We start from the raw sequence: 55,967 nt of genomic DNA, 5'->3' as shown, positions 1-55,967 counted from the left end.
CCGGACCCGCCCACGACTCGTGCGCAGCCTCGCCGAACGGATCGCCACCGTCGGCCGGCTGCCGCTGCTCGGCGAGGTGACCGCGCACGCCGCTGCGCCCGGCGGTGGGCCGAGGGGCAACAGCGCCCAACGCGTACGGACGCTGCACGACGCCTTTGTCGTACCGGCCCCGCTGGCCGACGCGCTCGCCGGGCTGGCCGGTCCGGTCCTGCTGGTGGACGACGTGGTCGACTCGGGCTGGACCATGACCATGGTGTCCCGCCTGCTGCGGCATGCCGGTGCGCCGGCCGTGCTCCCGCTGGCGCTCGCGGTCGCCGGTTGAGTCGACGGTCGCCGTCGAGGTGACCGTCACCTGTGGAGGGTCAGGGTCAGCCGGGGCGACCGAAGCCGTGGATCGGCTGGAACTCGACCCGGTCGAGCTGGACCGGCTTGCCCGCCCTCGGTGCGTGGATGATGTATCCGTCGCCGACGTAGATCCCGACGTGGTGGATGTCGGCGTAGTAGAAGACCAGGTCACCGGGTTGCCGTTCGGCGCGGCTGATCCGTTTCACCGCCCGCCACTGTCGGGCGGCGTTGTGTGGCAGCTTCACCCCGGCCGTACGCCAGGCGGCGGAGGTCAGCCCGGAGCAGTCGTACCCGTCCGGGCCCTCGCCACCCCACTGGTAGCGCTTGCCCAGTTGCGCGTACGCGAACCGGACCGCCGTCGCGGCGGCGCCGTCGCCCAGGTCGGGCGGGCGGGGTGCGGTACGCGGCGCCGTGGGCTCCCGTTCGCCGGCAGCGTCGCGCAGCCGGCCCAGTTGGCGGATTTCCTGCTCGATGTGCTGCTTGCGGGCGGTGAGTTGGCGCTCCTGTGCGCGCTGCTGCGTGTCCAGGGTCCGTGCCGCGCTCCGGGCGGCGGTGAGCTGGTCGTGGGCGTCGGCCAGCCGTGCGATGACCCGGCGCTGGTCCCGGCTGAGTCGGTTCAGCATCAGCAGGGAGTTGAGCAGGTCGTCGGTGGTCGCGGTGAGCAGCGCGGAGACGGCGGCGAGTGGTTGCCCGCCGTGGCCCCGGTACGCCTGGGCGGCGAGCTGGGCCGCCTCTGCCCGGTGGACGGCGAGCGCCTCGGTCAACGTGACCAGTTCGCGGTCCAGTGCGGTCGCTCGGGTCTGGGTCTCGCCCAGTTGCTCGTGCAGGTCGTTGTACTGCTCGATGACGATTTCGAGCTGCTCGGCAGCGGCGGCGAGCTGCTGCTCGGCGGTTTTGCCGGGTGGCTCGGCACCGGCGGGTTCGGGCGCCGAGGCGAGCGCCAGCATGACGGACACCCCGGCAGCGAACGCCGCGGTGCGGCGCGGTACGACGGTTGTCGGCACGACCTGTCCAACGATCGACCATCGACGTTGGCGACGGCATCGACCGAGATGGGCATGGATACGACCGGGGGGTATCCTGCTCGTCATGACCCACCAGTCGCCGGCCGACCCTTCTCCCGGCACCGTCTCCGGCGACGGTGCCGATGCTGCCGGCTCCGGCGCGCACTCCGGTGATGCCGCTCCACATGGTCCATATTGGTACGCATCGGACAAGCAGGCGCTTCTCGGTCGGCTTCGCCGGATCGAGGGTCAGGTACGCGGTCTGCACCGGATGGTGGAGGAGGACACGTACTGCATCGACGTCCTCACCCAGATCTCGGCCGCTACCAAGGCACTCCAGGCGGTCGCCGTCGGCCTGCTCGAAGGGCACATCGCGCACTGTGTGATGGACGCCGCCCGGGACGGCGGCGACCCGGCCGCGAAGGTGAAAGAGGCGTCCGACGCCATCGCCCGACTCGTACGCTCATAGGAGACCAGCAGATGCCCGTGACGTCGCCGCCGGAGGAGACCGGGTCGTCCGAGCTGTCCGGGGAGACGACTGAGTCGTCCGCGAGACTGGCGGAGGCGGACGCGCCACCCGTACCGGCGCCCGGCGGGGGCAGGATGGCCCTCATCGTCGGAGGACTGATCCTCGCCCTGATCGGTGGCTTCGGACTCGGCCGGCTGAACACCGACAGCGGCGGCTCGGCCAGCGCGCCCGGCGTCAGCAGCGACCACACCCACGCGCCCGGCACCGCGCCGCACGAGCACGGCCCCGGCGCGACCACGACCGGCACCACACCGGTCGGCACCGAACTGGGCGGACTCTCGCTCAGCGCCGCCGGGTTCACCCTGGTGCCGGCGACCAGCTCGTTCCGGGCCGGCCAGAGTCAGCCGTTCCAGTTCCAGGTGCTCGGCGCCGACCGGAAACCGGTCACCAACTTCACGGTCGTCCACGACAAGCCGCTGCACATGATCGTGGCCCGCCGCGACCTCTCCGGTTACCAGCACCTGCACCCGACCATGGCCCCGGACGGGACCTGGAGCGTGCCGCTGACCCTGGCCACCCCCGGAATCTGGCGGGCGTACGCCGACTTCACCGCGGCGGACGCCACCGGGAAACAGACCGCGGTGACGCTCGGCGTCGACCTGGTGGTCAACGGCGACTACGCGCCCCGTGCGCTGCCACCGGCGGCCCGGGAGGCGACGGTCGGCGAGTTCACCGTCACGTACGAGGGCACGCCGCAGGTGGGCGCCTCCGCCCCGCTGATGTTCCGAGTCTTCGCCAACGGCAGCCCGGTCACCGACCTCGAACGTTACCTGGGCGCGTACGGGCACCTGGTCGCACTGCGCGGCGGCGACCTGGGGTACGTCCACGTGCACCCGGAGGAGCAACTCGTCGGCGGCGCGGTCAAGTTCTGGCTCGCCGTACCGAGCCCCGGCAGCTACCGGCTCTTCTTCGACTTCCAACTCGCCGGGGTGATCCGGACCGCCGAGTTCACCCTGACCGTGTCCTGACCGGCGCGCGAGACCGACGTCAGCCGGCCCTGCGCACCGGGCGCTGGGCCAGGTAACGCAGCAGGTCGCAGATGAGCTGCTTCTCGTCCGCCGGCACCGTCGGGTCGGCGAGCCGGGTCAGGATCACCCGCAGGTCGGCGTCGACCTGGTCGTCGGCCCGCTTCCGGGTGCCGCCGGAGGGGGGCCGACCGGGGCGCCTCGCCGGCACCGGCTCACCGTCCGGGAGGCCGAGCGCCCGGAAGGCCGCCGTCACCGGTACGTCCAGCGCGGCGCAGAAGCCCCGTACCTTCGCCAGCTCCGGATAGTCGTGCCAGTCCCCGGCCAGCCAACGGAAGACCGTCGACCTGCCGACGCCGGTATGGGCGGCCAGGTCGGTGACGCTCCAACCCCGTTCGTCCTTGGCGTCGTCGATGGCTCGACGTACGAAGCGGGCGAATGCCGCCTGGGGTGAGTCCGATGCGGCACCCATTGTCAGTGGACAGCCCTCTCCTGCTGGAGCACCACCTTTGCCCCCTGAGCGTAGTGGCAAAAGACTGCTCCGCCACCCAGGCGGTATCGACTAGTCTCGTGGCCGGGACCGGATGGCAGATCCCGCCGGTCGGACCGCCGCCGATCCTGCCGGTCCTGCCGTTTCCGCTGGTTGCCACCCTCTCCGCCGGGATTCCGGAACGGGCGGGAGGTTGGTTCGGTCGGCGGCGCGATCACGGATCCCCGCCTGCGATCTCCCGATGGGCGGGGGGCAACGGGAGATCGCCCCGACCTGGTGGTCACCACTGCCGGTGATCAGTCGAATCCACTATGCTCGACCCTCGCGTGGTCGGCCGGTCGCACCCGACCCGGTCGCACCCCGACCCGCTTGGTCAGGGCCAACCGGGCGACGTCCATCGTCCGTGGCGCTTCCGTACCGAGGCGAGTGAAGAGGATCAACGTGGCTACTCCGGCCCCACCGCTTCCGCACCGACCCGGGGCGATCAGCCTGTTCTTCGTGGTCAAGGCCATCGTCTTCGCGGCCGGTTTCTGGGCCTGGCTGCTGGTCCTCGTCTTCACCAGGCCCGAGGTGAGCGGTCCGCACATCCTTGCCGCCACCGGGACGACCATCACCACCCTGGTCGCGGTGCTGCTCGGCGTCCGGATGGCCCTGCAACGCAGTGCGGCCGACCGGCACGCCGAACTCAAACGGCTGCTCGTCGACATCTCCTGGAACGCGTTTGCCGCCGTAGGCAACGCGGAGCCCGAGAGCAACGGCAACGTCGTACCGTTCCCCAGCACCGCTTTCGACGCCGCGTCCCTGTCCGGGCGTACGCCGGGCGAGAGTAACGGCGACCGTCGCCACTGACCGCGTCGCCGGGAGCCGTCAGACCGGCGAAACCGACCGATGTGGTTCGTCCAGCAGGGTGCGCAGATGCGGGGTGACCTGCCACTGTTCCACCAGGCCCTGGTATTCGGCCCGCTGCTGGGCGGTCGGCTCGGTGCCGGTGCGACGAGCCCGCAGCAACAGGTTGCGCGGGGTGTGCTGGCTGTCGACGAACTCGACCACCTCGACCCGGTAACCCCGCAGCCGCAGCAGCCCCGCCCGGAGCGCGTCGGTGAGTACGTCGGCGAACCGCTCCCGCAGGATGCCCTCACGGGTCAGCAGGTCGTACGGCTCTGGTGCCGGCTGGCTGCGCAACTGCCGGGCCAGGTCGTGATGGCAGCACGGCGCGGCGAGCACCCAGCGGGCGTTCCAACGCACCGCCCGGGCCAGCGCCTCGTCGGTCGCCGTGTCGCAGGCGTGCAGCGCCAGCACCAGATCCGGTGCCGGTTCGACGACCGTGTCCAGGATGGTGCCGGCGACGAACCGTACCCGGTCTGCGCAGCCCAGTTCCTCGGCCAGTTCGGTGTTCCGCCGCCGCTGGTCCTCCCGTACGTCGACGCCGACCAGCTCGACGTCCACACCCCGTCCGGTGAGGTACCGGTAGGCGGCGAAGGTCAGGTACGCGTTGCCGCAGCCGAGGTCCACCACCCGCAACGGTCCGGTCAGCTCGGCCGGCAGGGTGGCGGCCAGCGCCCGCAGGAACGCGTCCACCTGGCGTCGCTTCGCCGCGCTGCCACCGACCGAGGCGAAGAGTGGGTCACCGGGGTCGAGTAGGTAGTCCTTGGCCCGGTCGTGTCCCGGTGCCGGGGCCGGGGCACGGTCGGCGGCGGCCCGGTGCACCTGGGCGTCGCCCTTCTTGGTCACCCGTACCTGCACCGTGGTGGTCGCCGTCTCGACGTGCCAGTTGCCGAACGGCTCGGCCAGCAGGGCGTCCACCGCCGCGTCCGACTCGGGGCCGGGAGCGACGTTGCGGGTGTACGGGCGGGAGCCGTCGAACGTCGCGATCTGCAACCGGGCGCCGGCCTTCAACGTCACCGGTCGCAGCTCTGCGCGTACGAGGGTCGGCGCCGCTCCCCGGCGACGGCCGGCCGCCACCGCCCGGGTCAGCCCCGGGGCGAGCAGGAGCGCACGCACCTCGGCGAGGGCGAGTTCGAGTTGTTCCGGCACGGCTACCTGGCCTCTTCCAACAGGGTCACCCGGTCGCGGCGGGCGGCGCGTATCTGATCCCGGCCCCCGGTGGTCCACCCGGCAGGAGCCGGGACGGAGTGTCGGGAGCCGGGTCGGTGGAGCGTCGGTGCCGGGTCAGGCGGTGGCGCTGTCCGCGCCGGTCGGGCCGGTGTCGGTCGTACCGGCGTCGGAGCCCGCGCCGCGGGTACCACGCCCACCACGGCGGCGCCGCCGGGTACGGGTCCGGCCGGTGCCCTCGGTGCTGTCGCCGCCGGCCTCGGCCGCCGGGGCAGTGCCCTCGGTGGTGGTCACCGAGACCGTGGCGGCGGTGGCGTCACCGGCGACGACCTCACCGGCGCGACGCCGACGCCGCTGCCGGGTACTGGTCCGGACGACCTCGTCGGTCGTCTCCACCACCGCGTCGTTGTCGGCGGCGGCCGGTCGGCTCCCGCCGTCGCGTCGTCCACGGCTACGACCGCCCCGGGCACCGCTGTCGCGGCTGTCGCGGCTCTCGGGGCGCCGGGTGCTCCGGGACCGGCCGCCGAGATCTTCCTCGACCTCGGCGGAGAGGCCCGCGCGGGTCCGTTCGGCGCTCGGCAACGTGCCCGAGATGTCCGTCGGGATGTCCAGGTCGGTGTAGAGGTGCGCGGAGGTGTGGTACGTCTCCGGCGGCTCCGGCATTTCCAGCCCGAGGGTCTTGTCGATGATCCGCCACCGGGGCATGTCGTCCCAGTCGACGAAGGTGACCGCGACGCCGGTGGCGCCGGCGCGGCCGGTACGACCGATCCGGTGCGTGTACGTGTCCTGATCTTCCGGGCAGTCGTAGTTGATCACGTGGGTCACGCCGGTCACGTCGAGCCCGCGCGCCGCCACGTCGGTGGCGACCAGGATGTCGATCTTTCCGGTACGGAACGCGCGGAGCGCCCGTTCCCGGGCACCCTGCCCGAGGTCGCCGTGTACGGCGGCCACGGCGAACCCGCGGAAGTCGAGATCCTCGGCGACCCGGTCGGCGGCCCGCTTGGTCCGGGTGAAGATCATCGTCAGGCCACGCCCGTCGGCCTGGAGAATCCGGGCGACGATCTCGACCTTGTTCATCGAGTGCGTGCGGTAGACCAACTGCCGGGTCAGCGGCGACGGTCCGGTCTCGGCGGTGTGGCCGGCGTGGATCGTCACCGGTTGGCGCAGGAAGCGCCGGGCCAGCGTGACGATCGGATCGGGCATGGTGGCCGAGAAGAGCATCGTCTGCCGCTTCTCCGGCAGCATCGCCAGGATCTTCTCGACGTCGTCGAGGAAGCCCAGGTCGAGCATCCGGTCGGCCTCGTCGAGGACCAGTGCGCGTACGCCGTCCAGGCGCAGGTGCTTCTGCTTCGCCAGATCCATCAGCCGGCCGGGCGTACCGACCAGGATCTCCACGCCCTTGCGCAGCGCGTCCACCTGCGGCTCGTACGCGACGCCACCGTAGATCGGTAGCACCCGTACGCCACGCGTCTTGCCGGCGGCGGCGATGTCCTTCGCCACCTGTAGACCCAGTTCCCGGGTCGGTACGACAACCAGTGCCTGCGGGATTCCGTCACTGCCCTCGCCCGGCGCGGTGACCCGCTCCAACAGCGGTACGCCGAATCCGAGGGTCTTGCCGGTGCCGGTCGGCGCCTGTCCGATCAGGTCGGTGCCGCGCAGCGCGATCGGCAGTGCGTACTCCTGGATCGCGAAGGCGCGGACGATACCGACAGCGGCAAGCGCCTCCACGGTCTCCTGACGTGCGCCCAGGTCCGCGAAGGTCGGGGCCTCGGGGCGCACCGGTGCGTCGGCGGCCAATGCTTGGCCAGCCATTTCTTCTTCGATTTGATCGCTCATGTGGTTGTGGGGGTGCCCTCTCGTGGTGCGCCCCGTTGGTCCCTAGGGCGCTGTTTCGGTTTGGCGCGGGCCACACGGTTCTCGGCAGAGTGCCGGGCAGAACCGGGCCGCACGCGCGCCGTAGGAAGGAATTCGAGGCTCTCGAGACCTACGGCAACTGCTCCATGTTACCTGAGCCGGGCAAATGTCGCCCCTACTCCGTCTGAACCGGGGTTGACCGGGGTGAAGGGATGTGGTGTCGATCACCCGTTCGTTGACGGTCCGTAGCTCCCGTCGTCACCGGGTACCGGTTGGAGCGGTAACCTGCGATCGTGTCTGGCTCGTCGGAAACCGTGCCGCCCGTCCCCGTCGTGCCCGTCTCCTGTCCGGTGTCCGGTTCTGTCACCGGCCTGACCGTCGCGCCGGTGGCGGACCTGCTCGGACTGGTGGCGTACGGCGAACTGGCCGCCTTCGACCGGATGGCCGCCGACGCCCGGCTCGCCCCGGACCTGCGCCGTCGCGCGATGTTGAGCGAGATGGCGGCACTGGAGATGGCAAGCTACCGCCGGATCGCCGACCGCCTCACCGAACTCGGCGTGGCACCCGGCGACGCCATGGCCGCGTACGCCGCCGCACTACAGGGGTACCACGACTCGACCGAACCCAGGGACTGGCTGGAAGCGGTGACCAAGGCGTACGTCGGGGACGCCATCGCCGACGACTTCCTCCGCGAGATCGCGGCGGCGCTGCGCGAACCGGACCGGCGACTGGTGCTGGAGGTGCTGCACGACTCGCGGTACGACGAGTTCGCCGGCGCCGAGATTCGGGCCGCGATAGCCGCCGACCCGAAGGTCGCCAACCGGCTCTCCATGTGGGCCCGGCGGCTGGTGGGTGAGGGTCTGTCACAGGCCGGGCGGCTCGCCGGCGAGCGGGTCGGACTGACCGCGCTGATCACCGCGCGAACCGGCGATGACGTGGGCGTATCCGGGCTCCTGCGGCGGCTGACCGCCGCGCACACCGCGCGGATGGCGGCGGTCGGACTGAACAACTGAACGTTGGCCGTGCCGGATCCGCCGGTGACCGGCGGAAGGCCGGCCACCGGACTACATCAGCTCAGCGGGCGACGAAACCGACGGCCCGGGGGGACGCCTCGGCGATCTCCACGTAGGCGACCTTGGTCACCGGAACGATGATCCGGCGGCCCTTCTCGTCGGTCAGGGACAGGGTGCCGTCGTTGGCGATGGCGTCGGTCACGATCTGCTCGATCTCGGCCGGCGTCTGCGCGCTCTCCAGCACCAACTCGCGCGGCGCGTACTGCACGCCGATCTTGACCTCCACGGGACCTCCTCATCCGGGGCGAAACTTCGCCGTTGCGAAGGCTATCCGATGAGCGGAGGTATCTGTCAGGCCGACTCGCCTAGCGGTGGGGCCGACTCCCCCTGAAGAGGGAAGCTGGCGATGCCGCGCCAGGTGAGGGCGGCGAGCAGCGCCTCCGCCTCGGACTTCGGCACCTGACGGCCGGCGGCCAACCAGAACTGCGCCGCCGTCTCCGCCGCGCCAACCAGACCCGAGGCGAGCAGTTCGGCCCGCGCCCGGTGGACACCGGTGGTGGAGATGATCGTGTCGGTGATCGCCGCGATACAACCCTGCTCGACCCGTTCGACCCGCTCCCGGACCGCCGGCTCGTTACGCAGGTCCGACTCGAAGACCAGCCGGAACGCCTCACTCTTGTGGTCGACGAAGTCGAAGTACGCCCGTACGGCCGCGCTGACCCGCTCCTTGTTGTCGGTGGTGGACGCCATCGCGTCCCGGACGCTGGCGACGATCGCGTCGGCGTGCGTGTCCAGGAGGGCCAGATAGAGCTCCAGCTTGCCCGGGAAGTGCTGATAGAGCACCGGCTTGGAGACACCGGCCCGCTCGGCGATGTCGTCCATCGCCGCCGAGTGGTAACCCTGCGCGACGAACACCTCCTGGGCGGCGGCCAGCAGTTGCTTGCGCCGGGCCGAGCGGGGCAGACGGGTAGGTCGGCCTGCTGTCTGCGCACCGTTCTCCGCAGCAGCGGTCATGGGTACCTCCGGGTCTCGCGTCGCACAACCATAGATCTCAATCAGAACGGATCGACGTGTCACGTCGTACCGCTGAATTAGCCCACCGCTGTAACTTATCGCCACTGTCGCCACACGGTAGCCTCAGCGTGGGCGACCAAGGAGCGCACGGTGGACGAAACAGGGCAACCCGGGGCCGCCGCACCCGGCGAGAACGGCAACGGGGCAGGTCCGCACGGTGACCTGGCCCGGCCGGCCAATGGTTGGGCGGCGGCCGATTCCGGCTGGCCCCACGCGGCCAAGCCGGTCGATGGCGGCTCTGAGTCACGGCCGCAGTGGCGCCAGCCGCCGGCCCCGCCGTCGTGGGCAGGTGACCCCGAGGGGCGGTACGTCGACCCGCCGGCCGGCGGCGGTGGACCCCGCGAGTCGGGGCAGCCGACCAACGGCGCCTCGTACGGCGAGCGGCACTACCCGGACCCGTCGGCGCCGCCGTACCGGGCGCCGGCCAGTGCGCCGCCCTACCCGTACCAGGACGAGCCCGACGACTTCGGAGCGGAGCGGATCGCCGTACCGGCGCCGCGTCCCCCGTCCGCGCCCGAGCAACTCGACGCCGACCGCTCGGCCGGCGCCTCCGACCGCTCGGCCCAGGGACCGGAACGGCCCCTCGGCCGTTCCGAGCGACCGGCGGCGCCCGCCACGGCGGAATCTGCGGAAGCCGCCGAAGCGGCTCGGTACGCCTTCGGCGACGCCCCCACCAGCGGTGCCGGGCCGACCTCGGCCGGCCAGGCGACCGGTCCGGAGTCGAGCGCCGACGCGGCGGGCGACACCGAGCGGGAGTCGAGGTGGCGGGAGGCGAACGCGCCAGCCTCCGCGCCGCCCGCCGGACAGCAGAGCGCCGCCGGTGGCGTACCGAACCCGGCGGAACCTGTCCGCAATCTGCGTGCCGTACCGAACTACGACCTGGTGCCACCGAAGCGGAGCATCCGCGCTCCCAGCGAGCCGAACGAGTCGGACCGGAAATCCTCGGCCGACCGCGATCACTTCGGGGGAGAGCGGGCGGAGCACGGCGACCGGGCGAACCGGTCCGCCCACGACGCCCCGCCCGCGCGTCCGGCCTGGGCCCGGTCGAGTTCCGGCGCGGAAAGTGTCTGGACCCGGGCCAATGGTCCGGCCGACGCCGGCGGACCCGAGTGGTCCTCCCGGTCGGGGGTCGGACCCGAGGCCGGTGCCTCCACCCGGTCGTCCTGGGGCCGGGCCGACAGCGCGCCGACCGGTGGCGAACCGGCCCGTCCGGCCTGGGCCCGGTCCGACAGCGGTACGGAGGGCGCCGAGCAGGCCCGTCCGGCCTGGGCCCGCTCTGGCAACGGCCTGCAGTCCGCCGCCGCGTCCTGGGTGCGCAATGACGCCGACGCCGAGGTGAACGCCGGCAACAGCGGCCCCGGCGCCCCGAACTGGTCCCGTTCCGATGCGGAACCACCGGCCGTCGCCGACAGCCGGTCCGAGTGGCCCCGCGCGGCGAACGAACCCGAGCCCGGGGCCGAGCAGACGCGGCCCGGGTGGGCGGCGAACTGGGCACCGCCGTGGGCGTCCGCGTCCCCGGAGCCCGAGGCCCGCAGGGCCCGCCGGGACGACCCCGCCGACTGGCCGGCAGAGCCGGGCCCGGGGTCCGGCTACGAATCGAACCCGGGTTACGGCCCGGCTCCAGGCTACGAATCGAACCCCGGTTACGGACCGAACCCCGGTTACGGCCCGGCCCCGGGCTACGAACCGAACCCCGGTTACGGCCCGAACCCGGGCTACGAACCGAACCCGGGTTACGGCCCGGGGTCAGGGACGGAGCCCCAGCCGGACTATGGCCCGCCGAGCGGCGCCGGCACCCACCCGGGCTACGGCCCGGGCAGTGGGACCGAGCCGACCGGCTACCCCGTCCCCGGCGAGCCCGGGGAGCCCGTCCCGGTCAGCGGAGCGCCGGGCCACGCGGACGGCCCCGAACGGCCATGGGCGTCGCCGTACCCGAGGCACCCCGTGGCATCGGCCCCGGGACCGGTCGACCCCGGTACGCCGATCCGCCCCGTCGACCCGGGGCCGGAGGCGCTGCCGCAGCGGGTTCCGGCCGAGCCGGACGTCCCCACCATGCTGGAACCGGTTGCCGGTGAGCCGTCGGCCGAGACACCGGAACTCGCCCGGATCGCGACCCACCTGCGCCGGGACGACGCACCGAGCCAACTCCGGGACCGTCCCGAGGGCTTCGACGTCAAGGCCATCCTTGCCGCTGTCCGGGGTGTGCCCGGCGTACGCGACGCGTCGCTGCGTACGACCCCGGCCGGTGCGCACAGCCTCCGGTTGGATCTGGCCGACGGGGCCGACCCGGCCGAGGTGAGTCGTCAGGTGGCGCGGCTGCTCCAGGACCGGATGGGCCTGGCCGCGGCGCCGAAGCTCCCCGGAACCCCGGTTCCCGGGGAGATGCTGCCCGGCACCCCGGTTCCTGGTGGCGTGCCCGGTGACCCAGTCTCCGGCGTGCCGGTGTCGGGGATGCCGGTCTCCGGGGTGCCGGTGTCCGGACCGTCCGGCTCGGGTCAGGCCGAGGGCCGTCGAGCGGCCGACGAGGCGCCGGACGAGACGGCCCGCCGACGTCGCCCCGTCCACCAGGGCCGGGCCGTTGTCGACGACCGGAGTGCCGGCCCCGGTGCCGGCGGCAATGTCGCTGTCGCCAACAGCTCCGGGATGGCGACCGGAAGCCCGGTCACGGCCGGTGCCTCGTACTCCGGCGGTCAACCGACGACGACCGAGACGGCACCGTCCCGGCCGCTCAATCCGGGCGGCCCGCCCGGCCCCCGGGTGATCCTGGACCACGTCCAGGTCAGCACCTTCGGCCTGGAGGCGACGGTCGAGGTACGGCTTGCCGCCGGTACCCAACGGGCCAACGGGCTCTCCACCGGACCGGCCGTCGACGGGTACGTGCTGCGGCTCTGCGCGGTCGCCGCCGCGGTCGCGATCGACGAACTGTTGGACTCGTCGGCCCGGGTGACCGAGATGGGCCGGTGTTTCGTCGAACACGCGGCGGTGGTCCCGTTCGGTAGCTGCGAGGTGGCGACCGTGGTGGTGCTGCTGGTCTGCGACGGCTGGGTGGAGCAGCTCGCCGGCTCGGCCCTGGTCGCCGGTGACCCGCGCCAGGCGGTTGTCCGGGCCACCCTGGCGGCGGTCAACCGACGGCTTGAGGCGCTGCTTGTCTGATCGATGGAAAGTCGCCGGGTAGTCGGGATGAGCGTCACACTTGGACTATGAAGCGCGCGTCGCTCGGGGCGGATGAACTGTTCCGCCAGGGCGGTTGCCCACCGCCCTGGCCGGGTCGGCCGGTGCTGCTCGACGGCCTGGTGACCTACATCCGGGAGACCCCCGCCACCGGGGCGGACGCCGAACCCGCGCTGTACGTGCACGGGCTCGGCGGCTCGGGGCAGAACTGGACCGACCTGGCCGGTCTGCTCGCCGACCGGCTTCATGGTGAGGCGATCGACCTGCCCGGGTTCGGCTTCAGCGAACCGGGTCGCAGCTACACCGTGCCCGCCTTCGCCGATCGGGTGATCCGTTACCTGGAGTACGCCGACCGGGGGCCGGTGCACCTGTTCGGCAACTCGCTCGGCGGCGCGGTCTCGGTCCGGGTGGCCGGACTCCGACCCGATCTGGTGCGTACCCTCACCCTGATCTCACCGGCGATGCCCTTCCTCGATCCGCGCCGGTCGCTGCAGGGCCGGATGCTGCCGCTGTTGGCGGTCCCGTTGGCGGAGCGGCTCGCGTACCGCCGGTTGACCCAGATCGAGCCGGAGGAGATGGCGTTGCAGGTCCTGTCGGCCTGTGTCGCGGACATGTCCCGGATCAACGACCAGCGGCGGCGGGAGGCGGTCGAGGAGATCCGGGTCCGTTACACCGCCGACCATTACGCCGCCGCCTACCTGCGTACGCTGCGCGGCCTGGTGAGCAGTTTCGTGCGGGCGTACCTGCCCGGGGCCGGGTCACTCTGGCGGATCGCCCGGCTGGTCACCGCACCGACGTTGGTGGTCGGCGGTAGGCACGACCGGCTGGTCGACATCCGGGTGGCGCCCCAGGTGGCACGGGTGATTCCGGACAGTCGGCTGCTCATGCTCGACGGGGTCGGCCATGTGGCGCAGTTGGAGGTTCCGCGCATGGTCGCCCGAGCCGTGTCGGCGTTGCTGGATGAGACGTCCGTGTTGCCGGACGAGAGGTCGGCGTTGCTGGATGGGACAGGGAGGCTGCGCCACCGACCGTGACATGGCACGCTGTCGGTGATGTCCACTTCCCGTTCCCGGCCCAGAGCAGGTGCCACCAGGGCGAACGACTCGGATCGTTACCGGGGTGCCCGGCGCCGCCGACCTCCACGCGGGCGGCTCGCGGTCGTCAGCGCGTTGCTGGTGGCCGCCACCGGGGTGCTGATCGGGCTGGTCGCGCCGCCGCTGGTCGATCGGTTGACCTCAGCGGAGATTCCGGTGACGGCGGCCGGGACCCGATCGCCGTCACCGAGTCTGGCACCGCTGCCGACAGGGCCAACGGTGCAGCCAGGCGCGGCGAAGCCGACGCAGCCGCCGGTGTTGCGTGAGTCGGTCCAGGTGCCCGCATCCGGTCGGAACACGTTCGCGTACGCCACCGGCGCTGGCAAGGTGATCGGTCACGCGGGCACGTTGCAGCGGTACCGGGTCGCCACCGAGCATGGCTCGGAGCAGGACGTCCAGGCGTTCGCGAAGGCGGTGGAGGAGACCCTCAGCGATCCGAGGAGTTGGACCGGCAGTGGCCGGTTGCGGTTGCAACGGGTTCCGGACGGCGCCAACCACGACTTCACGGTCTACCTCGCGACGGCCGCGACGGCGGCCCGGATGTGCGCCGCCGGTGGCACCGACATTCGCATCGATGGTGAGCCGTACACATCCTGCCGGACCCCGGGAAAGGTGATCATCAACCTGAACCGGTGGATGTTCTCCGTCGACCACATCGTGAAGTTGAAGGTGCCGTTGGCCGACTATCGGCTCTACGTGATCAACCACGAGACGGGCCACCAGTTGGGACACGGGCACGAGCAGTGTCCGGGCAAGGGTCGGCCGGCTCCGGTGATGCAGCAGCAGACGCTCTTCCTGGACGGGTGCACGGTCAACCCGTGGCCGTACCTGGAGGGGGAGCGGTACGAGGGCCCGCCGGTCTGACCTTCCGACGGTGACGGCTTCGGTTGACGGTGACGAACCCGACAGTCGGTGCCGGGGAGTCGCGACTATTCCCGACCCGATCACTGGGACAGGTGTTCCTGCTCATGGTCAATCACCGGGTTGGCGAGCGACAATGGCGCGGCAGACCACTATCGATTCCGGGGAGTTCACCGTGTCGTTGCCCCCGCTCGTCGAGCCCGCCGCCGAGCTGACCGTTGACGAGATTCGTCGCTATTCCCGCCATTTGATCATCCCTGACGTGGGGGTCGAGGGGCAGAAGCGACTCAAGAACGCCCGGGTGCTCTGTGTGGGCGCTGGTGGCCTGGGGTCGCCGGCCCTGATGTACCTGGCCGCGGCCGGCGTCGGCACGCTCGGCATCGTCGACTTCGACACCGTCGACGAGTCCAACCTGCAGCGCCAGATCATCCACGGCCAGTCGGACATCGGCCGCCCGAAGGCGGAGTCCGCGGCGGCGAGCGTGCGTGAGATCAACCCGCTGGTCAAGGTGGAGATCCACAACACCGCGCTGGACCGGGACAACGTACGGGAGCTCTTCAGCCAGTACGACCTGATCCTGGACGGCACCGACAACTTCGCCACCCGGTACATGGTCAACGACGCGGCGGTCCTGCTCGGCAAGCCGTACGTCTGGGGTTCGATCTATCGGTTCGACGGCCAGGCGTCGGTCTTCTGGGCCGAGCACGGCCCCTGCTACCGCTGCCTCTACCCCGAGCCGCCGCCGCCCGGCATGGTCCCCTCGTGCGCCGAGGGTGGTGTGCTCGGCGTGCTCTGCGCCTCGATCGGTTCGATCCAGGTGACCGAGGCGATCAAGCTGCTCACCGGGATCGGCGAGCCGCTGGTCGGACGCCTGACCGTGTACGACGCCCTGGAGATGGAGTACCGCAAGATCAAGGTCCGGAGGGACCCGTCCTGTGTGCTCTGCGGGGAGAACCCGACCGTGACCGACCTGCTGGAGGACTACGAGGACTTCTGCGGCGCCGTCTCGGCCGAGGCCGAGGACGCGGTGGTCGGTTCCACCATCACCGCCAGCGAGCTGAAGGAGTGGCAGGAGACGGGGAAGGATCACTTCCTGGTCGACGTCCGGGAGCCGGCCGAGTACGAGATCGTCCGTATTCCCGGGTCGACGCTGATCCCGAAGGGCGACATCCTCTCCGGTGAGGCGCTGTCGAAGCTGCCGCAGGACCGGCAGATCGTGCTGCACTGCAAGTCGGGGGTGCGGTCGGCCGAGGCCCTCGCCGCGCTGAAGGCGGCCGGGTTCCGGGACGCCGTACACGTCCAGGGCGGGGTGCTCGCCTGGATCAAGCAGGTCGACCCGGCACTGCCCGCGTACTGATCGTCGCGTCACACCCGCCGCCACTGGTGGTGAGTGGCCACGCACCTAACGTCAGGTGAAGGCTCCTTCTGTCCCCGATATCCGGGGCGGAAGGAGCCTTTCCTGTCGCGGTGCCCGATTCGTATCGATCATCGGCGATGGATGCTGCTGCCGACCGGCTAGTTGACCTCGGCTGACTTACCGAGGCAGGGGGGTTTGCCCGCCGGTAGCCTTCTGTCCCGTGGTGGACATGAACGGTTCTCCCCTCACGGACACGGACGGATCCGCTCCGCTGATGGGCCTCGACGGCTCCCCGATGGCGGAGACCGACCGCACCCCTACCGTCGACATGGATGGCGCGATCGGTTTTGTCGTCGCACACGGCGACGCGGTCGACCGCGCCCGCCTCTCCTGGTTGCGTACCGGTGCGGCACCCCCGGAGGAGATCCTCACCGACGCCGAGATGGGCGGTGCCCCGGACGGTGGTTGGCCGGCGGTCTGGGGGACCGGGGTCGCCTCCATCGACGCGACCTGCTTCCGGTTGGCCGAACTCGACGACCTCGGTGCCCTCGACCGGCCAGCCGCCCGCCGCGCCCTGGACTGGCTCGCCGCCGGGCAGCGACCGGACGGCACCTGGGAGGAGGACGAGGCACTGGCCCGGGAGGCACCGAACTGGGCCAGGCCCGGTGACCCCGAGGCGGAACTCTTCCTCACCGCCAGCGCCGGATTCTGGCTCACCGTGGCCGAGTTGGACGCCCGCGCCGCCACCCGGCTCGACCAGCCCGACCAGCAAGCCGCCCGCCCGTACGCCACCCACGTACGAGCCGCCGCGCAGGCGATCGCCGCCCGGCTCCGCCCCGACGGCACCTGGCCCTCGTTCCTCGCCGCCGGCTGGATGTCCGCCGCCGTCCTCTACCACCAGGAGATGTTCTACGAGTCGGCGCGAATCCACGGCGTGCTCGGCGACCGGCTGGCCGAGATGTCCCCTGCGGACGTGGCCTGGATGGCCTCGGCGCTGGTCCGGGCCGGGGTCAACCCGGACGACTGGCTGCTGCTCGCCGCCCGTCGTCGGCTCGCCGAAACCCAGCGCAGCGACGGTGGCTGGCCCAGCGAGGACGGCGACACCTTCGACGTACACACCGCGCTGCTGGTGATCCGCGCCTGCCGGTGAACCAGCCGGCCCGGCTGGCGTGGCCAGGGCCGGCCCGGCTCGGTCAGCCGCGCAGGTGGCCGTCGCCGGTGACCACGTACTTGGTCGAGGTCAACTCCGGCAGACCCATCGGGCCCCGGGCGTGCAGCTTCTGGGTGGAGATGCCGATCTCCGCCCCGAAACCGAACTCGCCACCGTCGGTGAACCGGGTCGACGCGTTGACCATCACCGCCGCCGAGTCGACCCGGGCGACGAACTCCCGTGCCGCACTCGCCGAGTCGGTCACGATCGCCTCGGTGTGCTGGGTGCCGTACCGCTGAATGTGCGCGACCGCGACGTCGAGCGAGTCGACGACGGCGGCGGAGATCTCCGCCGCCAGATACTCCGTGCCGTAGTCCTCCTCGGTCGCCGGGACGACGGCGGCCGAGTACGCGCGGACCCGGTCGTCGCCGTGCACGGTGACCCCGGCGGCGGCGAAGGCGGCGAGCATGGGCGGCAGGAACACGTCCGCGACCGCCGCGTGGACCAGCAGCGACTCGGCCGTGTTGCAGGTCGAAAGGCGTTGGGTCTTGGAGTTGAGCACGATGTCGATCGCCTTCGTCACGTCCGCCGAGGCGTCGACGTAGACATGGCAGTTTCCGACCCCGGTCTCGATCACCGGCACGGTCGACTCCTCGACCACGGTCCGGATCAGCGACGCGCCACCGCGCGGGATCAGCACGTCGACCAGTCCCCGAGCCCGCATCAGCTCCTTCACCGAGTCCCGCGAGGAAGCGTCGAGCAACTGGATCGCGTCGGCCGGTAGGCCGACTCCGGCGACCGCGTCACGCAGCACCCCGACCAGCGCCGCGTTCGAGTGGGCCGCCGAGGAAGAGCCCCGCAGCAGCGCCGCGTTGCCGGACTTGAGACAGATGCCGGCGGCGTCGACGGTCACGTTGGGCCGGGCCTCGTAGATGATGCCGACCACCCCGAACGGCACCCGGATCTGGCGCAGCTCCAGACCGTTCGGCAGGGTCGAGCCCCGGACCACCTCGCCGACCGGGTCGGCCAACGCGGCCATCTGGCGCAGCGCCTCGGCGATCCCGCCGACCCGCTCGGCGGTGAGCGCCAGGCGGTCCAGGATCGCCGGAGAGAGGCCGGCCGCGCGGCCCGCCGCCAGGTCCGCCTCGTTCGCGCTGAGGATCTCCGGCGTACGGGCGACCAGCGCGTCGGCCATCGCGTGCAGCCCCGCGTCCTTGACCGTACGGGTGGCGGTGGCGAGCGCGCCGGCCGCCGTACGGGCCCGGCGCGCCTGCTCGGTGACGCTCATCTCCAACTCCTCACAGGTGTTAAGGAAGGGCCCCTTCCTATCGTTTTTGGTAGAGGAAGGGGCCCTTCCTAACAGCAGAACTCACAGCAGGACGAGATCGTCGCGGTGCACGACCTCACGTTCGTACGCGGGACCCAGGGCGGCGGCGAGGTCGACGGTCGAACGCCCGAGCAGACCGGGCAGCTCCACCGCGTCGTAGTTGACCAGCCCACGGGCGACCGGGGTGCCCATGGTGTCGACCAGGTCGACCGGGTCACCGGCGGTGAAGGTGCCGTCCACGGCGGTGATCCCCGCCGGCAGCAGCGACTTGCGTCGCCCCACCACCGCCTGGACCGCGCCCGGGTCCAGGTGCAGCCGCCCGCGCGGCGAGGTGGCGTGGGCCAGCCAGAACAGCCGGGCGGTAGGGCGGTGTACCGCCCGGTGGAACAGGGTGCCGACCGGTTCGCCGGCGAGCGCCTGCGCGGCCAGCGGAGCGGCGGTGAGCACCACCGGGATGCCGAAACCGGTGGCGATCCGGGCCGCCTCGACCTTGGTGACCATGCCGCCGGTGCCGACACCGGAACGACCGGCCCGGCCGATCGCCACCTCGGTCAGCTCGTCGGTGCTGTGCACCTCCTCGATCCGGCGGCTCTCCGGTCGGGCCGGGTCGCCGGTGTAGAGGGCGTCGACATCCGAGAGGAGCACCAGCAGGTCGGCCTGGACCAGGGCGGCGACGAGGGCAGCGAGCCGGTCGTTGTCGCCGAACCGGATCTCGTCGGTGGCGACCGTGTCGTTCTCGTTCACGATCGGTACGGCGTGCAGGTCGAGCAGCTTGCGCAGGGTCCGGTACGCGTTGCGGTAGTGCACCCGGCGGGTCACGTCGTCGACGGTGAGCAGTACCTGCCCGACGGTGCGCCGGTGCCGGGCGAAGCTGGCGGCGTACTGGCCGATCAGCAGACCCTGTCCGACGCTCGCGGCGGCCTGCTGGGTGGCCAGGTCACGCGGTCGGCGCGGCAGTCCCAGCGGGGCGAGGCCGGCGGCGATCGCACCGGAGGAGACCAGCACGATCTCCCGGCCGTCGTTCGCCAGGGCGGCGAGTACGTCGGTGAGGGCGTCGACCCGGTCGGTGTCGAGGCCGCCGCTGGCGGTGGTCAGCGACGACGAGCCGACCTTGACCACGATCCGCCGTGCTGATGTGACTGCTTCACGCACCCGCCCATTCTGCGCGGCGACCGTCGGCGGATGGCGTTCGGCTCCCATATGCTGGCGGTTTGTGACGCCCGAAGAGTACGTCGAAGAGGTGCTCGCCCTGGTCGAGCGGATTCCGCCGGGACGGGCGATGTCGTACGGAGCGATCGCGGACGCGTTGGCCGAGCGCTCCGGGCGCAACTCGGCCCGCCAGGTCGGCTCGATCATGAAGCGGCACGGTGGCGGGGTGCCCTGGTACCGGGTGGTCAACTCGGCCGGGCGGTTGCCGCCGGGGCACGAGACCCGGGCACGGGCCCGGTTGGTGGCCGAGGGCACGCCGATGCGGGGCGAGCGGGTGGACCTGCGGACCGCCGCCTGGTCGCCGCCGGACTGACCGGGAGCGTCGTCGCCGGACTGACCGGAAACGTTGACCGGAGGCGTCGTCGCCGGACTGACCGGAGGCTCAGCCGACGGGCGTCCCGCGTCGGATCTTCGGGGGGTACGGCGACCCGTGTCCCGCCGCTAGCATTCGCCCCCATGACTGCGCCGTACCCGCAGAGCCAGGCCGCCGGCCACACCCTGCCCCGACGGGTCCGGGCCGGTTACTCGCTCGGTTCGCTCGCCACCGGGGCGTTCGGCACCGTACCCGGACTGGTGCTGCTGCCGTACCTGACCGACACGTTGGGTATCGCGGCCGGCGTCGCGGCGCTGCTGGTGCTGCTGCCGAAGGCGTGGGACGTGCTGGTGAACCCGGTGGTCGGCCGCATTTCCGACCGGACCCGCTCCCGGTGGGGGCCGCGTCGCCCGTACCTGTTGCTCGGCGGGGTGGCGTTGGCGGTGCTCTTCGCGGCGATGTTCGCGGGCCCGGTCGGCACCGGTACGGACGCCGGCTGGTACGTCGCGTTCGCCTTCCTTGCCACCGCCACGGCGTTTGCCTTCTTCCAGGTGCCGTACGTGGCGATGCCCGCCGAGCTGACCACCGACTACCAGGAGCGCACGCGTCTGATGACCTGGCGGATCGCGGTGCTGGCGGTCGCCATCCTGGTCTCCGGGGCGGTGGCGCCGATCGTGGTGGCGGCGGGCGGTTCAGGGCTGTCGGGTCACCGCTGGATGGGGTTGTTCGTCGGGGCGTTGATCCTCGCGGGTGCGGTCGGTGCCTTTGTCGGCACCCGTGCCGTCCCGGTGGGTGCGGTCGGGGAGAGCGAGCCGACGCTGCGCGCCCAACTCGCGGTGGTGGCCGGAAACCAGCCCTTCCGGTTGCTGCTGGCCTGTTTCGTGGTCCAGTCGGCCGGGATCGCCACGGTGCTCGCCGGGGTCAACTACTTCGTCGTGCAGGTTCTGGACGACGCGGAGAGCGGCACCACGTGGGCGTTCGCGGCGTTTGTCGGCCCGGCGTTGCTGGTGATGCCGGTCTGGTCCCGGGTCGGTGCCCGGGTGGGCAAACTGCGGGCCTTTGTCTGGGCGTCGCTGATCTTCGCGGCGGGAGCGTTCGCGCTGGTCGCCTCGCCGCTGCTGCCGTACGTACTGCCCTACCTGTTGATTGTCGTCATCGGCTGTGGGTACGCCGGCCTGCAGGTGTTCGCGCTGGCCATGTTGCCGGACTGCATCGCGTACGACACCGCGCGTACCGGGCGCCGGCAGGCGGGGGTGTTCACTGGAGTGTGGACGGCGGGGGAGACCTTCGGGTTGGCTTTCGGACCGGGGATCTACGGGCTGGTGTTGCAGCTTTTCGGTTACGTCTCGTCGGATACCGGGCTGGCGGCGGGGCAGTCGGCGAACGCCCGCCTGGGCGTGCTGCTCGGCTTCACCGTGCTGCCGGCCGTGCTGGTCGGTCTGCCGCTGTTGTTCCTGCGCCGCTACCACCTCACCCCCGCCGACCTCACTCCCGCCGGCCTCGCTCCCGCCCGCCCCTGAAAGTTAGGAAGGGCCCCTTCCTATACAGAAATCGATAACAAGGGGCCCTTCCTTCCACTGTTACGGTGACCGGCATGGTGGAGGGGTTGCCGGCGAGTGGGGTACCTGCGGCGCAGGTGCTGGCGGAGGTAAGGCGACTGCGGGCCGCTGATCGGCCGACGCACGGCGGGCAGTTGTTCGCGTACGTCTACGACCCGGCCGTGCCCGGCCTGGACGAGTTGGCCCACTCGGCGTACGCGTTGTCGGCCCAGGTGAACGGGCTCGACCCGACCGCCTTCCCGTCCCTGCTGGCGATGGAGAACGCGCTCGTCGGCGCGGCCGCGTCGGTGCTCGGCGGTGGTCCGGGCAGCAGCGCGCCGGAGGTGGTCGGGAGCGTCACCGGTGGTGGCACCGAGTCGCTGATGCTGGCGGTGAAGACGGCCCGGGACGCGTGTGCCGACGTCGAGGCGCCGAGGCTGGTCGTGCCGGCGACAGCGCACGCGGCGTTCGCGAAGGCGGCGCATTACCTCGGTGTGGTGCTCGACCTGGTGCCGGTGTCGCCGGAGACGTTGCGTCCGGATCCGGCCGACATCGCCGCCGCGATCGGCCCGTCGACGGTGCTGGTGGCGTGTTCCGCGCCGTCGTACGCGCACGGGGTGGTCGATCCGGTGGCCGCGATCGCGGAGGTTGCCGCGGCGGCCGGGGTGCGCTGCCACGTGGACGCCTGTTTCGGTGGTTGGACGCTGCCGTACCTGCGCCGGCTCGGGGTCGCGGTGCCGCCGTTCGACTTCTCGGTTCCGGGGGTCACCTCGATTTCGGTGGATCTGCACAAGTACGCCTACACGCCGAAGGGTGTCTCGGTCCTGCTGCATCGTGACGCCGGGTTGCGGCGGGAGCAGTATTTCGCCTCTGCCGAGTGGCCGGGCTACACGATGGTCAATCCGGTGATCTCCTCGACCCGTTCGGGTGGGCCGATCGCCGCGGCCTTCGCCACCCTGCGGCACATTGGGGACACGGGTTATCTGGAGTTGGCCCGGACCACGTTGGCGGCGGTCCGGGGGCTGGCCGAGGAGGTGGCCGGCATCGACGGGTTGCGCCTGCTGGCCGAGCCCGAGGCGACCGTGGTCTGTTTCCGCAGTGCGGATCCGGCGCTCGACCTGTTCGTCCTGGTCGACGAACTCACCGTCCGTGGTTGGCACACCCAACCCCAGATGGCGTACGGGAACCTTCCGTCGAGTGTGCACCTGACGGTGACGGCGGCGGTCGCGCCACGGGTGGCGGATTTCGGGGCGGATCTGCGTGCGGCGGTGGCCGCGGCGCGGGCGGCGGGCCCGGTCCGGTTGCCGGCGGAGTTGCTGGCGCTGGCGGGTGCGTTGACGCCGGAGCAGTTGACCCCGGAGTTGGTCGCCGGGATGGCCGCCGGGTTGGGGGTCGGCGGCGCCGCTGGTGCCGGGGGTGACCCGGTGGCGGCGGAGGACGGCAGCGGGTCCTCGGCACCGTTGCCGGAACGGACCGCGATGATCAACACCCTGCTCGACGCCGCCCCGGTACGGCTGCGTGAGCGGTTGCTGGTCGAGTTCCTGAGTCTGCTGCAACGCCCGAGCTACTGAGTCTCCGCCACTTTCCAACTACTGAGCGTGTACTCAGGCTGGCGTCGTCGGGAAGCCTTGTCCTGACTGAGGTTCGTGGCCGTGACCGTCGGTCGTCGGTCGCGCCCGCCCCTCGCAGACTCCTACGGTCGTGCCTGCGTTAGCGTCAACGACCGTCGCGGAACGATCAATCTGGCACATGGTCGTTCTCCGGCGCCCCCGTCCCGGATCCGAGAGGCGCATGTGAACATCCTGGAAGCGGTGCTGCTGGGCGCGGTGGAGGGGCTCACCGAGTTCCTGCCGGTATCCAGCACCGGTCACCTCACCATCCTGGAGAAGTTGCTCGGCTACTCCATCGACGACCCCGACATCACCGCGTTCACCGCGATCATCCAGGTCGGCGCGGTCTTCGCGACGCTGCTCTACCTGCGTAAGGACCTGTTCCGGATCATCGCGGCCTGGTTGCGGGGCGTGTTCACTCCGGCCGCCCGGGTGGACCCGGATTACCGGTTCGGGTGGGCGGTGATCCTCGGCTCGATTCCGATCGGTGTGATCGGGTTGCTCTTCAAGGACCAGATCGAGACCACGCTGCGCAGCCTCTGGTTCGTCGGCTGTGCGTTGATCTTCTGGTCGGGCGTGATGTGGTTCGCCGACCGGGCGGCCACCCAGGTTCGCCACGAGAAGGACGTGACCTGGAAGGACACCCTGATCATCGGCACTGTTCAGTCCCTGGCGCTGATTCCCGGCATCTCCCGGTCGGGCGCGACCATGTCCGCCGGGCTGCTGCGTGACCTGGACCGGGTGACGGTGACCCGACTGTCGTTCTTCCTCTCCATCCCGGCGCTGATGGCGGCGGGCGCGCTCCAGGTCGTCGACGAGTACGACAACATCAGCACCGGCGTCGGCTGGCCGGCGACCATCACCGCGACCCTGGTCAGTGGCATCGTCGGCTACCTGGCGGTGGCCTGGCTGTTGAAGTTCATCGCCCGGCACACGTACACGATGTTCATCGTCTACCGGCTCATCCTCGGTACGGTCGTGCTGGTCCTGGTCGGCACCGGGACCATCTCCGCGACCTAGTCGCCGATCGGTGCCACGCGGCCCGGTGTCCGCCCCTGTTTCGGGGAGGATGCCGGGCCGCTGCCGTGCGTAGGGATATAAATACATCGACAAACTTATTTCCAGGTCTTTACTGTTAACAGTGTTTAACATAAATTGTTAAGGGCGCCCTGCAGTGTCGAGTGAGGAGTCCTCCGATGCGAAGATCCGCCCTACTCTCCCTGATGTCGGCCGCCGCCGTCATCGCATCCACCCTGGTCGTCGCCACCCCGGCGCAGGCGCACGGCTACATCTCCTCCCCGCCGAGCCGGCAGGCCAACTGCTACACCGGGCGGGTTGCCAACTGTGGACAGATCCAGTGGGAGCCGCAGAGCGTCGAGGGTCCGAAGGGGCTGCGCAACTGCCACGCCAACATCGCCCACTTCGCCGTACTGAGCGACGAGAGCCGTAACTGGCCGGCCACCTCGGTCGGCAGCTCGCTCACGTTCAACTGGGTGCTCACCGCCCGGCACGCAACCAGCACCTGGGAGTACTACATCGGCAACCAGCGGGTCGCGCTCTTCAACGACAACGGCCGCCAGCCCGGAGCCACCGTCTCCCACCAGGTCAACCTCGGCGGTTTCTCGGGTCGGCAGAAGCTCCTCGCCATCTGGAACATCGCCGACACCGCGAACGCCTTCTACTCCTGCGTCGATCTCCAGATCGGTGGCGGTGGCGGCAACCCGCCGCCCAGCCCCACCCCGACGCCGACCCGTACCCCCACTCCGCCGCCGCCGAACCCGACCACCCCGCCGCCGGCTGGGGGCACCTGGGCCGCCGGCACCACGTACGCGGTCGGCAGCACCGTCACCTACGGCGGTGCCAGCTACCGCTGCCGCCAGGCGCACACGGCCATCGCCGGCTGGGAGCCGCCGAACGTACCGGCCCTCTGGCTGCGGCTCTGACACCGACGCCCAACCGGCGGGCCCGTACCGGTCCACACCCGGTACGGGCCCGTACGGTCCTGACGGCTCGTCGTACCACTGCCCGTTGCTCTGATCGGAGGAGACGGGACATGGCCCGTTACCGACGTACCCTGCTCGCCCCGCTCGTCCTGCTACTGATGGCCGGCTGCGCCGGCGGGCCCGCCGCGACCGGCGCCACACCGGCCGTACCCGGGCCGGACACCTCCGGATCGGCGGCCCCCGCCTCGGTCCCGGCGAGCGTCGCGGCACCGGGGTCGTTCAATCCGGCGGACGTGATGTTCCTGCAGATGATGGTCACCCACCACGGACAGGGCCTGGAACTGGTGCGGTTGGCGCAGAGCCGGGCCCAGCGGACGGAGGTACGCATCCTGGCCGCGGCGATCGACGTCACCCAGACCGAGGAGCAGGAAACGATGCGCGGCTGGCTGCGGAGTTGGGGCGAGCCGACCGAGGCGGACCCGAACGCGCACGCCCACGCCGACCACGGCGGACTGCCGGCGACCGGACCGGAGCAGATCGCGGCACTGGGCCGGGCCAGCGGTGCCGATTTCGAGTCGGCCTTCCTCAACCTGCTCATCGCACACCAGCACAACGCGGTCGAGATGGCCCGCAACGAGACCACGTTCGGGCAGAACCCCGAGGCCAGGGCGTTGGCCGGCCGGATCGACCAGTCCCGTACCGCCCAGATCAACCAGATGCTCGCCATGCTCGGCTGAGCTTGCCCACGACGCGAGAACGGTGGTGCCCGGCGGAATCGTTCCCGCCGGGCACCACCGTCTTCCGGCTACCGAATCAGTAGGCCGCCACGGCGGTGACCGCGAAGGTCGCCGTGTTGTTCGCCGGGTTCCGGTCCGGCACCTCGTTGTTGCCGTACGACAGACGCAGGTTCGCCGTCCCGTCGCCCAGTGGCCCGGCGGCGATCTCAGCCGGGGCGGTCAGCAGCACGTCGAAGCTCCGACGCTCACCGGGCATGAACTCGCCGCCCGGGACGGTGCACCAGGAGAACGGGCAGGAGCCCTCGTCGGTGCCGAGCACCCGGACGCCCTCCGGCACGATCAGCTCCACCTGCGGGGTGCTGTGCGGGGTGTCGCTGAGGTATCCGACGGTCACCGGCAGACGGCCGGCGTAGCTGCCGTCGGGCTGCTGGACCAGGGTGGCGGCGTCGAGCTTGACCCAGCCGTCGGCGACGGTGTCCTGGACGTACGGCCGGGGGTTGCGTAGCGACCCGGAGGTGGGGCGGAACAGGGCCGAGACGGCGGCACCACCGCGCAACGTCGTCCCGTCGACCGAGACGTCGACCCGTCCACCGGTCGCCACCATCGCATACGGCCGGGCAGGGGTCAGCACCTCGAAGGCGGCCTCGACGGTACGCCGCTCGCCCGGCATGAACGCCGTGCCGAGGGTGCAGCTGATCGTCCGTCGCGGGACGTCGGCGGAGGGGAAGCAGGCGCTGCCGGGCAGCATCCCGGTGAACGCCCCACCGACCGGCTCGGTGAGGGTGACGACGGGGTAGGCGTCGGCCTGGCCACGGTTGACGATCGTGATCGGCAGCGTGCCGTGGTAGCCGCGGTCGGTCGGCACCAGCACCAGCCGGCCGACCGAGACGGACGAGCCGTGCTGCGCCGGGGCGGCGGTAGCCGTGGCTGGCGCCCAGGCCCCCAGGACGGCGGCGGTACCGAGCATTCCGGCGATTACCCGGCGACGCGTCGAGACGGACATTGTTCCTCCAGTTGGGTCCCCGTGTGCCGCGGCGCTGTCTGCCTCGGCATCGAGCAAGACACGCCTCGTCGGTAAATGTGGTTGCGGACGATCTTTGTCGCGCAGCCGACAGTTGTCACGATGGTCCGGAAATGCCACTGGCCCGTACCCGGAAATCCCCGGGTACGGGCCAGACAGGTGCGGTTCTGGCGGCGGAACTATCGGCTGGATGCTCAGCCGAACTGAAATTGCGCCCTGTTGTTACGGTCGTTCGAGTCCGGAACGACGAACTCCTCGTTCTCCACCATCTGCCGGTTCGACAGGTCCGCCGTCGCGGTGCCGCTGTCCGGCTGGGCGGCGCTGTTGCCCAACCCGAGGACGAGCGTCCGCTCCTCACCGGGGCGCAGCGGGGCCAGGTCACAGAAGAGCGTGTTCGCCGGTACGGAGGCCGTGTTGCTCACCTTCGTGCAGGCTGACCAGCCGTTTCCCTCGTGTCGCAGGACACCGGTGTCGAAGGTCAGCGTGAGCCGTGCGGTCTTGCTGGCGGTGCTGCCGGCATTGCGGATCTTCACCGTCACGGAACCGTGCCGCATCCCCCACACCGGATCCTCAGGGTTCTCGGTAAAGGTGACCCGACTGGCGCTGACCACCCGCAGATCGGTGAAGAGCGGGTTCGGGCCGAACGATTCGGGTCCCGACGTCTGGGTGAATTCCGAACCATTCCAGCGGTAGCCGCGCCACTGCTTCTGTGACCACTCCTTCGGCACGGCGCAACAGTCCGGAATATCACCGACCTGGGCGCGCAGCGTGCCTGAACCATCGAATTGGATGCCCATGATCTGGTCGATTCCCGCACCGGTGTTGACGACCTGGCCAAGGGTGACGACATTGCCGGCGTCGTCCCGGTCGAATGCCACCACCTGCCGGGTCGACGACCGGTCCTCGATCGGGCAGGTCAACAGCGCGACCGTCTCGTCGGCGCCGTCGTCGTCCACGTCGCCGTGAACGAGCGTGACCAGTGACGGGTGCTTCATCTTCGGGTCGTCGTCCAGTCGGACGTTCTTCGTGACGCACCACTGCGCAGCGGTCGAACGCCACGCCGGCAGTGTCACCCGGGCGTTGAGCAGGTCCGCCTTGCTGATCTTCCCGTCCGGCGCCGCCGGAGTGCCGCTCGGCGACGGGGTCGGCGACGGGGTCGGGCTGGTCGACGGGGTGGGGTCGATCGTCGGCGTGCCGGTCACCGCCGGCCCCGGAGTGGGCGGCGAGGGACGGTTCAGCGCCGCGTAACCGGCCACCGGGCCGACGACGAGGACCAGGGCGAGCGCCACACCGGTGGTGGTCGCCACCCGCTTGCGGTGCCGGACCGTGCTCCGTACGGCATCCGGTCCGGGTGGGACGACCTGATCAATCAGGCCGGTCCGGAACGCGGTGAACTCGGCGTCCAGACCGGAGTCGTCGTAGGCGAACTCGTTCTGGTCAGCCATGACTCTGCTCCTTACGGTCGGTCAGCTCGGCGGCGAGGGCGGCGCGGGCGCGGTGCAGCCACGACTTGACGGTGCCTTCCGCGACTCCCTCCTGCCGGGCGATCTCGGCGATGGACATGTCGCCGAGGTGGTGCAGCACCACCGCCCGCCGATGCTTCGGCGGCAGTTGGGCGAGGGCGGCGGTGAGGGCGACCCGATCCGGATTCGGCCCGGGAACGACCTCCTCCCGCTGTCGGCGCAGGTAGTTCTGGGCCGTACGCAGCCGCCGCCAGCGGCTGGTGGCCAGGTTCCAGGCGACCCGGCGTACCCAGGCCACCGGGTCGTCGTAGCGGACCACCTTGTCCCAGCGGGCGAAGGCGCGGCAGAACGCCTCCTGCACCAGCTCCTGGGCCTGCCCCAGATCCCCCGTGTACGCGCAGAGGTGCACGGTCAGGGACCTGAAGTGGGCGTGGTAGAACGCATCGAAGTTGATGAGCTCGGCCCGCCCCGGGCTCGCTGCACCAGCGGGAACGACCGGTGGTGAAGCGTGGATGCCCGGCTCTGTCGTCACCGTCACTCTTTCCTCCCCGTCCGGGCCTGCGCCCGAGGACGCCGGTAACACGTGCTGCCCCCGGGGTCGGTTGCGCGCGATCGTGACGAGGATGCTGTGGTTCACTGTCGGGTGGCGGACCAAGAGGGGGAAAGAGCATGCAACTACCGGGGGTGCTCGGCGAGCCGATCCGGTTCGTGCTCAACTGGGGCCGGCGTTACTCGCTCTGGGTCTTCAACTTCGGGCTCGCCTGCTGCGCCATCGAGTTCATCGCCACCAGCATGGGGCGGCACGACTTCATCCGGTTGGGCGTGATCCCGTTCGCCCACGGTCCGCGCCAGGCGGACCTGATGGTGGTCTCCGGGACGGTGACCGACAAGATGGCGCCCGCGATCAAGCGCCTCTACGACCAGATGCCCGAGCCGAAGTACGTCATCTCCTTCGGTTCCTGCTCCAACTGCGGTGGCCCGTACTGGGACTCCTACTCGGTGACCAAGGGAGTCGACCAGCTCATCCCGGTCGACGTCTACGTACCCGGTTGCCCGCCACGGCCGGAGGCGCTGCTGCACGGCATCCTCCGCCTGCAGGAGAAGATCGCCGCGGAGCAGTCCGGGGTCGGCGGGGTGGCCCGCCCCGACCCGCTGGCCGCGCCGGTGGACGCCGGCACCGGGCGCAGCGTCGCCTCGCTCACCGCGCCCCCGGTACGCCCACCCGCCAACTGACCCCCACCGCCCAGCGTGACCCCCACCCGCCCAGCGTGAGCTCTCACCGCTGAAGGCGTTTGGAAGGGCCCCTTCCTCTACGAAAAGCGATAACAAGGGGCCCTTCCTTACCCGTTGGGGTGGGGGGTTGGGTGGGGCGGGCTAGCCTGCCGACATGAGCACTGATCAACGGGCGGACCAGCTGGTCGACATCCTGATCGCCGAGTTCGGCGAGTCGATGGCACTGGACCCGGCCGCGTTCCGCCGCAAGTTTCGCAAGATGGCCGCCTCGCCTTTCGCCTTCTACCGGGGCAGCGCCTCAGTTTTCTACGCCGACCTGACCGGAGACTTCGCCGACGACCGGTTCCTGAACCCGCGTACCAGCCGGGTCTGGATCCACGGGGACCTGCACGCGGAGAACTTCGGCACCTACATGAACGGTTCCGGCCAGCTTGTCTTCAACGTCAACGACTTCGACGAGGCGTACGTCGGGCCGTTCTCCTGGGATCTGAAACGGTTCGTGGCGAGCGTGGCCCTGATCGGGTACGCCAAGGCGCTCTCCGACGACGCGATCACCGACCTGGTGACCCGGTTCGCCGGGACGTACCTGACCGAACTGAGGGCGATCGCGGCCGGCGGCGAGGAGGCGATCGGCTCGATCACGCTCGACAACGCCGACGGGGTACTGCGTACGGTGCTCCAGCGGGCGCGGTTGGCCACCCGGGTCGACCTGCTCTCCGCCCAGACCACGATCGACAGCTACGAGCGCCGGTTCGCGGTCGGCGACGGCGTGTTCGAGATCGACGAGGCGGCCCGGGCCGAGGTGGTCACGGCGTACGAGCGCTACCTCGGCACCCTGCCGGCTGTCGGCGGGCTGCGCCCGGTCGCGGCGCAGATCAAGGACGTCGTGCTGCGCAAGGGTGTGGGCATCGGTTCGGCCGGCCTGCCGTCGTACAACCTGCTGCTGGAGGGACACACCCAGGCGCTGGAGAACGACGTGGTGATCTACATGAAGCAGGCGCAGGTGCCGGCGGTGGCGCGGTACATCGACGACGAGGGTGTCCGGGGCTATTTCCAGCACCAGGGGCACCGGACCGCCGAGTCGCAGCGCGCGTTGCAGGCGCACGCCGACCCGTGGCTGGGCTTCACCGAGCTGAGCGGGGTCGGCCAGTTGGTCGCCGAGGTCTCCCCGTACGCGGCCGACCTGGACTGGTCCGACGTGAACGAGCCGGCGGAGCTCGCCGGCGTGATCGGCGACCTGGGCCGGGCGGTGGCCCGGATGCACTCGGTGGCCGACGACGAGTCCAGCCACGACCTGGTCGACTTCTCCACCGAGGAGGAGATCGTCGCGGTGGTGGAGAAGGACGAGAGCGGGTTCGTGGCGCACCTGGTGGAGTTCGCGCACGCCTACGGGTTGCGGGCCCGCCGGGACCACCAGATCTTCGTCGACCTGTTCCGTAACGGGCGCCTGCCGGGGCTCTGACCCCCCGGACGCCGGGGCGCCGCCACGGCCGGGCCGACAGCGTCGGTCAGGCGGCTTGGGCCAGGCGGCGTCGGTCAGGCGAAGTCGAGCACCGTCTTGATGTCGTCGGGCGCGGGGGTGTACGCCTCGGTGTACGCCTCCACCGGCACCCGGCGGCTGATCAGCGAGGTCAGCCACTCCCGGTCGGCCCGAGCCAGCGCCGAGGCGGCGATGTCCCAGTGCCGTCGGTTGGCGTTGACCGAGCCGAAGACCACGTTGTTCTCCAGCACCAGGTCCCGGTTGAGCGCCCCCGCGTCGAAGTCGATCAGACGGCCGCCGGTGGAGACGCCGGTGAGGCAGACGATCCCGTTCGGGGCGGCCTGGCACATCACGTCCAGTACGAGGGACGGGGCTCCTGTGCATTCGAGCACCACGTCGGGGGCGAAACCGAGCGCGGCTATCCCGGTGCTGTGGTACTGCGCGCCGAGGGCCCGGACCAGATCCGGCTTCGGGCCGGTGGTGGCCAGGTCCAGCACGTGCACGGTCAGCCCTCGCTGGCACGCCAGCAGGGCGGCCAGCAACCCGATCGGCCCGGCACCGGTGACCAGGACGGTCTCGGGCAGCCAGACCGACCGGCTGCCGATCCGTTCGATGTGTTCCCACGCCTTCGCCACCACGCTCGTCGGTTCGAGCAGGGTGCCGACGTCGGCCAGGGCCGGTTCCAGCCGTACGGCGAACTCGGGGTCCACCCGCCACCGTTGCCGGGCGAACCCGGCCAGCCCCTTGATGCCGTGCTCGGTGTACTGCCCGTTCCGGCACATGTCCCACTCGCCGACCGCGCAGTTGGGGCAGGGCATCGGATCGGGGTGTCGGACCACCCCGGCGACCAGGTCGCCGGGACGCAGCGAGCCGGTGGGGTCCTCCAGCACGCGGCCGAGCGACTCGTGACCGAGGACGAGTTCGGAGGCGCCGGCCGGTGCCTCGCCGTAGTGCCCGTCGATGATCTCCCGGTCGGTTCCGCAGATGCCCACTGAGATCGCCTCTACCAGCACCGCGCCCTCGTCGATCGGCGGTTCGGGATAGTCGTCGGCGAGGCGCAGCGAGTTCGGGACTCCGGGAGTGATGGTCACGGCGCGCACGTTGCCCATTCTCCCGTGCACGCCACGGTTTCCGCAGCGAAAGACGGGCGGAGCCGGCCGGGCGCCCACCCGACCGGAGGTGGGACGGGTGGTCACTTGGCTCGTGGGCTGAGGTGAACGGCGGCCCGGGGTCATAGGATCGCGGGCATGACCCCGGAGGAGATCGGTACGCGGCTGGGCTCGCTGCTCGGCGGGGCGCCGGCCACCGTCGGGCTGTCCGGTGGGCAGGCGTACGCGCGTGCCACCGTCGACGTACCGCCGGAAAGCTGGCGGGACGCGCTCCGGACCGCCCGCGACGACGCCGACCTGGCCTGCGACTTCTTCGACTGGCTCTCCGCCGTGGACGAGCTTGCCGACGGGTTCGACGTGGTCGCCCACCTCTGGTCCACGCGGCACCGGCACGGGGTGCTGCTGCGGACCCGGGTGCCCCTGTCAGCGCCGGAGGTGCCGTCCGTGGTGGACCTTTTTCCCGGCGCGGCGTGGCACGAGCGCGAGACGTACGAGATGTTCGGCATCGGCTTCACCGGGCACGAGAACATCCAGCCACTGCTGCTGCCGCCGGAGTTCGAGGGGCATCCGCTACGCAAGGAGTTCGTGCTCGCCTCCCGGGTCGCCAAGCCGTGGCCAGGGGCGAAGGAACCGGGCGAGTCGGAGGCGGGGGCGGCGCGCCGGGCGCCGATGCGCCCGCCGGGCGTACCGGCCCCGGGTGAATGGGGCGACCGCTGATGCCGCTCTGGCTGGAACTGCTGATCCGGGTGGTCGCGGTGGTGGTGGCCTTCCTCACCCTGCCGCTCGTGGTCGGGCAGCTCGAACACAAGGTGATGGCGCACATGCAGGGCCGGCTCGGCCCGATGTACGCGGGCGGGTTCCACGGTTGGGCCCAGTTGATCGCCGACGGGATCAAGTTCGTGCAGAAGGAGGACGTGACTCCCCGTACGGCCGACCGGGCGGTGTTCCGGCTGGCCCCGGTGGTGGCGCTGGTGCCGTACCTGTTGGCCCTGCTGGTCATCCCGCTCGGACCGGGTGATCTGGTCGGGCAGCCGCTGGACATCGGCCTCTTCTTCGTCCTTGCCGTGATCGGCGTCGGCGTGGTGGCGGTGCTCATGTCGGCGTGGGCCTCGGCGAACAAGTACAGCCTGCTGGGCGGGTTGCGGGGGGCGGCCCAGTTGCTCGGCTACGAGCTGCCGCTGGTGCTCTCGGCGGCGAGCGTGGCGATGGCCGCCGGGACGCTGAGCCTGCCGGGCATCGTCGAGGCGTGGCAGCCGTGGTGGTTGGTCTGGCAGGCGCCGGCGATGCTGGTCTTCTTCGTCGCCGGGCTGGCCGAGATCCGTCGGCCCCCGTTCGACATGCCGATCGCCGACTCCGAACTGGTCTTCGGCTACCTGACCGAGTACACCGGGCTGCGGTTCGCGTTCTTCCTGCTCGCCGAGTACGTCGGCATCGTGGTGATCGCCGCGCTGACCACGGTGCTCTTCCTCGGCGGCTGGCAGGGCCCGTTCGGTGACGAGTACCTGGGTTGGCTCTGGACCCTCATCAAGATCTTCCTCGTCTCGTTCGTGGTGATCTGGTTCCGGGTCGCCTACCCGAGGCTGCGCGAGGACCAGCTCCAGCGGCTCTGCTGGCTGGTCCTGGTGCCGGTGGCGCTGGGCCAACTGGTCCTCACCGCCGCCGTCCGCGTCGCGATGTAAGGAAGGGCCCCTTCTTATCGTTTTTGGTAGAGGAAGGGCCCCTTCCTAACGTGGGCGGGGCCGGTGCGAGGGCTAGGCTGACCGACCGTGGTCGACATTGACGGTGCGGTACGGCGGTTCGTGACAGACGTCTGGCACGACTCCCGGGCGGAGACGGCGTACGAGTTGGTCGCCGAGGAGTGCCCTGGCCTCGGCGGTTCCGGGCCGGAGGCGGTGCTGGCCTGGCACCGGGAACGCCGGTCGGCCTTTCCGGACCTCCGCTACAAGATCGTGGACCTGATCGTCTCCGGTGAACGGGCCGCCCTGCACTGGCGGGCCGCCGGCACGCAGCGTGGCCAGTTCGGCGCGGTGCCGCCGACCGGGCAGGTGGTGAGCTACTCGGGTGCCACGTTCCTGCGGTTCGACCCCACCGGCAAGATCATCGACGTGTGGAGCGTGAACGAGCTGTTCCAACTCCTGCAGCAACTCGGGGTCGAGGTGCTGCCGCCGCTCCCAGGTGCCGGCGGACCAGCCGTCTGATCGGCTCTCAGGTGCCGGCGGACCAGCGGTCTGATCGGCTCCCAGGTGCCGGCGGACCGGCCGCCTGATCGGCAGGCCCCACCACCGGTACGGCGCGAAGTGCCGGGTGGTGGTCGCGTACCGGCGGGCGACAGTGCAGGATGGGCGGCATGAGTGCGCGAAGTGGGCCGGTCGTATGAAGGTGCCCGGAGAGGGTCTCGCGAAGGGACTGGCGGTCACCCTCAAGACGATGGTCGGCCACTCGCACACCCAGCAGTACCCGGATGTCGCGCCTGAGCTGCCGCCGCGCTCGCGCGGGGTGATCGCCCTGGCCGAGGAGAACTGCACCGTCTGCATGCTCTGCGCACGCGAGTGCCCGGACTGGTGCATCTACATCGACTCGCACAAGGAAGAGGTCCAGGTTCCGGGAGCAGCCCGACCCCGGCAGCGCAACGTACTGGACAAGTTCGACATCGACTTCTCGCTCTGCATGTACTGCGGGATCTGCATCGAGGTCTGCCCCTTCGACGCGCTCTACTGGTCCCCGGAGTTCGAGTACGCCGAGTACGACCTCCGCGACCTGCTGCACGACAAGGACCACCTGGGGCAGTGGATGGCGACCGTGCCGCCGCCGCCCGCGCACGACCGCAACGGCGAGCCGGCGAAGGAGGAGACCGCCGCCGCCCGCAAGGCCACGACACCGCCGGGCGCCGCCGCGACCACCCCACCGGTACGCCCGCCGCGTCCCGGCGGTCCGCCACCGACCTCGGCGGCGCTGTGACCGGCGCGGACGTGCTGCTGCTCGCCCTCGGCGCGGTCGCGGTCGGCTCCGGTGTGCTGGTGGTGACCACCCGCCACCTGGTTCGCGCCGGCCTGTACCTGGTGGTCTGCCTCGGCGCGATCGCCGGGCTCTACCTGGTGCTCACCGCCGAACTGCTCGCCTGGGTGCAGGTGCTGGTCTACGTCGGCGCGGTGGTGGTGTTGCTGCTCTTCGCGGTGATGCTCACCCGGGCCCCGATCGGCGCTTCCACCGATCTGGACCGGCCGGGCTGGCCGGCCGCCCTGATCGGCGGCGGCACCGGCGCGGGGCTGACCGTCCTGCTGATCGACGCCTTCCGCTGGTCCAGGGTGGAGTTGCCGGAACCCGGCACCGCCGAACGGCTCGGCGCGGAGATCTTCGGCCGCTGGGTGCTCCCGTTCGAGGTGCTCTCCGTGCTTCTGCTCGGTGCACTGGTGGGGGCGATCGCGATCAGCGTACGGCTTCCGGGGCGGCGCTGATGAGACCCGTGATTCCGTACGTCACCGCGGCACTCCTGTTCGGCCTGGGCGTCTACGGCGTACTCCGGCGGCGTAACGCGGTGCTGGTGCTGATGGCGGTCGAGCTGATGCTCAACGCGGTCAACCTGCTGTTGATCACGGCTGACAGCACCACCCGCGCGGCGCTGCCCCACGGCGGGCAGGTCTTCGCGCTCTTCGTCATCGTGATCGCCGCCGCCGAGGTGGGGGTCGGTCTCGCCATCGTGCTCCAGCTCTACCGGCTGCGCGGCAGTGTCGCGCTGGACGAGGTACGCCTGCACGAACATCCGCCGGACGCCGGCCCCGAACCGGCCGTCGAGCCGACCGGGGTCACCGGGCCGGCCAGCTCCGGGACGGGACCACGATGAGCGCCCCGATCATGGCATGGGACGGCACGGCGAAGACCGTCGCGATCGTGCTCGGCTGGCTGCTGCCGGCCGTACCGTTCGGGGTCGCCCTGGTCGGTCTCCTGCTGCCACAGCGGGCCCGGGCCCGCGCCGCCGCTCTCGGCATCGCGGGCGCCGCCGCGACTCTCGTCGTGGCGGCGCTGCTGCTCGTCACCCTGGACGGCCGCGCCGCCGAGGGCTCCGCGCTCTGGGTCGAGTTCGGTGGCCTGGAGGTGTTCGCGGGGGTACGCCTCGACCCGACCGCCGCCCTGGTCGCGATCGCCGTGGCAGTGGTGGCGTTGGCGGTGCAGGTCTACTCGGTCGGCTACCTCGCCGACGACGACCGGTACGCCCCCTATGCCGCCCAGATCAGTCTCTTCACTGCCGCGATGCTGCTGGTGGTCGTCTCCGGTGACCTGCTCCTCCTGCTGGTCGGTTGGGAGGTGATGGGCATCTGCTCCTACCTCCTGATCGCCCATGACCGCCGGCTGCCCGAGGCGCCGGCCGCTGCGGTGAAGGCGTTCCTGGTCACCCGGGTCGGTGACGTCGGTTTCCTGCTCGGCATCGCGGTGCTCGGTTTCACCGCCGGCAGCTTCCAGATCACCGACGTCCTCGCGCACGACTTCCACCCGACCACGCTCACCGCCGCCTGCCTGCTCCTGCTCGCCGGGGTGGCCGGCAAGAGCGCCCAGTTCCCGCTGCACACCTGGCTCCCGGACGCGATGGCCGGCCCGACCCCGATCTCGGCGTTGATCCACGCCGCCACCATGGTCGCGGCCGGGATCTACGCGGTGACCCGGCTCTACCCGCTCTTCGTCCGGTCTCCGGCGGCGCTGACCGTGCTCGGGGTGATGGCCGCGGTGACCCTGCTCCTCGGCGCCCTCGCGGCGACCGCGCAGGACGACATCAAACGGGTGCTGGCCTGGTCCACGGTCTCCCAGATCGGCTACATGGCCGGGGCGCTCGCCGTCGGCTCGCCCGCCGCCGCCCTGTTCCACCTGCTCAGCCACGCCGCCTTCAAGGCACTGCTCTTCCTCGCCGCCGGCGCCGTCATCCACGCCACCGGCACCAACTCGATGGCGGCGATGGGCGGGCTGCGGCAGCGGATGCCGGTCACCTTCTGGTGCACGGTGATCGGTCTCGGCGCGTTGGCCGGGGTGCCGCCCTTGGCCGGTTTCTGGAGCAAGGACGGCATCCTCGCGGTCGCCGAGCGGGCAGCCCTCGACGGGGTCGGCCCGGCCGGCGCACCGGTGGGCTGGCTGGTCTGGATCGCCGGCCTGATCGGGGTCGCCGTCACCGCCTGGTACGCCGCCCGCCTGCTCCTGCGTGCCTTCCTCGGCACGTACCGGGGCAGTGCCGCGCCGCACGACCCGCCGGCGCTGCTGCGCTGGCCGGTGCTGGTGCTGGCGGTGCCGAGTGCCCTGTTCGGGGCGGTCGCGTTCGCCGGGCCGTTCGCCGGTTGGCTCCGCCCACCGGGCATCACCGAACATCCGCCGAACCTGCTGCCGCTCGACGAGGAGCTGATCCACTTCGGTCCGCAACTGGTCTACCCGGTGGCGCTGCTCTTGATCGGTGCCGGGCTGGCCTGGTGGCGCTGGCGGCGCGAACCGGCCACCGATCCGGCGTTGGCGCTGGGTCCGCTGCGGCCGGCGTTCGACCGCGCGTTCTGGCTCGACGAGGTCCAGCACACCCTGGTCGTACGACCGGTGGTGGCGCTGGCCCGACTCGCCCGGCGCGGTGACGAGGTGCTCGTCGACGGTGCCGTCGAGGGGATAGGGCAGGGTGGCGGGGCGCTCGGTGACCGGATCGGCGCGGTGCACCGGGCCGGCCTGCCCCGGGCGGCGACCGCCGTACTCGCCGGTGCGTTGCTGATCGGGCTCGCCGCCGTGCTGATCGGAGTCAGCGGATGACCGCCGGACAGGTGGGACTTGTCGCCACGCTCGGCCTGCCGGCGCTCGGCGCGGTGCTCGTCGCGGTGCTGCCCGAGCGGGCGGACCGGGCGGCCCGTGCGGTCGCCACCGGCTTCGCCGCCGCGACGCTGGTGGTCAGCGTGCTGCTTTACTTCGGTGTCGGCGGGGGCGGCTTCGTCCACCAGGTGCCGGAGCAGGGGCCGCCGGGCGTGCACCCCTGGCACGAACTGGACCTGCCCTGGGTGCCCGGACTGGACCTGCGGTTCCATCTCGGTGTCGACGGGCTCTCCTACCCGCTGGTCGTCCTGACCACCCTGCTCACCCTGCTCTGCTGCGCGTACACCTGGTGGCGTGCCCCGGAACCCGGCCGAGGTCGCGCCCTCGCCGCCCTGCTGCTGGTCATCGAGGTCGGCATCCTCGGCACCTTCCTCGCCCTCGACCTGGTGCTGTTCTTCGTCTTCTTCGAGGTCGTCCTCCTCCCGATGTACGCGGTGATCGCCGTCTGGGGCGGGGAACGCAGGCGGCACGCCGCCCGGAAGTTCGCCCTCTACACGCTCTTCGGTTCGGTTCTGCTGCTGGTCGGCGTCTTCGTCGTGGTCAGCGCGACCGGCACCGCCGACGTGGTCGCGTTGACCGGTGGCGGCGAACTGACCCGGACCACCCAACTGGTGGCGTTCACCCTGTTCGCGCTCGCCTTCGCGGTGAAGAGTCCACTCTGGCCGCTGCACAGCTGGTTGCCGGACGCGCACGGGCAGGCGCCGACCGTCGGCAGCGTCATCCTGGCCGGGGTGCTGCTGAAGATGGGCACGTACGGCCTGATCCGGATCGGGGTCGGGGTCGCCCCGGAAGGTGCCCGCTGGGCCGCCCCGGTGCTTGCTGTGCTCGCCGTCGCGGCGATCATCGTCGGTTCCCTGGTCTGCCTCGCGCAGACCGAACTGAAGCGACTGATCGCGTACTCAAGCGTCGGCCACATGGGCTTCGTGGTGCTGGGCATCGCCACCGTGACCACCACCGGCATCCAGGCCGCGCTGATCGGCAACATCGCCCACGGGGTCATCACCAGCCTGCTCTTCTTCGTCGCCGGTGCGATCAAGGACCGGGCCCACACGGGCGAGTTGGCAGAGTTGGGCGGGCTGCGGGAGACCGCGCCCCGACTCGCCGGGGTGCTCGGCTTCGCCGCCGTCGCCTCGCTCGGCCTCCCCGGCCTCGCCGGCTTCTGGGGCGAGGCGTTCGCGATCGTCGCCGCGCTGCGCCTCGGTGGACCGATCTGGACCACGCTCGGCGTAATCGCCGCCTTCGGCGGGGCACTCACCGCCGCGTACTTCCTGCGGATGCTGCGCCGGATCAGCCACGGGCCGGCGACCCCCGCGGTGTCCCGTTTCACACCCGGCGGGTACGCCGTCGAGCAGGCCATCTGGGCCCCGCTGGTGGTGCTCACCCTCGCCATCGGACTGTTGCCGCCGATCGCGCTCGACGTGGCCGACGAGCCGGTGAAGGCCCTGATCGAGGCGATCTCATGAACCTGACCCAGAGCGTGGACAACGTCGCCCTGTTGCCGGCGTACCTGGCGGCGGGGACCGCCGTACTGGTGCTCCTGGCCGACCTGGTGGTGGCCCGGCGCGGCGCGACCATGGCCGTTTTCGCGGCCGGTGCGGTCGTCACCGCCGTGGGGGCGCTGGTGGTCGGGGCCGGCGACGACCGGCGGACCTTCTGCGTCGGCGACGCCTGTTCCTACCTGGCCAATGGCCGAACCGCCCTGATCGGCGCCCTGTTCGCCCTGCTCACCCTCGGGGTGTTGGCCCTCTCGACATCATTGCTGCGGGCCGGGGAGGTGCCGGCGGGGGAGTACTGCTTCCTGCTCGCCTGCTCGATGACCGGTGGTGTGGTGCTCGCCGGGGCCGGCGACCTGATCACCCTGATCGTGGCGCTGGAGACGCTGACGCTGCCGCTGTACGTGCTGGTCGGGCTCCGTCGGCGCAGCGTCGCCGGGGCCGAGGCGGCGGTCACCTTCTTCGTGGTCAGTGTGGTGGCGACCGCGGTCTCCCTACTCGGTGCCGCGCTGCTGTACGCGGTGACCGGCGCACTGCACTTCCGCCTGCTCGCCACCGCGTTCGCCACCGATCCGGGACTGCTGGACATCCCGCTCACCTCGGCCGCGGTGGCGCTGGTGGTGCTCGGGTTGGCCTTCAAGGTCGCGGCGGTGCCGTTCCACGCCTGGGCGCCGGCCACGTACGACGGCGCCCCGTTGCCGGTCGCCGCGTACCTCTCCACCGCCTCGAAGCTCGGCGGGGTGGTGGCGCTGCTCGCGGTGACCGGGATCGCCGCGCCGGTGGCCGGAGCGGTGGTGGATGGCTCGCTGCCCGACGCCGTGCTGCCCGCCTCGGTGACCGGGCCGGTGCTGGCCGCGCTCGCGGTGCTCACGATGACCGTCGGCAACCTGGTCGCGCTCCGGCAGACCCGCATGATCAGGCTGTTGGCCTGGTCGTCGGTGGCCCAGGCCGGCTACGTCCTCGCCCCGCTCGGCGCGCTGGCGCTGCCCGGTGGGCGCGACACCGGGGCGTACGGCACGGCGCTCACCGCCGCGTTGGCTTACACCGTCTTCTTCGTGGTGCTGGAGTTGGCCGCGTTCGGCGCGGTCATCGCGCTGCGGTCCGGGCACGGCGACGGCGGGGAGATCGGGGACTACCGGGGGGCCGCCCGGCGGCGGCTGGCGGTCGGTGCCGTGCTGGCGCTCGCGCTGGTCGGGCTCGCCGGACTGCCGCCTGGCCTGGCCGGCCTCTTCGCCAAGGTCACCGTCGTCCGGTCACTGCTCTTCGGCGACTCCGACTGGCTGGCCCTCGTCGTCGCGGTGAACGCGGTGATCGGACTCGCCTACTACGTCCGGGTCGCGGCGACGCTGTACGCCGACCCCGAACCGGTCGAATCGCCCGCCGGGGGGCGTACGCCCTGGCCGCTGGCGGCTGCCCTCGCCGTCGCCACCGTACTGGCCCTCGTCCTCGGCTTCGCCCCGCAGTTCGTGCTGGACGCCGCCGCCGGCGGCTGGTAGCCGGGCCCGCGCCGACCTCCGTCGTGCTCCGCCAACAGCTCTTACAGGCAACTCTCAGCTATATGGGGATTGTTGCTGGGTATCGGGTTGTTGGAACGGTCAGCGGTTTCACGAGAACCGCGCACCGAAGGAGTGATAGTGCACAGCCACCGCAACGGTCTGAAGACGGCCGCCCTGCTCGGCCTGCTCACCGCGCTGATCCTGGGCGTCGGTTACGCACTGGGCGGCAGTGGGGGACTGGTCGTCGCCGTACTGGTCTCGCTGGGTATGAACGCGGCCACGTACTTCTGGTCGGACAAGCTCGCGCTCCGCTCGATGCGGGCGAGACCGGTCAGCGAGGCGGAATTCCCCGCGCTGTACCAGATGGTCCGGGAGCTCTCCAGCTCTGCCGGGCAGCCGATGCCCCGCCTGTACGTCAGCCCGACGATGCAGCCGAACGCGTTCGCGACCGGACGTAACCCGCAGCATGCGGCGGTCGCGGTGACGCAGGGCATCACGCAGATCCTCGACTACCGCGAGCTTCGTGGGGTGATCGGACACGAGTTGTCCCACGTCTACAACCGCGACATTCTCATCTCCAGCGTCGCGGCGGGCCTCGCCGGCATCATCACTATGTTGTCGTACTTCGCCTGGTTCATCCCTCTGGGCGGCGGGGACGACGAAGACGGACCCAACCCGGCGGTCCTGCTGGTCATGCTCATCCTCGGCCCGATCGCGGCGAGTGTGATCCAGCTCGCGATCAGCCGGAACCGGGAGTACCAGGCGGACGCTTCCGGAGCCACCCTCTCCCGCGACCCGCTGGCCCTGGCCAGCGCACTGCGGAAGATCCACGAGGGTACGCGGGCGCTCCCGCTGCCGGCCGACAACCGGCTCACCTCCACCGCCCACCTGATGATCGCCAACCCGTTCCGGGGCGGCGGCCTGGCCGGGCTCTTCTCCACCCACCCGCCGATGCAGGAGCGGGTACGCCGGCTGGAGCAGATGGCCGCGAACTCGGGTCCGGTGCAGTTCCAGCGCTGACCGCGTAGCCACCCGTACTCACGAGGAGATCGGCGGGACCCCCATCGGGGTCCCGCCGATCCGCGTCTGCGTGCCGGGCTGACGCGAGGGCCGGGGCGGGGCTAAGTCGTTTCATCCGGGCGGTCCGTGACGTTAGGGTCGAGAGGTCTTCCGCTCGTTACACATCTTGGTTACCGCCGAGGTCCGGGCGCATGACATCTCATGAACGAGGAGGTCCAGCCGTGACCGCGCTGCGTCAATATCTGGGGGTCTGGCGAATCCCGGGTGCGCCGATGCTGCTGGTCACCGGGATCATCGGGCGGCTCGGCATCGGCATGACCCCGTTGGCGCTGCTCCTCGTCGTCGAGCAGGTCACCGGCCGGTACGCCCTCGCCGCCGCGGCCGGGGCGGCGTACGCCCTCGCCGGCGCCACGCTCAGCCCGGTCGCCGGCCGGATCGCCGACCGGATCGGGCCGACTCCCGTCCTCGTGGTCACCGCCGTCGCGCACCCACTCGCGCTGGTGGGACTGGTACTCGCCACTCGCGGCGGGGCAGAGACACTCACCCTGATCTACCTCATGTCGGCCGTCGCCGGGGCGACGTACCCACCGCTGACCGCCGCCATCCGAGGTGCCTGGAACGACCTCACCGAACCCGGATCCGGCCGGTACGGGCTGCGCAACACCGCGCTCGCCGCCGAGACGTCCCTGTTCGAGGTGGTGTTCATCCTCGGCCCACTGCTGGTCGCACTCTTCGTACTCCTGGCCGACGCCACCGCCGCACTGCTCGGCGCGGCGGTGGTGACCCTCGTCGGTACCCTCGCGGTCGCGCTCGGCCGGGTCATGCGGGGCTGGCGACCTCATCCCACCACCGCACACGCCACCGGCCTCGGGCCGCTGCGGTCGGGCGGGTTCACCGCCCTGCTGCTCTGCGCGGCCGGCCTCGGCGTCGCGTTCGGCGCGGCCGGGGTGGCCATCCCGGCGTACGCCTCGACGCACGTCTCCGGCGACGCGGAGAGCGTCGCCGGCATGCTGCTCGCCGTCTGGGGGGTCGGCAGTGCCGTCGGTGGCATCTGGTTCGGCACCCGGGCCGCCGCGCCGAACATGACCCGTCAGTTCGCCGGGCTGCTCACCGCGGTCGCGGCCAGCTTCGTCCTCTTCGCGCTGATGCCGCACCCGGTGGCGCTCGGTGTCGCGTTGGTGATTGGCGGGGCGACCATCGCGCCCGCGCTCACCCTGGAGAACACCATGGTCGGGCGGATCTCGCCGGGCAGCATGCTCAATGAGGCGTACACCTGGCTGGTGACCGTGTCGGTGGCCGCGAGCGCGGCCGGCGGCGCGATCGCCGGGCTCATCGTGGACCAGGTGGGCGTGCCGTGGGCGTTCCTGTTCGCCGGGGCGGCGGTGGCCGTCGCGGCCGGGGTCGCGGCGCCACGCTCGGGTCCGATCGCCAAGGCCGAGGCCCGGGAAGCGGTACGGGTCGAGCAGGCTCTCGCCGCCGAACTGGTCTAGCGGACCGCTGCGGTACGCGAGGCGCGGGCCGCAGCGGTCCGGTCTAACGGCGGCCTGTGATCGAGATCACCGGTAGTTGGTGAACTGGAGGGCGACGCCGAAGTCCTCGCTCTTGAGCAGCGTGATCACGGCCTGCAGGTCGTCCCTCTTCTTGCCGGTGACCCGCAGTTGGTCACCCTGGATCTGGGCCTGTACGCCCTTCGGGCCCTCGTCCCGGATCTTCTTGCCGATCGCCTTGGCCTTGTCCGAGTCGATGCCCTGAATGACCTTGCAGTCGAGCTTGTACGTCTTCCCGGAGGCGCGCGCCTCGCCCGCGTCCAGCGACTTCATCGAGATGTTCCGCTTGATCAGCTTCTCTTTGAACACGTCCAGCGCGGCCTTGACCCGCTCCTCCGTCTCCGCCTGCAGGCTGATCGTCTCCTCGCCTGACCAGGAGATCTCCGCACCGGTGCCGCGGAAGTCGAAGCGAGTGCCAAGCTCCTTCTCCGTCTGCCGGAGGGCGTTGTCGATCTCCTGCCGGTCGACCTTGCTGACGATGTCGAACGACGGGTTGGCTGCCATGATCATGCTCCTGCTGGGTCGCGGTATGAAGATGTCCCGGACGGCTGCTGGGCGGTCCGACGTGCCGACCGTACCCGGTTGCGAAGATGCCCGGTGCAACCGCTATCCTTGCTTCCGCTGCCGCGTTACACGTGGCGGCACGCCCTGGCGGGTTGCCCGAGCGGCCAATGGGAGCGGACTGTAAATCCGTCGCGAAAGCTTCAGAGGTTCGAATCCTCTACCCGCCACCAGGTGCGGTTATCGCCCCTGACCAGCAGAGATGCCGGTCAGGGGCGATTCTCGTTTATCCAGCCGAGTCCAGTCAGATCCGGCCGTCTACGGCTCCCCGTGGGCGAAAGTGGGCGGCTCGATCTGGGCTCCTCCGGGTGTCTCAAGTGCCAGGCCAAGTCGAGGGCCGAGGAGGCTCGTCAGCCTTGGCCGCGCCAACGCGGCTCGGCCTTGTGGCTGATCGCCACGATGGCTGGATGGCATGGGAGTGGCTTGGGCCCGTCTCGACCGCCGTGGTCGGCGTTGCCGGCGTGGCGGGGACCGTCTGGACTGCGCACTCGGGACGGCGGCATCACGTTCAAATCACGCGAGCGCAGGGGGCGATCAATCTCGCTGTCGGGCTCGCGGCCGAGAAACGCTTGATCTACGCGCGGTTCCTTCAAGCTGCCGACGCGGCACTGGACGAGGCGCGTTCGTTGCTTGCCTGCGGGTACACCGTTCGACCTCGCTCTGGACGAGATGAGCAAGATCCACAAAGAGGTCGTGATCTCTGGAGGGATCGAGATCGGGAACTGTGCGACGGAGGTGATCCTGACGGTCGCCCGGTATGCGTCTGAGTTGGTGGACGTTGACGCCGTCTACCGGACCCTTATGAGGACCGCGAGGGTCATGCATGAGGATGCGATGCGCCCTGCCGGATTCGGTTCGTGCTCTGCCGCCTGACAGGTGGAGGGCCATCGGCAGCTCTGCCCCAGGGCCCAGGATGGTCGGCTCCTCGTTGGTCCGTCGGGATCCTGGTGCCTTCGGCCGTCCATGGCTTCGGTCACGATGACGCCGGGATCCGGTGGGTCAGGGCCTGCCGTCGTGGCCGGGGGCGAGGTTTCGCTGTCACCGCTGTGGTCTTCCGCCGGAGCGAGCGGGCGTACTGGAGTGCCGCTACGGCAGAAGTTGGCGGATGCCGCCACCGTCCTTCCGCAGCCGGTCGATGGTCGTTTCGTGCGATTCGTACGGGTGCGACCCAACCTGCCCGCAGCGGCCCCTGCGTCGAATTTTCGCCCCCGGGAGGAGAAGGCGGACCCAACCGCGATGTGGCTTATCTGGCGCCGCGACCCTCGCGATCGGTCTAGCTAATTACTCGACGGTAGATTATGAATACGTAGTGTGCTCGACGATGTGATGTTGCGGCGACAATTTGTCATGGTGCGGGAAGCCGTGCTCGGGATGGTGTTCGTCGAGTGATGTGAGTTGGCCGACTGTCGACGAGAACAAGCCGACCGCCGGCGAGAACAAGAAGTGAAGGTTCTTACTGGCTGCTGGCGTCGACCACGCATTGTGTTGTAAGGCATGCGGTGCGTCGATGTCCTGCGTCGATCCACGTCACCTCAGGTCAGGGCGGTGTGGAGGCGGCCGACCCATACGGTGCGACCGTCCGATATGGGGAGTGTTGAAGGCATAAGTTCTATAGGTCGATTATGAGATGCAGCGCGATTTCGTCCGTGTTATCTCATTCGAGGAAAAGCTCACTTCGTGCTCTGTGCGCACCAAGTCGGGGATCTGTGGCACATGGGGTTGCATCCAGCCGGCGGACTTCTCCCTACCGTTCGGTTGGAATTTGCGGCATCGGCGGCGTGGCAGGCCCGTACCGCTTTGCTACCTCCGAGAGCTGTGGCACCATCATGGAACCTCCACTCCTTCTCCGTCATTCTCTCGACAGGAGTCAACGATGTCTGCACGACGGCTGTGTCGGCTGCTTGGCCCAGCCCTTGCGCTGGCAGCGCTCTTCGGCGCCATGTTCGTGGCCGAAGAGGTCCACACCTTTAACCAGCTGACCTTCGAGTGGGTGGCTGACTTCGCCACCACGGCTGTCGCGCAGGTGGGCGGGAGCGGGGTCTAGAACGACCCCTCGGCTCCGTCGCGGGCCAGCTGGGAACGCAACCCCTAGGGAGCGGTATGGCCGGGCGGCAGTCATCGCCACGACGATCCGCTGAGCACGCCTGGTTCATCACCGGTCCGTTGGCGATCCTGGCGGTGATCTGGTCCACCGCCCTGGGCATCCTGGACGTCGCACCCGAGGCAGAGTCCCGTGTCGTCGGTCCGGTCGCGTACTGGCTGATCGCATTCGTCCTGACGGTCGCCATGGTGGTGACCGAAGGCTCGATGTTCCACTTCGTCATCCGACGCCAGGCGTTCGGTGTCACCATCACCGAGATTCCGCTGGTGCTGGTGATGTACTTCCTGCACCCGCTGACCGTCGTGCTGGTCTTCACCCTGGCGTCCGTGATCACCCAGGTCAGGCGCAAGTTCGGCACCGCGAAGGCGTACTTCAACGTGGCGAAGACGGCGGCCGCGACCTCACTGGCCGGGCTGGTCCTGCACGCGCTTCCGGAGATGGACGGCGTGGGGCCGCGTACCTGGGGCATCCTCGCCGCTGGCGTGAGCACGATCACTCTGGTGACCCTCGCCGCCGTGATCGGTGTCATCACGCTGATGCAGGGCTCGCAGGCGGGCTGGGAGGTGGCCCGGACCGCCGCGCCGAACCTGCTCGTCGCCATGGCGAACGTGGCGCTCGGGTTGATCGTGCTGATCGCGCTCGTCACCACCTGGTGGTCCCTGCTGCTGCTGGCCGTGCTCGCCGGTGGGCTGGCCCTCCTGGGCCGCTCGTACGCCCACTTCTTCCGTCAGCACCGCACCCTTGCCGATATCTACGACCTGACCCGGGCGATGACCCGTAGTGGTCAGGACGGCACTCTGGCGGACGTCATGCTCGGTCGGGTACGGGCGCTGATGCAGGCCGAGTACGCCACCCTGTGGCTACCCGCCCAGGGTCGGCACCCCGAGGTGTTGCTCACCGCGCGGATCGACGATCCCGGCCTGCTCGACTTCGACCGGACGCCCCCGGTCGTCCGCGAACGTGCCCAGCAGGAGAAGCAGACCATCGCCGTCGGGAAGCGGCTGGAGGACGACGAGAAGATGCGGCCCGCCCTGCGCGCGGCCGGGGTCAAGGACGTCATCGTCGCTCCGCTCCGTTCCGGGCAGGCGGTGATCGGGACGCTGGAGGTCGTCAACCGGCTCGGCGACACCACCCACTTCGTGCCGGGCGACGTACCCATCTTCGAGACGATCGCAGCGCACGCCGCGGTCGCGCTGGAGAACTCCCGGCTGGTCGACCGGTTGCGTCACGACGCGTACCACGACGGGCTGGTCAACCTTCCGAACCGTCGCCGGATGACCGAGGCGATGGAGGAGGCGGTACGGGTCCGGGCGCCGGGCGAGGTGGTCGCGATGCTCCTGTTCGACGTCGACGGGCTGCGGCAGGTCAACGAGACGCTCGGGCACGGCGCGGGGGACAAGGTGCTGACCGAGGTCGCCTCGCGGTTGCGCTCCAGCGCCCCTGCCGCCGCCCTGGTCGGCCGGGTGGGCGGGGACGAGTTCCTGGTCATGCTCCGGGTGGAGAACGCGGAGGCGGCCACCGAGCTCGCCGCCGAGCTGCGTGAGCAGATCCAGGACCAGATGGTTTTCGGCACCCTGGTGCTCGACGTCGACACCGCGGTCGGGGTCGTGGTTCATCCGGACCACGGCAACGACCCGGAGACCCTGCTGCGTCGGGTCGACCTGGCGGCGACCGCCGCGAAGTCGACGCCCGGCAGCATCCAGCTGTTCAACCCGGCGCTGGAGTCCCGGTCCATGCATCGCCTCGGTCTCGCCGGTGACCTGCGCCGGGCACTGGACAACAACGAGCTGGAGGTCTACTTCCAGCCGAAGGTGACCCTGGACGACCGGCGGTTGGTCGGTGTGGAGTGCCTGGCGCGCTGGGAGCATCCGGCGCACGGGCCGGTCTCACCGGAGGACTTCGTGGCGGTGGCCGAACACACCGGCCAGCTCGAACGGTTGACTGAGGCGGTGCTCCGGGAGGGGCTGCGGCGCAGCCGCGACTGGACCGCCGGCGGCGGCGCGCTCGCCGTGTCGGTCAACCTCTCCGCCCGTACCCTCATCGACCAGCATTTTCCGGACCGGGTCCAGGAACTGCTCACCGAGTACGGTGTCGCCCCCGAGCTGCTGACGTTCGAAATCAAGGAAGCCGGGGTGCTGGACGGGACCAACCGCCCGATGCCGACCCTGCGCCGACTGCGCGAAGTCGGGGTACGCCTCTCGGTGGACGACTTCGGCACCGGCTACTCGTCCCTGTCCTATCTGCGTCGGCTGCCGGTCGACGAGGTGAAGGTCGACCGCTCGTTCGTCCAGGGCATGGCGACCGATCCGGTGGACCTGGCGATCGTCAACGCGGTGGTGACGCTCTCCCAACAGTTCGGGCTCTCGGTCGTCGCCGAGGGTGTCGAGAGTGAGCTGACCCTCGAACTGCTGCAGGACATCGGCTGTCAGATCGGCCAGGGTTTCCTGTTCAGCCGGCCGCTGCCGTACGAGCGCCTGGAAGCCTGGTTCGGTGCCCAGGCGGAGCCGGAGACGTCGTCCAGCCACGACGTACGCCGGTTGCGCGCGGTGCCGTAGGGCCCGTGTCGGGGCCGCTGACGTGCGGTGACGCGACGCCCGGGGATCCGATTTCCCCACCACTGCGTCGCCGTGTACTCTTACTTCTGCGCGGCGGAAGCAAGATCGCGTGCGCCCCCTTAGCTCAGTCGGCAGAGCGTCTCCATGGTAAGGAGAAGGTCTACGGTTCGATTCCGTAAGGGGGCTCAGAGGGTTCAGATGGACCCGCCCGCGGCGGTGTAGCTCAGATGGTAGAGCAAGCGGCTCATAATCGCTGTGTCGCCGGTTCAAGTCCGGCCACCGCTACTGTCGGCGACCGGTCCTGAATCCGGTAACCGAAGCGAAGGGCGCCTAGGGCGCCCACTTTGCATGTGCGCGTAGCCAGCAGGTAGGCTGCTACGTCGTAGTTGATCCTTAGCGAGGAAGGCACTCCGCCGTGGCGAAGGCGACCGATGTCCGTCCGAAGATCACTTTGGCGTGTGTGGAGTGCAAGGAGCGCAACTACATCACGCGTAAGAACCGTCGTAACGACCCGGACCGTATTGAGCTGAAGAAGTTCTGCCCCCGGGATGGCAAGCACACCGTGCACCGCGAGACCCGCTAGAACCCCGCTGGCCGGTTCATGCCGGCCGAGGGTTGTCTTTCACGATCGCCGTACCGATCGGGCGTTTTCGCCTCCGGTGCGGCGATCGTGTTTTGTCACTCCCCGTGTTCGCCAAACGGTGATCCAGGACCCGGGAGTGTAGGTTCGCGGCATGTCGTTGGACCCTTCCTTTGTTGGCCGCAGTTATCCACCGACCGCTCCGTACCAGGTGGGGCGGGAGAAGATCCGTGAGTTCGCCACGGCGATCGGCGCGACCGATCCGGCGTACCACGACCCGGAGGCCGCCCGCGCGCTCGGACACGGCGACGTGGTCGCGCCGCCGACCTTTCCGGTGATCGTCACGATGGCGGCGAGTCAGCAGCTCATCGACGATCCGGCGCTCGGCATCGACTACAGCCGGGTGGTTCATGGTGACCAGCGGTTCGCCTACGCCCGCCCGGTGGTGGCCGGGGACGAACTCGTCTGCGTCAACACCGTGGAAGAGATCACGTCCCGTGGAGGCCACGATTTCCTGACCACCCGGACCGACGTCTCGACCGCTGCCGGCGAGCCGGTGGTCACGGTCTGGTCAAAGCTTGTCGTACGCGGGGAGAGCTGACGTGGAACTGCCGGTGAAGACCTTCCGGGTGACCCGGGCCGACCTGATCCGCTACGCGGGTGCCTCGGGCGACTTCAACCCGATCCACTGGAACGACCGGTTCGCCACCAAGGTCGGCCTGCCCGGTGTGATCGCCCACGGCATGTTCACCATGGCGCTGGTGGGGCGGGCGGTGACGGAGTGGGCCGGGAGCCCCGACGCCGTGGTCGAGTACGGCGTCCGGTTCACCCGCCCGGTGCTGGTGCCGGATGACGACCAGGGTACGGAGATAGAGGTGCGTGCGGTCGTTCGGGACACCACGGAGCCGGGTCTGACCAGGATCGACCTGACCGCCACCTGCATGGGCGAGAAGGTGCTCGCGCAGGCGCGGGCGACCATCCGGGGTTCGGTCGCCGCCGGCTGAGCGGCGCGCTCTGGCGTGGGTCGGGCGGCCGGGAACGGTGCGCTCCGAGGGGCGGCCGGCGTACGGGGGGAGACCGGTTGGGAAAGTCGGTCGTCTACCCGTACACTGGTCCGCCGTGGGGCAAGTAGGCCCTACTTAGGCGTGCGTGCCCAAGTAGGGGTGACTTTCCCGCACAGGGGTGTAGCTCAATTGGCAGAGCAGCGGTCTCCAAAACCGCAGGCTGCAGGTTCAAGTCCTGTCACCCCTGCGCCTTAGGCCTGACCGTTCCCGGGGGTCGGAGTCGCCGAGCGCGGCTGTCGTCCCGTGGTGGTGGCATCGGCGGGGTCGTACCGGAGCGGGTCACCCCGCGTCGTACGGCATCCGTCGGCTCCGCCGGCCGCGGCCCGTCCCGGGGGGCGGTAGGGTTCGGGTTTCGGTCGAGTGAGTTCATTCGAACTCGACCGGCGAGACCAGCGTGTCGCGCGTCTACCCGACGTGCGAACCCAGCACCCCCCGACGGAGGGCGAAGTGGCCGAGAGCAACCGGCGCGGCGAGGACGCCGCGGACGACGACCGCCTCGATGACGAGACGATCGACGACGCTGTCGACGATGACGCCGACGAGGGCGAGGAGCCGGTCTCGCGCGGTGGCACCGCCACCCGCTCCCGGACCAAGGCCGAGTCGGCCGACAGCCGGCCGAAGGCCAAGTCGGAAACCCAGCGCGTGGGATTTTTCGGCCGGATCGCCCGGTTCTTCCGCGAGGTCGTGGCCGAACTGCGTAAGGTCATCTGGCCAACCCGGAAGGAACTGCTGACCTACACCGCCGTGGTGGTCGTCTTCGTCGCCGTGATGCTGACGATCGTGGCCGGGCTGGACTACGGGTTCGCCCAGGGCGTGTTGTGGGTCTTCGGTAACCCCAGCTGACGCGCTGCCGCAGCTGATAGTGACGGAAGTGAGCAAGCGTGCCTGAGTACGACGAGACCGCCGGATCCGCGGACGAGCAGTCCGCGGTGGCGACGGCGGCCGGTGACGAGTCGGTCGAGGCCGCCAGCGAGCCGGATTTCGATGAGATCAGCGAGTCGGAGCCGGACGAGGACTACGACCCCGTCGCGGAGCTGCGGCAGAAGCTGCGTTACGCACCGGGTGACTGGTACGTGGTGCACTCCTACGCCGGTTACGAGAACAAGGTCAAGACCAACCTGGAGACCCGGATCACCAGCCTCGACATGGAGGAGTTCATCTTCCAGGTCGAGGTGCCGACCCGGGAAGAGGTAGAGGTCAAGAACGGCAAGCGGTCCCAGGTGCAGGCGAAGGTCTTCCCCGGCTACATCCTGGTTCGGATGGAGCTGACCGCGGAGTCCTACTCCTGCGTACGGAACACCCCCGGCGTCACCGGCTTCGTCGGGGCGACGGACCGGGTCGACCGGCCGGCGCCGCTGTCGTTGGACGAGGTGCTCAAGTGGCTCGCTCCGGCGGTGGAGGCCGAGGCCAAGGGCGGCAAGGCGAAGCCTGAGATCCGGGTGCTCGACTTCGAGGTCGGCGACTCCGTCACCGTCACCGACGGCGCCTTCGCCTCCCTGCCGGCAACGATCAGCGAGATCAATCCGGACCAGCAGAAGCTCAAGGTGCTGGTCTCGATCTTCGGTCGGGAGACGCCGGTGGAGCTCAACTTCAACCAGGTCGCCAAGATCTAGTCGATGCCCGGTGGGCGTCGGGTCCGGTCGGGCTCGGCGCCCACCGGCGTCTCGACAGACGTTCGACGGTGACCTGGGCGGACAGCCCGGCCCCGGCCTGCGCTATCCTAGAACGTCGCCCCGTTGGTCGCGCTGACCGTGCGCGCCCCGTTGCGGCAACGTCCGGTGCACATTCACCAGATATCAAGCCCCAGGAAGAGACATGCCTCCGAAGAAGAAGCTCGTCAAGACGTTCACGCTTCAGCTGCCGGCGGGCCAGGCCACCCCGGCGCCGCCGGTCGGCCCGGCGCTCGGTCAGCACGGCGTCAACATCATGGAGTTCTGCAAGTCGTACAACTCGCAGACCGAATCGCAGCGTGGCGACATCGTCCCCGCCGAGATCAGCGTGTACGAGGACCGGTCCTTCACGTTCGTGCTGAAGACCCCGCCCGCCGCGCGCCTGCTGATCAAGGCTGCCGGTGTGGCGAAGGGCTCCGGCGTGCCGCAGAGCGAGAAGGTCGGCTCGGTCACCCGCGCCCAGCTGCGTGAGATCGCCGAGAAGAAGATGGCCGACCTCAACGCGAACGACATCGAGCAGGCCGAGAAGATCATCGCCGGCACCGCCCGGTCGATGGGCATCACCGTCAAGTGACAACTCTCCACCTCACGGTGGCGAGTTCGGAATTCGTGGGAGGGCGCGCCGTCGGCGCGACCCGCCAGACACCACAGGAGTAACCAGACATGCAGCGCAGCAAGAACTATCGCAAGGCCACCGAGGTCGTCGACCGGGATCACCTGTACACCCCGGCCGAGGCGGTCAAGCTCGCCAAGGAGACCACCCGGGTCAAGTTCGACGCCACGGTCGAGGTCGCGATGCGCCTCGGCGTCGACCCGCGTAAGGCGGACCAGATGGTTCGTGGCGTGGTGAACCTGCCGCACGGCACCGGCAAGACCGCCCGTGTGATCGTCTTCGCCGCTGGCGCGAAGGCCGAGGAGGCCCTCGCCGCCGGTGCCGACGAGGTCGGTTCCGACGAGCTGGTCGCCCGGATCCAGGAGGGCTGGCTCGACTTCGACGCCGCCATCGCCACTCCGGACCAGATGGCCAAGATCGGCCGGATCGCGCGGATCCTGGGCCCGCGCGGCCTGATGCCGAACCCGAAGACCGGCACCGTGACCATGGATGTCACCAAGGCGGTCGCGGACATCAAGGGTGGAAAGATCACCTTCCGGGTGGACAAGCACTCCAACCTGCACCTGATCATCGGCAAGGCGTCCTTCTCGGAGGCGCAGCTGATCGACAACTACGCCGCGGTCCTCGACGAGGTGCTGCGCGCCAAGCCGTCGGCGGCCAAGGGCAAGTACCTGAAGAAGGTCACCGTCACCACCACCATGGGCCCCGGCGTGCCGGTCGACCCGAACGTGGTGAAGAACCTCCAGGGAGACTCGGCCGAGGCCTGAGTCAGCTCCTCCGGCCCGATCAGGGCTACGCCGGTCGACGGACCGGAAGCATAAAGCAGGGCCCCACCCATCCGGTGGGGCCCTGCTCCATGTCCGGGTCTGGCAAGCTCGGGCCATGCGTCTCGACGATGTCTGGCTGCGCTACCGGCGCGGTGCGCCGTGGGTGTTGCGCGCGGTCCAGCTCGGTCTCGCACCGGCCGAGGCCGCGGTGGTACTCGGTCGCAACGGGGTGGGAAAGTCCACCCTGCTGCAACTGGCCGCCGGAGTGCTCCGGCCGACCCGCGGCGCGGTGCGGGACCGGCCCCGCGTGGTCGGCTGGGTGCCCGAGCGCTTTCCTGCCGACCAGCCGTTCACCACCAACCAGTACCTGACCGCGGTGGCGCGGATGAGAGGGCTTCCCGCTCAGGAGGCCGGCCGAGTGGTCGGGGCCTGGACCGAACGGCTCGGCGTGCGTCGGTACGGCGACGTGCGGCTGCCGGAGTTGTCCAAGGGAACGGCGCAAAAGGTCGGCCTCGCCCAGGCGCTGCTGGTCCGGCCGGACCTGCTGATCCTCGACGAGCCTTGGGAGGGGCTCGACGCGACGGCCCGGGAGATGGTCCCGGACCTGATCGCCGAGGTTCTCGGCGCGGGCGGTTCGGTCCTGGTGAGTGATCACCGGGGGGAGACGGTGCGGCGCGGGGGAGGCGTACAGGGTCTCCGCGGTGGTGATCTTCCCCGTACTGGCCTGGCAGACCAAGCTGCTGCTCGATGTCGAGCCGGACGTGGCGCGCCGTCTGGCACTGGTCACGGTGGGGAGCCGGGGTCGGGAACTCGCCGCCGGGTTGGTGGCCGCCACGTTGGCCGGGATCGGCACGGTGGCGGTCGCGCTGGTCCTGCCGTGGCTGCTCGGAAGCGTCGTAGGGCCGAAGGACCCGGGCGACCTGCCACTGGCCGAGGGGATCGCGCTCGGCGTCTGGGCGCACCTGTTGGTCCTGCCGGCGGCGGTGGCGCTCGGCGCACTGGCCAGTCGGGCGGCTTCCGACAGTCCGCGTTACGGGGTGCTGATCCTGGTCGGCGGGGTGGTCGGGGCAATCGTGTTCGGGTTGCGTGACTCAGTGGTGCCGTGGCTGGCGCCGCCGATGATGGCGACCGCCCGAGCCACCACGGCGGGGCCGAGCGGGGCACGGGTGGTCGGATTGACCGTGCACGCCCTGCTCTGGAGCACCGCCGTCCTCGCTCTGTACGGCTGGCTCCGTCGCCGCCGGGCGTGACCCACGTCACGGGATGCCGGCGTTTCCGTGCCGATTTGGAGCTGGCCGGCTGGTCCCGTACTCTTGACAAGTCGTCTGGGTCTCGACCCGGGCAATCGTAACCACCGAAGACCGCTGGTCATCGTGCCCAAGGCACGGTTGAAGGTCCCGTTCGACGGGCGGCCCGCGCAGGCGGAGACGGAAAGCGCGTTGATCATGTTCGCATGATTCTCCCGCCCCGTGCGCCTCTGCGCCGGGGCGATTCTCGTTGCGGCTGTTCCTTCCTACCTTTCACGAAGGTAACCAGCCTGGAGCAATGAGAGAGGAGGGACATGGCGGACAAGCCGGTTCGGGCCGACAAGGCCACGGCCGTTGCCGAACTCACCGAGCACTTCCGTAGCTCGGGTGCCACCGTGCTGACCGAGTACCGCGGCCTGACGGTCGCCCAGCTGACCCAGCTGCGGCGCTCGCTGGGGCGTGACACCACGTACGCGGTCACGAAGAACACGCTGGCCAAGCGTGCTGCGACGGACGCTGGCATCGAGGGTCTCGATGAGCTGTTCACCGGTCCTACCGCGCTGACCTTCGTCGGCGGCGACGTCGTCGAGGCGGCCAAGGGTCTGCGTGACTTCGCGAAGGCGAACCCGAAGCTCGTCATCAAGGGTGGCGTCTTCGAGGGCAAGGCCATCACCGCGGCCGAGGTCACCAAGCTTGCCGACCTCGAGTCCCGCGAGGTGCTGCTGGCCAAGCTGGCCGGCGCGATGAAGGGCAACCTGAGCAAGGCCGCGGCGCTGTTCCAGGCGCCGCTGTCCAAGACCGCCCGCCTGGCGGCGGCGCTGCAGGAAAAGCGCGAAAAGGAAGGCGCGGAGCAGGCCTGACGGCCCGCTCCAGCGTCTCCGATCAACTTTCGATAGTACGAGGAAAGGACGCCAGCCATGGCGAAGCTCAGCACCGACGAGCTGCTCGACGCGTTCAAGGAAATGACGCTGATCGAGCTGTCGGAGTTCGTGAAGCAGTTCGAGACCACCTTCGAGGTCACCGCGGCCGCGCAGGTCGTCGCGGGCGTTGCCGGTGGCACCGCCGCCGCGGCCGCCGAGGCGGAGCCGGAGCAGGACGAGTTCGACGTCATCCTTGAGGCTGACGGCGGCAAGAAGATCCAGGTCATCAAGGTCGTGCGTGAGCTGACCGGCCTGGGCCTGAAGGAGGCCAAGGACCTCGTCGAGGGCGCGCCGAAGGCCGTCGTCGAGAAGGTCAACAAGGAGACCGCCGACAAGGCCAAGGCCAAGCTCGAGGCCGAGGGCGCGAAGGTCACCCTCAAGTAGTTTTTCCAGCGCGCATCTCCCGGGTGGCGTTGGCGCCAGCGCCACCCGGGTGAGTGAGCTGACGCACATTGCGTGGCGGCGGGGGGGGGGGGCGGGGGGGGGGGGGCCCCCCCCCCCCCCCCGGGGGCCCCCGGGGGCGGGGGGGGGGGGGGGCGGCCCCGGCCGCCCCCCCCCCCGGGGC

General features: G+C 70.4%; 53 protein-coding genes, 4 tRNA genes and 2 pseudogenes (1 of these 59 only partly in view). 46 read left to right on the top strand and 13 right to left on the bottom strand.

Features of this window, described 5'->3' with window-relative positions:
- On the top strand, positions 1-322 hold the final stretch of the coding sequence (locus tag ACIBF5_RS06335) for a DEAD/DEAH box helicase (RefSeq protein WP_396808649.1). The gene continues 1,856 nt to the left of window position 1, outside the view; the window shows 322 of its 2,178 coding nt (coding positions 1,857-2,178); the start codon falls outside the window, past its left edge; it ends in the stop codon at positions 320-322.
- Between the two features lie 46 nt (positions 323-368).
- Here ACIBF5_RS06335 and ACIBF5_RS06330 read toward each other — a convergent pair whose 3' ends face one another.
- The gene (locus ACIBF5_RS06330; RefSeq protein ID WP_396808647.1) at positions 369-1,349 is read right to left on the bottom strand and encodes an NlpC/P60 family protein; all 981 of its coding nucleotides are present in this window, start codon (positions 1,347-1,349) and stop codon (positions 369-371) included.
- Positions 1,350-1,566: 217 nt separating this feature from the next.
- Here ACIBF5_RS06330 and ACIBF5_RS06325 point away from each other — a divergent pair.
- Both ACIBF5_RS06325 and ACIBF5_RS06320 read left to right on the top strand, forming a co-directional pair.
- A pseudogene (locus ACIBF5_RS06325) lies at positions 1,567-1,818 on the top strand (metal-sensitive transcriptional regulator); the annotation flags it as partial.
- 11 nt (positions 1,819-1,829) lie between these two features.
- Positions 1,830-2,846, top strand: a complete 1,017-nt coding sequence (locus tag ACIBF5_RS06320) for a hypothetical protein (protein ID WP_396808646.1) — start codon at positions 1,830-1,832, stop codon at positions 2,844-2,846.
- Positions 2,847-2,865: 19 nt separating this feature from the next.
- Here ACIBF5_RS06320 and ACIBF5_RS06315 read toward each other — a convergent pair whose 3' ends face one another.
- Entirely contained in the window at positions 2,866-3,315 is a 450-nt protein-coding gene (locus ACIBF5_RS06315) for a multiprotein-bridging factor 1 family protein (RefSeq protein WP_396808644.1), read from the bottom strand.
- Between the two features lie 459 nt (positions 3,316-3,774).
- Between ACIBF5_RS06315 and ACIBF5_RS06310 the strand changes: the two genes are divergently transcribed.
- Positions 3,775-4,182: a hypothetical protein gene (locus tag ACIBF5_RS06310; protein WP_396808642.1), complete on the top strand. Its 408-nt coding sequence runs from the start codon at positions 3,775-3,777 to the stop codon at positions 4,180-4,182.
- Between the two features lie 18 nt (positions 4,183-4,200).
- Here the strand turns inward: ACIBF5_RS06310 and ACIBF5_RS06305 are convergent, their stop codons facing one another.
- Both ACIBF5_RS06305 and ACIBF5_RS06300 read right to left on the bottom strand, forming a co-directional pair.
- Entirely contained in the window at positions 4,201-5,367 is a 1,167-nt protein-coding gene (locus ACIBF5_RS06305) for a class I SAM-dependent methyltransferase (protein ID WP_396808640.1), read from the bottom strand.
- 135 nt (positions 5,368-5,502) lie between these two features.
- Positions 5,503-7,221, bottom strand: coding sequence for a DEAD/DEAH box helicase (locus ACIBF5_RS06300; RefSeq protein WP_396808638.1), 1,719 nt, complete (start codon positions 7,219-7,221; stop codon positions 5,503-5,505).
- 311 nt (positions 7,222-7,532) lie between these two features.
- Between ACIBF5_RS06300 and ACIBF5_RS06295 the strand changes: the two genes are divergently transcribed.
- Positions 7,533-8,252, top strand: a complete 720-nt coding sequence (locus ACIBF5_RS06295; protein WP_396808636.1) for a ferritin-like fold-containing protein — start codon at positions 7,533-7,535, stop codon at positions 8,250-8,252.
- A gap of 61 nt (positions 8,253-8,313) precedes the next feature.
- Here the strand turns inward: ACIBF5_RS06295 and ACIBF5_RS06290 are convergent, their stop codons facing one another.
- Positions 8,314-8,538 carry a DUF3107 domain-containing protein gene (locus tag ACIBF5_RS06290; protein ID WP_121158362.1) on the bottom strand — a complete coding sequence of 75 codons (225 nt, stop codon included), beginning with the start codon at positions 8,536-8,538 and terminating at the stop codon, positions 8,314-8,316.
- 65 nt (positions 8,539-8,603) lie between these two features.
- Positions 8,604-9,266, bottom strand: a complete 663-nt coding sequence (locus ACIBF5_RS06285; protein WP_396808634.1) for a TetR/AcrR family transcriptional regulator — start codon at positions 9,264-9,266, stop codon at positions 8,604-8,606.
- A 150-nt stretch (positions 9,267-9,416) separates the two neighbouring features.
- Between ACIBF5_RS06285 and ACIBF5_RS06280 the strand changes: the two genes are divergently transcribed.
- The 5 genes from ACIBF5_RS06280 (at position 9,417) to ACIBF5_RS06260 (ending at position 16,959) form a co-directional block, all read left to right on the top strand.
- Positions 9,417-12,479 (top strand): hypothetical protein, encoded by a 3,063-nt coding sequence (locus ACIBF5_RS06280; protein WP_396808632.1) that lies wholly within the window; start codon positions 9,417-9,419, stop codon positions 12,477-12,479.
- A gap of 47 nt (positions 12,480-12,526) precedes the next feature.
- Complete coding sequence (locus ACIBF5_RS06275; protein ID WP_396808630.1) at positions 12,527-13,531, top strand: alpha/beta fold hydrolase; 1,005 nt, start codon at positions 12,527-12,529, stop codon at positions 13,529-13,531.
- Positions 13,532-13,549: 18 nt separating this feature from the next.
- A complete protein-coding gene (locus tag ACIBF5_RS06270) occupies positions 13,550-14,455 on the top strand; it encodes a DUF3152 domain-containing protein (RefSeq protein WP_396808628.1) in 906 nt (301 codons plus the stop codon).
- A 133-nt stretch (positions 14,456-14,588) separates the two neighbouring features.
- Positions 14,589-15,809, top strand: coding sequence for an adenylyltransferase/sulfurtransferase MoeZ (gene moeZ / locus ACIBF5_RS06265; RefSeq protein WP_396808626.1), 1,221 nt, complete (start codon positions 14,589-14,591; stop codon positions 15,807-15,809).
- Between the two features lie 274 nt (positions 15,810-16,083).
- Positions 16,084-16,959: a squalene--hopene cyclase gene (locus tag ACIBF5_RS06260; RefSeq protein ID WP_396808854.1), complete on the top strand. Its 876-nt coding sequence runs from the start codon at positions 16,084-16,086 to the stop codon at positions 16,957-16,959.
- Between the two features lie 43 nt (positions 16,960-17,002).
- Here ACIBF5_RS06260 and ACIBF5_RS06255 read toward each other — a convergent pair whose 3' ends face one another.
- Together ACIBF5_RS06255 and proB are read right to left on the bottom strand one after the other, a co-directional pair.
- Positions 17,003-18,247, bottom strand: a complete 1,245-nt coding sequence (locus ACIBF5_RS06255) for a glutamate-5-semialdehyde dehydrogenase (RefSeq protein WP_396808624.1) — start codon at positions 18,245-18,247, stop codon at positions 17,003-17,005.
- Positions 18,248-18,328: 81 nt separating this feature from the next.
- Positions 18,329-19,438, bottom strand: coding sequence for a glutamate 5-kinase (gene proB, locus ACIBF5_RS06250; RefSeq protein WP_396808622.1), 1,110 nt, complete (start codon positions 19,436-19,438; stop codon positions 18,329-18,331).
- 61 nt (positions 19,439-19,499) lie between these two features.
- Here proB and ACIBF5_RS06245 point away from each other — a divergent pair, with 61 nt between their 5' ends.
- The 6 genes from ACIBF5_RS06245 to ACIBF5_RS06220 all read left to right on the top strand — a co-directional run bounded on the left by ACIBF5_RS06245 (position 19,500) and on the right by ACIBF5_RS06220 (position 25,636).
- On the top strand, positions 19,500-19,808 hold the full coding sequence (locus ACIBF5_RS06245) for an MGMT family protein (protein WP_396808620.1): 309 nt from the start codon (positions 19,500-19,502) through the stop codon (positions 19,806-19,808).
- Positions 19,809-19,951: 143 nt separating this feature from the next.
- Positions 19,952-21,328 carry an MFS transporter gene (locus tag ACIBF5_RS06240; RefSeq protein ID WP_396808618.1) on the top strand — a complete coding sequence of 459 codons (1,377 nt, stop codon included), beginning with the start codon at positions 19,952-19,954 and terminating at the stop codon, positions 21,326-21,328.
- Positions 21,329-21,402: 74 nt separating this feature from the next.
- Positions 21,403-22,917: a pyridoxal phosphate-dependent decarboxylase family protein gene (locus tag ACIBF5_RS06235; protein WP_396808853.1), complete on the top strand. Its 1,515-nt coding sequence runs from the start codon at positions 21,403-21,405 to the stop codon at positions 22,915-22,917.
- Positions 22,918-23,139: 222 nt separating this feature from the next.
- Positions 23,140-23,976, top strand: a complete 837-nt coding sequence (locus tag ACIBF5_RS06230; protein ID WP_396808616.1) for an undecaprenyl-diphosphate phosphatase — start codon at positions 23,140-23,142, stop codon at positions 23,974-23,976.
- A gap of 176 nt (positions 23,977-24,152) precedes the next feature.
- A complete protein-coding gene (locus ACIBF5_RS06225) occupies positions 24,153-24,899 on the top strand; it encodes a lytic polysaccharide monooxygenase (RefSeq protein ID WP_396808614.1) in 747 nt (248 codons plus the stop codon).
- A 158-nt stretch (positions 24,900-25,057) separates the two neighbouring features.
- Positions 25,058-25,636 carry a DUF305 domain-containing protein gene (locus ACIBF5_RS06220; protein WP_396808851.1) on the top strand — a complete coding sequence of 193 codons (579 nt, stop codon included), beginning with the start codon at positions 25,058-25,060 and terminating at the stop codon, positions 25,634-25,636.
- Positions 25,637-25,712: 76 nt separating this feature from the next.
- Here the strand turns inward: ACIBF5_RS06220 and ACIBF5_RS06215 are convergent, their stop codons facing one another.
- From ACIBF5_RS06215 to ACIBF5_RS06205, 3 genes are all read right to left on the bottom strand, one after another.
- Entirely contained in the window at positions 25,713-26,639 is a 927-nt protein-coding gene (locus tag ACIBF5_RS06215; RefSeq protein WP_396808612.1) for a hypothetical protein, read from the bottom strand.
- Between the two features lie 212 nt (positions 26,640-26,851).
- Positions 26,852-28,102: a hypothetical protein gene (locus ACIBF5_RS06210; RefSeq protein ID WP_396808610.1), complete on the bottom strand. Its 1,251-nt coding sequence runs from the start codon at positions 28,100-28,102 to the stop codon at positions 26,852-26,854.
- Complete coding sequence (locus tag ACIBF5_RS06205) at positions 28,095-28,658, bottom strand: SigE family RNA polymerase sigma factor (RefSeq protein WP_396808608.1); 564 nt, start codon at positions 28,656-28,658, stop codon at positions 28,095-28,097. Before ACIBF5_RS06205 ends, ACIBF5_RS06210 begins: the two co-directional genes overlap by 8 nt.
- 131 nt (positions 28,659-28,789) lie before the next feature.
- On the opposite strand from ACIBF5_RS06205, the gene ACIBF5_RS06200 reads away from it, so the two are divergent.
- Together ACIBF5_RS06200 and ACIBF5_RS06195 are read left to right on the top strand one after the other, a co-directional pair.
- Positions 28,790-29,353 carry an NADH-quinone oxidoreductase subunit B gene (locus ACIBF5_RS06200; RefSeq protein WP_396808606.1) on the top strand — a complete coding sequence of 188 codons (564 nt, stop codon included), beginning with the start codon at positions 28,790-28,792 and terminating at the stop codon, positions 29,351-29,353.
- Positions 29,354-29,507: 154 nt separating this feature from the next.
- Positions 29,508-30,815, top strand: a complete 1,308-nt coding sequence (locus tag ACIBF5_RS06195; protein ID WP_396808604.1) for a DUF2252 domain-containing protein — start codon at positions 29,508-29,510, stop codon at positions 30,813-30,815.
- A gap of 74 nt (positions 30,816-30,889) precedes the next feature.
- Here ACIBF5_RS06195 and ACIBF5_RS06190 read toward each other — a convergent pair whose 3' ends face one another.
- A complete protein-coding gene (locus ACIBF5_RS06190) occupies positions 30,890-31,933 on the bottom strand; it encodes a glucose 1-dehydrogenase (RefSeq protein WP_396808602.1) in 1,044 nt (347 codons plus the stop codon).
- Positions 31,934-32,080: 147 nt separating this feature from the next.
- On the opposite strand from ACIBF5_RS06190, the gene ACIBF5_RS06185 reads away from it, so the two are divergent.
- The 11 genes from ACIBF5_RS06185 (at position 32,081) to ACIBF5_RS06135 (ending at position 43,267) form a co-directional block, all read left to right on the top strand.
- Positions 32,081-32,659 carry an NADH-quinone oxidoreductase subunit C gene (locus ACIBF5_RS06185; protein WP_396808600.1) on the top strand — a complete coding sequence of 193 codons (579 nt, stop codon included), beginning with the start codon at positions 32,081-32,083 and terminating at the stop codon, positions 32,657-32,659.
- Complete coding sequence (locus ACIBF5_RS06180; protein ID WP_396808598.1) at positions 32,659-33,621, top strand: NADH-quinone oxidoreductase subunit H; 963 nt, start codon at positions 32,659-32,661, stop codon at positions 33,619-33,621. The genes ACIBF5_RS06185 and ACIBF5_RS06180 overlap by 1 nt, the downstream gene beginning before the upstream one ends.
- An 87-nt stretch (positions 33,622-33,708) precedes the next feature.
- Entirely contained in the window at positions 33,709-34,140 is a 432-nt protein-coding gene (locus tag ACIBF5_RS06175; protein ID WP_396808596.1) for an ester cyclase, read from the top strand.
- Between the two features lie 175 nt (positions 34,141-34,315).
- Positions 34,316-34,900 (top strand): NuoI/complex I 23 kDa subunit family protein, encoded by a 585-nt coding sequence (locus ACIBF5_RS06170; protein ID WP_396808594.1) that lies wholly within the window; start codon positions 34,316-34,318, stop codon positions 34,898-34,900.
- Entirely contained in the window at positions 34,897-35,397 is a 501-nt protein-coding gene (locus tag ACIBF5_RS06165; protein WP_396808592.1) for an NADH-quinone oxidoreductase subunit J, read from the top strand. The genes ACIBF5_RS06170 and ACIBF5_RS06165 overlap by 4 nt, the downstream gene beginning before the upstream one ends.
- On the top strand, positions 35,397-35,783 hold the full coding sequence (nuoK, locus tag ACIBF5_RS06160) for an NADH-quinone oxidoreductase subunit NuoK (protein ID WP_396808590.1): 387 nt from the start codon (positions 35,397-35,399) through the stop codon (positions 35,781-35,783). Before ACIBF5_RS06165 ends, nuoK begins: the two co-directional genes overlap by 1 nt.
- Positions 35,780-37,711, top strand: a complete 1,932-nt coding sequence (locus ACIBF5_RS06155; RefSeq protein WP_396808588.1) for an NADH-quinone oxidoreductase subunit L — start codon at positions 35,780-35,782, stop codon at positions 37,709-37,711. Before nuoK ends, ACIBF5_RS06155 begins: the two co-directional genes overlap by 4 nt.
- Positions 37,708-39,231, top strand: coding sequence for a NuoM family protein (locus ACIBF5_RS06150; RefSeq protein WP_396808586.1), 1,524 nt, complete (start codon positions 37,708-37,710; stop codon positions 39,229-39,231). The genes ACIBF5_RS06155 and ACIBF5_RS06150 overlap by 4 nt, the downstream gene beginning before the upstream one ends.
- A complete protein-coding gene (locus tag ACIBF5_RS06145; protein WP_396808584.1) occupies positions 39,228-40,757 on the top strand; it encodes an NADH-quinone oxidoreductase subunit N in 1,530 nt (509 codons plus the stop codon). Before ACIBF5_RS06150 ends, ACIBF5_RS06145 begins: the two co-directional genes overlap by 4 nt.
- Positions 40,758-40,895: 138 nt before the next feature.
- Positions 40,896-41,777: a zinc metalloprotease HtpX gene (htpX, locus tag ACIBF5_RS06140; protein WP_396808582.1), complete on the top strand. Its 882-nt coding sequence runs from the start codon at positions 40,896-40,898 to the stop codon at positions 41,775-41,777.
- 221 nt (positions 41,778-41,998) lie between these two features.
- Entirely contained in the window at positions 41,999-43,267 is a 1,269-nt protein-coding gene (locus tag ACIBF5_RS06135; RefSeq protein WP_396808580.1) for an MFS transporter, read from the top strand.
- Positions 43,268-43,333: 66 nt separating this feature from the next.
- On the opposite strand, the gene ACIBF5_RS06130 is transcribed toward ACIBF5_RS06135, so the two are convergent.
- Positions 43,334-43,828: a YajQ family cyclic di-GMP-binding protein gene (locus ACIBF5_RS06130; RefSeq protein ID WP_396808578.1), complete on the bottom strand. Its 495-nt coding sequence runs from the start codon at positions 43,826-43,828 to the stop codon at positions 43,334-43,336.
- Between the two features lie 146 nt (positions 43,829-43,974).
- On the opposite strand from ACIBF5_RS06130, the gene ACIBF5_RS06125 reads away from it, so the two are divergent.
- The 17 genes and pseudogenes from ACIBF5_RS06125 to rplL all read left to right on the top strand — a co-directional run bounded on the left by ACIBF5_RS06125 (position 43,975) and on the right by rplL (position 55,786).
- Positions 43,975-44,058: transfer RNA gene (locus ACIBF5_RS06125), tRNA-Tyr, on the top strand.
- Positions 44,059-45,758: 1,700 nt separating this feature from the next.
- Positions 45,759-45,929: a hypothetical protein gene (locus tag ACIBF5_RS06120; RefSeq protein WP_396808576.1), complete on the top strand. Its 171-nt coding sequence runs from the start codon at positions 45,759-45,761 to the stop codon at positions 45,927-45,929.
- Between the two features lie 56 nt (positions 45,930-45,985).
- Positions 45,986-48,541 (top strand): putative bifunctional diguanylate cyclase/phosphodiesterase, encoded by a 2,556-nt coding sequence (locus ACIBF5_RS06115; protein WP_396808574.1) that lies wholly within the window; start codon positions 45,986-45,988, stop codon positions 48,539-48,541.
- A gap of 113 nt (positions 48,542-48,654) precedes the next feature.
- Positions 48,655-48,727, top strand: a tRNA-Thr gene (locus tag ACIBF5_RS06110).
- A 26-nt stretch (positions 48,728-48,753) separates the two neighbouring features.
- Positions 48,754-48,826: transfer RNA gene (locus tag ACIBF5_RS06105), tRNA-Met, on the top strand.
- A 130-nt stretch (positions 48,827-48,956) separates the two neighbouring features.
- Positions 48,957-49,124 (top strand): 50S ribosomal protein L33, encoded by a 168-nt coding sequence (gene rpmG, locus ACIBF5_RS06100; protein WP_013288652.1) that lies wholly within the window; start codon positions 48,957-48,959, stop codon positions 49,122-49,124.
- A gap of 151 nt (positions 49,125-49,275) precedes the next feature.
- Positions 49,276-49,722 carry a MaoC family dehydratase N-terminal domain-containing protein gene (locus tag ACIBF5_RS06095; protein ID WP_121158388.1) on the top strand — a complete coding sequence of 149 codons (447 nt, stop codon included), beginning with the start codon at positions 49,276-49,278 and terminating at the stop codon, positions 49,720-49,722.
- A gap of 1 nt (position 49,723) precedes the next feature.
- Positions 49,724-50,125 (top strand): MaoC family dehydratase, encoded by a 402-nt coding sequence (locus tag ACIBF5_RS06090; RefSeq protein ID WP_396808572.1) that lies wholly within the window; start codon positions 49,724-49,726, stop codon positions 50,123-50,125.
- Positions 50,126-50,299: 174 nt separating this feature from the next.
- Positions 50,300-50,372: transfer RNA gene (locus ACIBF5_RS06085), tRNA-Trp, on the top strand.
- 260 nt (positions 50,373-50,632) lie between these two features.
- Positions 50,633-51,028: a preprotein translocase subunit SecE gene (gene secE / locus ACIBF5_RS06080; RefSeq protein ID WP_121158390.1), complete on the top strand. Its 396-nt coding sequence runs from the start codon at positions 50,633-50,635 to the stop codon at positions 51,026-51,028.
- A 38-nt stretch (positions 51,029-51,066) separates the two neighbouring features.
- A complete protein-coding gene (gene nusG / locus ACIBF5_RS06075; RefSeq protein WP_396808569.1) occupies positions 51,067-51,798 on the top strand; it encodes a transcription termination/antitermination protein NusG in 732 nt (243 codons plus the stop codon).
- 202 nt (positions 51,799-52,000) lie between these two features.
- Entirely contained in the window at positions 52,001-52,429 is a 429-nt protein-coding gene (gene rplK, locus ACIBF5_RS06070) for a 50S ribosomal protein L11 (RefSeq protein ID WP_121158392.1), read from the top strand.
- 89 nt (positions 52,430-52,518) lie between these two features.
- Positions 52,519-53,235 (top strand): 50S ribosomal protein L1, encoded by a 717-nt coding sequence (gene rplA, locus ACIBF5_RS06065; protein ID WP_396808566.1) that lies wholly within the window; start codon positions 52,519-52,521, stop codon positions 53,233-53,235.
- Positions 53,236-53,350: 115 nt separating this feature from the next.
- A pseudogene (locus ACIBF5_RS06060) lies at positions 53,351-53,785 on the top strand (ATP-binding cassette domain-containing protein); the annotation flags it as partial.
- A 151-nt stretch (positions 53,786-53,936) separates the two neighbouring features.
- Positions 53,937-54,485 (top strand): hypothetical protein, encoded by a 549-nt coding sequence (locus ACIBF5_RS06055; RefSeq protein ID WP_396808876.1) that lies wholly within the window; start codon positions 53,937-53,939, stop codon positions 54,483-54,485.
- A 311-nt stretch (positions 54,486-54,796) separates the two neighbouring features.
- Positions 54,797-55,342 carry a 50S ribosomal protein L10 gene (rplJ, locus tag ACIBF5_RS06050; RefSeq protein WP_396808565.1) on the top strand — a complete coding sequence of 182 codons (546 nt, stop codon included), beginning with the start codon at positions 54,797-54,799 and terminating at the stop codon, positions 55,340-55,342.
- Positions 55,343-55,399: 57 nt separating this feature from the next.
- Positions 55,400-55,786 (top strand): 50S ribosomal protein L7/L12, encoded by a 387-nt coding sequence (rplL, locus tag ACIBF5_RS06045; RefSeq protein WP_396808563.1) that lies wholly within the window; start codon positions 55,400-55,402, stop codon positions 55,784-55,786.
- Positions 55,787-55,967: the final 181 nt, after the last annotated feature.

The sequence above is a fragment of the Micromonospora sp. NPDC050417 genome (assembly GCF_044458865.1).
Taxonomy (GTDB): Bacteria; Actinomycetota; Actinomycetes; order Mycobacteriales; family Micromonosporaceae; genus Micromonospora_G.
Note: the sequence above shows the minus strand (reverse complement) of the source record. Positions and strands in the feature narration are given on the sequence as shown.

Bases quoted from the DNA above. Each gene is read 5' to 3' on its own strand.
- ACIBF5_RS06320 (WP_396808646.1), top strand. From the start codon at position 1,830: ATGCCCGTGACGTCGCCGCCGGAGGAGACCGGGTCGTCCGAGCTGTCC.
- ACIBF5_RS06315 (WP_396808644.1), bottom strand. From the start codon at position 3,315: ATGGGTGCCGCATCGGACTCACCCCAGGCGGCATTCGCCCGCTTCGTA.
- ACIBF5_RS06300 (WP_396808638.1), bottom strand. From the start codon at position 7,221: ATGAGCGATCAAATCGAAGAAGAAATGGCTGGCCAAGCATTGGCCGCC.
- ACIBF5_RS06285 (WP_396808634.1), bottom strand. From the start codon at position 9,266: ATGACCGCTGCTGCGGAGAACGGTGCGCAGACAGCAGGCCGACCTACC.
- ACIBF5_RS06275 (WP_396808630.1), top strand. From the start codon at position 12,527: ATGAAGCGCGCGTCGCTCGGGGCGGATGAACTGTTCCGCCAGGGCGGT.
- ACIBF5_RS06270 (WP_396808628.1), top strand. From the start codon at position 13,550: ATGTCCACTTCCCGTTCCCGGCCCAGAGCAGGTGCCACCAGGGCGAAC.
- moeZ (WP_396808626.1), top strand. From the start codon at position 14,589: ATGGCGCGGCAGACCACTATCGATTCCGGGGAGTTCACCGTGTCGTTG.
- ACIBF5_RS06260 (WP_396808854.1), top strand. From the start codon at position 16,084: ATGGGCCTCGACGGCTCCCCGATGGCGGAGACCGACCGCACCCCTACC.
- ACIBF5_RS06255 (WP_396808624.1), bottom strand. From the start codon at position 18,247: ATGAGCGTCACCGAGCAGGCGCGCCGGGCCCGTACGGCGGCCGGCGCG.
- ACIBF5_RS06240 (WP_396808618.1), top strand. From the start codon at position 19,952: ATGACTGCGCCGTACCCGCAGAGCCAGGCCGCCGGCCACACCCTGCCC.
- ACIBF5_RS06235 (WP_396808853.1), top strand. From the start codon at position 21,403: ATGGTGGAGGGGTTGCCGGCGAGTGGGGTACCTGCGGCGCAGGTGCTG.
- ACIBF5_RS06225 (WP_396808614.1), top strand. From the start codon at position 24,153: ATGCGAAGATCCGCCCTACTCTCCCTGATGTCGGCCGCCGCCGTCATC.
- ACIBF5_RS06220 (WP_396808851.1), top strand. From the start codon at position 25,058: ATGGCCGGCTGCGCCGGCGGGCCCGCCGCGACCGGCGCCACACCGGCC.
- ACIBF5_RS06215 (WP_396808612.1), bottom strand. From the start codon at position 26,639: ATGTCCGTCTCGACGCGTCGCCGGGTAATCGCCGGAATGCTCGGTACC.
- ACIBF5_RS06210 (WP_396808610.1), bottom strand. From the start codon at position 28,102: ATGGCTGACCAGAACGAGTTCGCCTACGACGACTCCGGTCTGGACGCC.
- ACIBF5_RS06200 (WP_396808606.1), top strand. From the start codon at position 28,790: ATGCAACTACCGGGGGTGCTCGGCGAGCCGATCCGGTTCGTGCTCAAC.
- ACIBF5_RS06195 (WP_396808604.1), top strand. From the start codon at position 29,508: ATGAGCACTGATCAACGGGCGGACCAGCTGGTCGACATCCTGATCGCC.
- ACIBF5_RS06185 (WP_396808600.1), top strand. From the start codon at position 32,081: ATGACCCCGGAGGAGATCGGTACGCGGCTGGGCTCGCTGCTCGGCGGG.
- ACIBF5_RS06180 (WP_396808598.1), top strand. From the start codon at position 32,659: ATGCCGCTCTGGCTGGAACTGCTGATCCGGGTGGTCGCGGTGGTGGTG.
- ACIBF5_RS06170 (WP_396808594.1), top strand. From the start codon at position 34,316: ATGAAGGTGCCCGGAGAGGGTCTCGCGAAGGGACTGGCGGTCACCCTC.
- nuoK (WP_396808590.1), top strand. From the start codon at position 35,397: ATGAGACCCGTGATTCCGTACGTCACCGCGGCACTCCTGTTCGGCCTG.
- ACIBF5_RS06155 (WP_396808588.1), top strand. From the start codon at position 35,780: ATGAGCGCCCCGATCATGGCATGGGACGGCACGGCGAAGACCGTCGCG.
- ACIBF5_RS06150 (WP_396808586.1), top strand. From the start codon at position 37,708: ATGACCGCCGGACAGGTGGGACTTGTCGCCACGCTCGGCCTGCCGGCG.
- ACIBF5_RS06145 (WP_396808584.1), top strand. From the start codon at position 39,228: ATGAACCTGACCCAGAGCGTGGACAACGTCGCCCTGTTGCCGGCGTAC.
- ACIBF5_RS06130 (WP_396808578.1), bottom strand. From the start codon at position 43,828: ATGGCAGCCAACCCGTCGTTCGACATCGTCAGCAAGGTCGACCGGCAG.
- ACIBF5_RS06120 (WP_396808576.1), top strand. From the start codon at position 45,759: ATGTCTGCACGACGGCTGTGTCGGCTGCTTGGCCCAGCCCTTGCGCTG.
- ACIBF5_RS06115 (WP_396808574.1), top strand. From the start codon at position 45,986: ATGGCCGGGCGGCAGTCATCGCCACGACGATCCGCTGAGCACGCCTGG.
- ACIBF5_RS06095 (WP_121158388.1), top strand. From the start codon at position 49,276: ATGTCGTTGGACCCTTCCTTTGTTGGCCGCAGTTATCCACCGACCGCT.
- rplK (WP_121158392.1), top strand. From the start codon at position 52,001: ATGCCTCCGAAGAAGAAGCTCGTCAAGACGTTCACGCTTCAGCTGCCG.
- rplA (WP_396808566.1), top strand. From the start codon at position 52,519: ATGCAGCGCAGCAAGAACTATCGCAAGGCCACCGAGGTCGTCGACCGG.
- rplJ (WP_396808565.1), top strand. From the start codon at position 54,797: ATGGCGGACAAGCCGGTTCGGGCCGACAAGGCCACGGCCGTTGCCGAA.
- rplL (WP_396808563.1), top strand. From the start codon at position 55,400: ATGGCGAAGCTCAGCACCGACGAGCTGCTCGACGCGTTCAAGGAAATG.